We start from the raw sequence: 57,005 nt of genomic DNA, 5'->3' as shown, positions 1-57,005 counted from the left end.
ACTGGCGCGCAGCTCATCGAACTGCTTACGGAAGCCGCTACTCATATCCGGCAACTGGTGGGCAATACCTTTATGACAGTCGATGCAGGATTGATTATCTTTCGCTGCCACCTTCATCTGACGTGCCGCTTCAGGATGCTGCTTCGCATGATCCATCGCATCGTAGTTATGGCAGGAGCGGCAGGTTGCCGAGTTGTTTTCTTTCATTCGCGCCCATTCACGCTCGGCAAGTTCCGCGCGTTTGGCTTCGAATTTTTCAGGTGTATCAATAGAGTGGGCAATAAAGGTCTGGTAGATATCGTTGCTCGCTTCCAGTTTGCGCTTCACCATGCCTGGAATATCCGGCGGGATATGACAGTCATGGCATTCAGCTCGCACGCCGGAGGCGTTCTGGAAATGCACCGACTGTTTATATTCTTCATACACCGGTTGCATACTGTGGCAACTGACACAAAATTCGGTTGTGCTGGTGACTTTGATCCCAACGTGTGGCAATACAATCAGCGCAATGCCAATCACAATCCCAATAGCGACCAGCGCCAGTACCGACCAACGAGCACTGGGTCGGCGTAGCGCGTTCCAGAGTTTCCGCATAATAGCCCCTGTAAAATTATGGTTTAGTGAAGCGATCTTAATGAGTAAATATGAACAGCGGCACTGGTCAGGATGAACGGCTTACGGCAGAATATGAACAGATATGAACAGAATGAGTAAAACCCTCTGATGCCACATCACATTGTTATTGTTGAAGATGAGCCGGTTACCCAGGCGCGATTACAATCCTACTTCACTCAGGAGGGGTATACCGTTTCCGTTACGGCGAGCGGTGCCGGGCTGCGGGAAATTATGCAGAATCAGCCAGTGGATTTAATTCTGCTGGATATCAATTTGCCCGATGAAAATGGCCTGATGTTAACCCGCGCCCTGCGAGAACGCTCAACGGTGGGGATTATTCTGGTTACGGGACGCAGCGATCGGATTGACCGTATTGTTGGGCTGGAAATGGGTGCAGACGATTATGTCACCAAACCGCTGGAACTGCGCGAACTGGTGGTACGAGTGAAAAATCTGCTCTGGCGAATCGACCTCGCGCGGCAGGCGCAACCGCACACTCAGGACAACTGCTATCGCTTTGCGGGTTATTGCCTGAATGTGTCGCGCCATACGCTGGAACGGGATGGCGAGCCGATTAAACTGACCCGCGCAGAGTATGAAATGTTGGTGGCATTTGTGACGAATCCGGGCGAAATTCTCAGCCGTGAACGTCTGCTGCGTATGCTTTCTGCGCGTCGGGTGGAAAACCCTGACCTGCGCACCGTCGATGTGTTAATTCGTCGTTTACGCCATAAACTCAGCGCGGATTTACTGGTGACACAACATGGCGAAGGTTATTTCTTAGCCGCTGATGTGTGCTGATAATAATAGACCGGACGAAATCCCCCCGGTGACAGCGAGCGGCGGATATGTTCGCGGTCAGCATTTTTCGGCGTCATGACTAAAATCGGTGGGCTGACATTATCAGACACCGATTGCCCCTGTAATTGCCTGATGGCCTGCTCAACCGCCAGTTCCCCCTGCCAGACCATTTGATCGCTGGCAGCCATAATCACTCTTCCCCGCTTCAGCCCGCGATACACCTGATGTGAAAGATAAAACGACACCACGGTAAGCGGTGTTTTCAGGTTACGCCCTTCCCCCATTGCCGCCTCTGCCGCAATGGCCGTTCCGGCAACGACGTCGATTTCTGGATGGCGTTCCAGCATCTCCTGCAACAGGTTACGCTGGATTTCAATATCGTTGTCACCGAGCGCAATATCGACAATACGCACCGGGCTTCCGGCAATGGCTGCTCGAAAACCCTCGACCATCTCCTTACTGCCCCCAGCGTTATCGGGGCCGGGCATCAACAGCACGTTCAGTGGTTTACCGTGCGCCCATTGCACCAGATATCGTCCTGGTTGATAGCCCATCTGAAACCAGGGCACACCAACGCGGCTTTTCACCTGGGGAGCATCAATAGCATTTACCAGTTCAATCACCGGCAGATTTGCTACCTGCTTTTGCAGGTCGGGAAATGACGTCGTGCTACTACCGAGCAAAATGGCCTCTGCGCCCCACTGTTTACACTGGTCGATTTGTGCTTGCTGGGTAGCCAACTGGCTGTAGCCGCCTGCCTCCAGCACTTTTAAATCCACACCGTAGCGGCGAGCAGCCTCCTGCATACCATAGTTCAACGATAACCAGTATGAATCTTTCAGGCTGGGATAAAGCGCGCACAGTTTCCATGCACGTTTGGCTTTAAGCGGCGTAGAGGGTTGCACCGAGAAATGCTGCGCATCATGCCAGCGCAACAGGTTATCAGCCGAAAAACCAGGCAACATGAAAAGGGAAAGAAGTAAAAATAGCAGTACGCGCATGATAGCCTCATCAATAATAAGGCTTTATGCTAGATGCATTCCGCTTTGCGACTCAACCTTTTTCATCTTAAGTGCACCGACCGTGAATTTAACCCTGACCCGAAGACTCTGGATGGGCTTTGCCCTGATGGCGCTGTTAACCCTGACCAGTACCCTGGTGGGATGGTACAACCTGCGCTTTATCAGCCAGGTGGAAAAAGACAACACTCAGGCATTGATTCCTACCATGAATATGGCGCGCCAGTTGAGCGAAGCCAGCGCCTGGGAACTTTTCGCCGCGCAGAACCTGACCAGTGCCGATAACGAAAAGATGTGGCAGGCGCAGGGGCGAATGCTCACCGCACAAAGCCTGAAGATTAATGCGTTGCTGCAAGCGTTACGGGAACAAGGTTTTGATACCACCGCTATTGAACAACAGGAGCAGGAGATCTCCCGTTCGTTACGTCAGCAAGGGGAACTGGTGGGACAGCGTTTGCAACTGCGCCAGCAACAACAGCAACTCAGTCAGCAGATAGTCGCCGCCGCCGATGAAATCGCACGCCTGGCGCAAGGTCAGGCGAATAATGCGGCAACCTCCGCCGGAGCGACCCAGGCCGGGATTTACGATTTGATTGAACAACATCAGCGTCAGGCCGCAGAAAGTGCACTCGATCGGCTGATTGATATCGATCTTGAGTATGTTAACCAGATGAATGAACTGCGCCTTAGCGCCCTGCGGGTGCAGCAAATGGTGATGAATCTGGGGCTGGAACAAATCCAGAAAAATGCGCCAACGCTGGAAAAGCAGCTCAATAATGCGGTGAAAATTCTGCAACGTCGGCAAATACGCATTGAAGATCCGGGAGTTCGTGCTCAGGTCGCAACAACGTTAACTACCGTTAGCCAATATAACGATTTGCTGGCGCTGTATCAGCAGGACAGTGAAATCAGCAATCGCCTGCAAACTCTCGCCCAAAATAACATCGCCCAGTTCGCGCAGTTTAGTAGCGAAGTCAGTCAGCTGGTCGACACCATTGAGCTACGTAATCAGCACGGACTGGCGCATCTGGAAAAAGCCAGTTCACGCGGGCAATACAGCCTGTTATTACTGGGGATGGTTTCACTTTGTGCATTGATTCTGATCCTCTGGCGCGTGGTTTATCGCTCAGTCACGCGTCCACTTGCCGAACAAACGCAGGCGCTGCAACGCTTACTGGACGGTGATATCGACTCCCCTTTTCCGGAAACCGCTGGCGTGCGGGAGCTGGATACCATCGGGCGGCTGATGGATGCGTTTCGCAGCAGTGTTCATGCGCTGAATCGCCACCGCGAACAGCTGGCGGCACAGGTCAAAGCGCGTACAGCTGAATTGCAGGAGCTGGTGATAGAACACCGACAGGCACGGGCGGAAGCAGAAAAAGCCAGCCAGGCAAAATCGGCGTTTCTGGCGGCGATGAGCCATGAGATCCGCACACCGCTGTACGGTATTCTTGGCACCGCGCAACTGCTGGCAGATAACCCCGCACTTAATGCCCAGCGCGATGATTTGCGGGCAATTACCGACTCTGGTGAATCGTTGCTGACCATCCTCAACGATATTCTCGATTATTCGGCTATCGAAGCAGGCGGCAAGAATGTTTCGGTCAGCGATGAACCCTTTGAACCGCGCCCGTTGCTGGAAAGTACCCTGCAATTAATGAGCGGACGGGTGAAAGGTCGCCCGATTCGCCTGGCAACTGAAATTGCCGACGATGTACCGACTGCGTTAATGGGCGATCCGCGGCGTATTCGTCAGGTCATTACCAACCTGTTGAGCAACGCCCTGCGTTTCACCGACGAAGGGTACATTATCCTGCGTAGTCGCACTGATGGCGAGCTGTGGCTGGTCGAAGTGGAAGACAGCGGCTGCGGTATTGATCCCGCGAAACTGGCTGAAATCTTCCAGCCATTTGTTCAGGTTAGCGGCAAACGCGGCGGCACCGGGCTGGGGCTGACTATCAGTAGCCGTCTGGCCCAGGCGATGAGCGGCGAACTGAGCGCCACCAGCACGCCGGAGGTTGGAAGCTGTTTTTGTTTACGCTTGCCGTTACGTGTTGCCACTGCACCCGTGCCAAAAACAGTCAATCAGGCGGTGCATCTGGACGGTTTACGTTTGCTGTTAATTGAAGATAACCCGCTAACCCAGCGAATTACCGTTGAGATGCTGAACAACAGTGGGGCGCAGGTCGTTGCGGTAGGAAATGCCGCGCACGCAATAGAGACGTTGCAAAATAGCGAACCGTTTGCTGCCGCACTGGTGGATTTTGATCTGCCCGATATCGACGGCATTACGCTTGCCCGGCAACTGGCACAGCAATATCCGTCGCTGGTTTTGATTGGCTTTAGCGCTCATGTCATCGACGAAACGTTGCGCCAGCGTACCAGTTCATTATTTCGCGGGATTATCCCTAAACCGGTGCCGCGTGAAGTGCTCGGTCAGTTACTGGCGCACTATCTCCAACTGCAAGTCAATAACGATCAACCGCTGGATGTATCGCAACTCAATGAAGATGCTCAGTTGATGGGGACGGAGAAGATCCACGAATGGCTGGCATTATTTAAACAACATGCCCTGCCGCTTCTCGATGACATCGGCATCGCCCGCTCCAGCCAGAACAGCGAAAAAATAAAGCGTGCCGCACATCAGCTAAAAAGCAGTTGCTCGAGTCTGGGAATGCGTAGCGCCAGCCAGCTTTGCGCACAACTGGAGCAGCAGCCATTATCTGCCCCCCTTCCACACGAAGAAATTACACGCAGTGTTGCCGCTCTGAAAGCATGGTTAAATAAGAAAGACCTGAACGCGATTTGAATCAATATCAGCCAGTTAAGAACAACTAGAATAGTGGCATTTGGTATGCAACTTAACGGACTGGCAAAATCATGACAGAGAAAAGAAGAACCCGCTGGCAGCGGCGGCCAGGCACGACGGGCGGCAAATTACCGTGGAATGACTGGCGCAATGCCACGACCTGGCGTAAAGCGACGCAATTATTACTGTTGGCAATTAATATTTATATTGCCATCACGTTCTGGTATTGGGTGCGCTATTACGAAACGGCAGGTAGTACGACATTTGTCGCCAGGCCAGGGGGCATCGAAGGCTGGCTACCGATTGCCGGTCTGATGAATCTGAAATATAGCCTTGCAACAGGTCAGTTACCGTCCGTCCACGCCGCCGCGATGCTGTTATTGGTCGCTTTTATCGTCATCAGTCTATTACTAAAAAAGGCCTTTTGTTCATGGTTATGCCCGGTTGGTACGCTTTCTGAATTAATCGGCGATCTCGGTAGCAAACTGTTTGGTCGGCAATGTGTCCTTCCCCGCTGGCTGGATATTCCTCTGCGCGGCGTGAAGTATTTGCTGTTGAGTTTTTTTCTCTATATTGCGTTATTGATGCCCGCTCAGGCGATTCACTATTTTATGTTGTCGCCCTACAGCGTGGTGATGGACGTTAAAATGCTCGATTTCTTTCGTCATATGGGGACCGCGACATTAATCAGCGTGACCGTTTTGCTGATTGCCAGCCTGTTTATTCGCCATACCTGGTGTCGTTATCTTTGCCCATATGGCGCGCTGATGGGCGTGGTTTCGCTATTATCACCGTTTAAGATTCGTCGCAATGCCGAAAGTTGTATCGACTGTGGCAAATGCGCAAAAAATTGCCCATCACGGATCCCGGTCGATAAATTAATTCAGGTACGAAGCGTGGAATGTACCGGTTGTATGAGTTGCGTAGAGTCATGTCCGGTAGCCTCAACATTGACCTTTTCACTGCAAAAACCTGCGGCAAATAAAAAAGCCTTTGCGTTGTCTGGCTGGTTAATGACGCTACTGGTTCTGGGGATTATGTTTGCGGTGATTGGTTACGCAATGTATGCGGGAGTATGGCAAAGCCCGGTGCCGGAGGAATTGTACCGACGCTTAATTCCGCAAGCGCCAATGATTGGTCACTAAATTAGCAACAAGCGGAACATCACCTCGCACGGGGTGATGTTCACAAAATCACATTATTTTGATTTTGACATCATAACTTTCAAGCCCGGTCATTTTTTCTCGTGCGGTGAAGCGAATTTCAGAGACTTCTTTCCCTGTGTTCTTGTTCAGCTCGGCGATTTTTTGCGCGATAAAGTCGGCGATTTCCGTTTCGGCTTGTTTTTTTAACTCTTCAATATTCACTGTTAACCTCTTCTGGTCTTAAAAGACAGCAACACGCCAGTAAGGTGTTGGTTCCCGGTACCCTGGTCAGGTAAGAAATGTTATAAGCCATCTCCCCGAAAGATTCAATAATCAACAGGTTATCGCTTACTATACATACAGCGTTGAAGAAAAATAAGGCAGATATAAAAAAGGCTCCACGAGGGAGCCTGATATTATTTTGTGAAATCCAGCGGCGCATGGTCAGTGCGTATTTGCAGCGCGACGTTATCAAAGGTGATCATCGTCGATTTACAAAAAATACACTTTGCCCCTAAAGGATTTCGCTCCGTCACATCGAATGCCGATGTGCGGTACAGTGAACCATGACAACATGGACAGCGGAAATGGAGATGTTGAGTAATAACGGCAACCTTAGAGCGTAACAACGTTCGCTGCCGCGGGACCACGTTGCCCCTGCTCAATAGAAAATTCAACTTTCTGATTTTCGTTCAGCGTGCGGAATTCATTGCTCTGGATGGCGGTGAAATGGACGAAAACGTCTTTGCTGCCATCATCAGGAGTGATAAAGCCAAAACCTTTATCTGCGTTAAACCATTTTACTAAACCAGTCATTTTATTAGACATATTTTACTTCCTTCATTTTGGGCCTTTCGGCAAACAGGGCTTTAATACAGAAACTACTTAGTGTTCAGGAGAGAGACTCAAAAGAAGGGGATAATGCCTGATAATGAGAACTGCTTTAGTAAACTACTTTGTATGCTGTCTGTCTTTCAAACCGACGCAGCTATTAACGCATGATAATTGAGATTAAGCAAATTTTATTTTAGCCGTCCGGCGGTCTTAAATATCGCTGGCTTTATTTTATTAACCCCGTATAGTGCAGCGCAGTATTTTCAGTAAGGAATTTGTTTGTCCCGTAAAATGACAGGAATTGTCAAAACCTTTGATCGCAAAAGCGGCAAAGGATTCATTATCCCCTCCGACGGTCGTAAAGAAGTCCAGGTCCATATTTCCGCATTCACTCCCCGCGACGCAGAAGTGCTTATACCAGGATTACGCGTGGAATTTTGCCGCGTAAATGGCCTGCGAGGACTAACAGCGGCAAATGTTTATTTGTCTTGATGGAGAGCACACGCCGGTATGCGTGCTTCATTCACGATTTGCGTAAAACCTGCCAACGAACACATGCCCTGCGCATTTCGCTCTTTACATCCTGCCAGGGTCAGTTTCACCTCTCCGGGCGGCGTATTTAATGACAGCGGCGTTTTATCACGCATCTGCTGTAAAGTCTGGAAGACCAGCGAAACCTGAATCCACTGGCTGTTATCGCTTAGCCGACGCCAGCGTTCAAACACCAGTTCACCCCCAGGCGGCGTGTTATCCGGCTGACCTGGAAGCGTCCAGTTGAGCTCCAGTGCGCCGCCGAGATTTGCCAGATTAGTATCGTGTCCGGCAATAAACAGCACTGAAGTGGGTAATGTCACACCATACGCCTGTTTTTGCGGTGGATGGGGCGTCAACGCTGCCATGATCAAATCCAATAACGGGGTGGCGCGACTGCGGGCAACCTCTGGCGTGCGTTGTAGTAAATAAAATTGCGCGTTATGCAAACTTAGCAAGGTGTTCCACTGGTGTGAATCAGTGATCCTTCCCCACCCCGGCTCCGGCATTCCTTGTGCCTGTTGCAGGAGAAATATCTCCGTCAGCATTGATGCGAGGCTTACCGCACCGGTTAATGAGACATTGTCGGCGCTCACCTTGAGTTCCGATGGTAATGCCTGCGTTAATGAACAGCTTTCGTCCTGTTTCTCACGGTTAAGGCACAAGTTTGATTGCGGGAAATTAAGCACCCGTTCCAGTTCACGAAACGCCGTTTGCCGATGCCCGGTAAAGTCAGCAATTGACCCTCCTGCCCTGCTGAGGATCGCGTCAGTCACGTTCGCGTTATCCAGTTGGCAAACGCCAGTTTTTAGAGGATTAAATAACGGATCGGGACTGGAGGTATCTGCCTGGGTATGTACGGTTATTGCACAGTCAGGTGCCAGCCCGGCGGCGAAGGCTTCGCCTGTTTTACGGGTACGCTCGTCGACATCAGCAATAATCGCGACCTGACCAGGCTGCGGGCAGCCCTTTTTCGTCAGCAATCCGTCGGCTACCAGACGCTGGCGTTGGTAATGTCCGAGATAGGCGATCAGCTCACCACCGCGCGGTGTCAGCCAACCCAGTTTTACCGGCCAGGTTGGCCATGCGTCTGGGGTGACATCCTGCATCAGTTGCGTGGCCTTGGTTGGTGCACGCACACCATGACGACTGACAATCACCACACTTTCCAGCTTCAGCTCCGGCTCACTCTGAGCGAATGCAGATTGCGGGGTGAACGGAATCAGAAGAGATAAGAATGGGATCAAGATCGCTTTCATCGATATGTTTCCGCTTTTCATATCCGACATTATTGATTGCCTGATGCGACGCTAATGCGCCTCATCAGGCTTACGTTCGTTAACTTTTCAGACGCGGGTCCAACCATACCAACACAAGGGTGGAGAGCGAACACATCAACAAAATGCCGACGAACCAAAGTAAATACCACATTGTTCCTGCTCCTTAGTACAACTCGTTTTCGTTACGGCGGAGAGTTTCTGTTGTCATGCGCCCCCACATTTTGTAGTAGCTCCAGAGAGTGTAGAGCAACACAATGGGCAAAAATATCAGCACGATTACCAACATAATGCTCAGCGTCAGCTGGCTGGAAGTACTGTCCCACAACGTCAGGCTGGAGATCGGACTCACGCTTGACGGCATGACAAAGGGGAACAGCGTGATGCCTGCCGTGAAAATCACGCCAAATTGCATCAATGACGCCATCAAAAATCCCCAACCCGGGCGACCACGATAAATCGCCATCACCGTCAGCAATGGGCAGAAGAACCCCAGCAGCGGGAAGATCCACAGAACGGGCGATTCGACGAAATTATTCATCCAGGCACCAGGTAGCACTGCCACCAGTTTCATTAACGGATTGGAAGGACCGTTAGCATCCTGGGCGAGCAGTACAAAGCCATCAATACCGACCCACAGCCAGTAACCCGCCAGCAAAAAGCACAGCATCACCAACAGTGCAGCCCGTTTAGTCGCCAGCTGTGAACGCAGATGAATCACACCAACAGTTTTCAGTTGTAACCAGACGCCACCTTGCAAAATCACCATTCCAAGGCTGAGCAATCCGCACAATAAAGGGAATGGCGTCAGCAGTTGCCAAAAGCTGCCGAGATATTCCACGCGTAATTGCGGTGTGAAGGCAAACGGCACGCCGAGCAGCAAGTTGCCGAAGGCAATACCGAAGACTACCGGCGGCACCAGACTGCCGATGACCAGTCCAGCATCCCACATTTTACGCCAGCGTGCATCGGCGATTTTTCCGCGATAATCAAAGGCCAGCGGGCGGAAGAATAGCGAGCACAGCACCAGAATCATCGCCACATAAAAGCCGGAAAACGCCGCTGCATAAACTCTGGGCCAGGCGGCAAATAATGCCCCACCTGCGAGGATTAACCAGACCTGATTGCCTTCCCAGTGCGCGCCAACGCTGTTTATCACTATCCGGCGTTCATCATCATTACGCGCCACCAGAGGCAGCAGACAGCCGATCCCCATGTCAAATCCGTCGGAGATCATAAAGACCACCAGGATCACGCCAATCAGCAGCCACCAGATGAAGCGCAATGTTTCATAATCAAACATGATTTTCTCCTTTACCCCTGTTGCTGCGTCGGTTGTTCACTCTGCATCGCGCTCGGCCCCAGACGGGCATATTTCTGCATCAGGTAGACTTCGGCGATTAAGAACAGGGTGTAAAGCCCTACGATCATGATCAGTGAGAAAGCCAGTTGTCCTGTGGTTAAGGCGGAGTGCGCGGAGTATGTCGGTAAGATGTCCTGTATCGCCCACGGCTGACGACCAAACTCGGTCATAAACCACCCGGCTTCAATCGCAATCCACGGCAGCGGCAAACTCCAGAGCGCCATTTTCAGCACCCAGCGATGCTGGTCGATTTTGCCACGCAGCGTCTGGACAAGCGCAATCAGCATCACCAGTAGCAGCAGAGAACCACAGCCCACCATGATGCGGAAACTCCAGAATACCGGCGCAACCTGAGGTATCGCGCCACGCATCGCCGCCTGGTACTGTGCAGCTGTGACATGGTTCATATCCGGCGCATAGCGGGAGAGCAACATGCCGTAACCCAGGTCGCCTTCCAACTCCCGAAATGCCTGCAACACATGCGGCTCACGATTGCCTTGCGATATTTCCTGCATTAACAGCCAGGCCATACGTCCGCGTTGCAAGCGTGGGTAGGTTTCAGTCATCAAATTCTTCAGACCCGGCACGGGTTTATCTAATGAGTGAGTGGCGAGGATCCCTAGCAGCGCGGGAATTTTGATAGCAAAGGCGTTACGCTCTTGATCCTGTTCCGGCCAGGCAACCACATGGAACGGTGCAGGTGCAGGTTCCGTTTGCCACTCCCCTTCCATCGCCGCCAGTTTTACCGGTTGTACTTGCGCGACTTCATACGCAGAACTGTCTCCGAGTTGCAGCGTGCCGATAATCGCCAGAGTACCGAAGACGGAACCGATGGCAAACGAGCGTAATGCGACATCGCGCTCCCGTCCGCGCAGTAAATACCAAGCGCTGATCGCCATAATAAACATGGCCCCAGTCACGTAGCCCGCCATTACGGTGTGCACAAATTTCACCTGGCTGACCGGGTTAAAGACCAGCTCGCTGAAGCTGGTCATTTCCATACGCAGGGTGTCGATATCAAAATGCGCACCGGTCGGGTATTGCATCCAACCGTTGGCATTCAATATCCACAACGCAGAGAGATTTGAACCGAACGCCACCAGCCACGTCACCAGCAGGTGCTGGTATTTATTCAGCCGTTGCCAGCCGAAGAAGAACAGCCCGACAAAGGTGGATTCGAGGAAGAAGGCCATTAATGCTTCCATCGCCAGCGGTGCGCCAAAAATATCGCCCACATAGTTGGAATAAAATGACCAGTTAGTACCAAACTGAAACTCCATGGTCAGGCCGGTAGCCACGCCAAGAGCAAAGTTGATACCGAAGAGCTTACCCCAGAAGCGCGTCATATCGCGGTAGATTGTTTTGCCGGTGACCACGTAAATGGTTTCCATGATAGCCAGCAAAAAAATCAGCCCCAGGGTAAGGGGTACAAATAAAAAGTGATACAGCGCGGTCAGAGCAAACTGCCAGCGCGATAAATCAATGACATCCCACATGCGCACTCCTGTAGGCGAAGAGAGAAAAATAACCCGTTAATGGTAGATCTCCCTCTTTATCCTGAAACTCTACGACCAGAGGTATTCGCCGATTGCGATATTCATAAGCCTGAAAGCGATACTTACCGTCTTTTTACGACGGTGCCCCTTCCGCCAGCCACTGACATACCTCACTAAGCCGCTGCGCAGAGTCGACCAAATCTTCTGGCGCTGCCAGAACCACTTCCGGTATCGGGCAGATTTCATAACTCTCAAGTAACGGGCCTTTTAAGGTGTCCGTACAGCGTAAATGCCAGACATGGCGTAACCCCGTGGCGTTGATATAGCTCTCGCCATAGCCAATGGTACGAATCTGAATATTTCCCGGCCCACAGAGACGTGAGAGAAAAAGCCGATCAGCCTCGCTGATGGGTAATTGCGTCAGATTAATGCTGTGCGGCTGCGCGTCGGGGTTACGTACATGCGCCAGTAACTCATGCGCCAACGGTAGGCCATTCATCAGGCCATCAATGGGCGGCGGTAACAGCGAATCTGTCGGCAAGACGTTTTGCGTTGCCGCCTGCCACAATGCCAGCGGCGCGCAGCCAGCCTCCAGTTTGTCCTCCAGCAACTTGTCGCCGCGACGTCTGCGCACCCGCCATAATCCGCAGAAGATCGCCTCCTGTATTTCACTTTCACTGTCGTCAGCCTGCTGCATGCGCACTGACACTTCCCCTTCCCCGAGAAGCGTATTGATAAAGTGACGATCGTCGGCGTTGAGATTTAACAGATCGACTGCCAGCACCTCGCCCAACGGCGGCTGGCATTCGCTTAGTTGATGTTGTAACTCGTTTAACAGCGCAATCACCTGCGGGCTGTGAGCACATTGCTCCAGGGCCGCCATACTCGGTTCATCATTCACCTGACAGGTGATCGGCAGTGGATTCATGCTGAAACTGTCATCGTTCGGTTGCGTTCCTGGCCCCAGCAGATGGAAAAAAGTTTCGCTCATGAGGCACGCTCCTGTTGTGGTTCGACAAGCCTACGCATCAGGTTTATCAGTTCCGCCCACGGGTGAATACCATTCAGCACGCCGCGATAGTTTCCGCCGGTAAACACTAATGTGGCGGGAAAGCGAAAGACGCCAAAGCGATCGCCGATGGCTTCGCTCTGCTCAAGGTCAGCAATCGCCACCTGCCATGTATAGTCGGGAAACTCGCGCAGTAATTCGCCAATCATTACCGGATTATCGCTGACCTCTGGCGTGCGTTTCGGGTCACTGCTTAATAACACCACGCCGTCTGGCGCTTGCGTAAGCCAGTCGTCAAGACGGGATTCACTGACCGGCGTCCAGCCGCGCGCCAGCATTCGTTGCCACAACGCATCAAATGGCGTGTCGTTGCTCATCTCTGCTCCTCCAACGTCATCCGGTACTGGCGCAAGCGAATGCCTTCATAATTTTCCATCGACAGACAGTCATAATTGAGACAGCGCGATTCATTAGCCGGTTGCGGCACAATTCCCCATGCAGCCAGCTGCGCCAGCGCCGCCTGTTCCGCTGCGGGCAGTTGCTCCCGTGCCAGTTCGCTCAGGCTGCCGCCGTAGTCGTCGAGCATTGCGGGTTGCAGACCGACGAGGGCAATATGTGCTGGCAGATGTCCGCGGATATCTGCCAGCGCCAGCACTTCGGAGAAACTGTTCTGGTGCAGGCTCATTTTCTTCGCGCTGAGATAAGCCGGAATGCGTTCTCCGGCATAGGTTCGCAGCGTTCCGGGTTCCAGCCCGTAATCAATGGCATCGAGGATCAACAAGTGACTGGCGCTTTCGACATACCCCAGCAAGTTCAGTCCCTGAGTACCGCCATCGACAATCTCCACATACTCGGGCCAGTGGTAATGGGCATACAGCCGTTCCGCCACCCGCACGCCGAAGCCTTCATCGGCCCACAGCAGGTTGCCCAGCCCCATTACCACCACGCGTTGCTCGCTCATGAACGCTCCTTGTTACTTATTTTGCCAAATTTGTGGCTACGGTAGCCGTTGACCATGGTGGAGATCACTGTGTCGTCGGACATGATGTCTTCACGCAGCGCCATGTAGACATGACCGATCACAAACGCGCCAATCAGCCACATCCCCAGCCGATGCCAGCTGTGAATGTCCATTGAGTTGCCGCCCGTCCAGTAGAAAAATTCCACCACATAACGGAACGGCGCAAAAATAGCGTACTGGCTGTGTTCGCTGTATAGCGCAAAGCCGGTGATGATCATAAAAACTGACATCAGGAAATAGCCGAACATCGCCGCCTGGGCGATGGGGTTATGGCCAATATCGGCACTCGGACGTTTTGCCAGAAACAGATACCAGCGGATTTCATACCACACGCCCTGCCACCAGCTTTTACGCCATACCGGCACGATAAACAGCTCGCGGGAGTAGCGATTGCCAACAAAAGCCCAGTAGATCCGCATCAGCAAGACCACGGTAAAAACCATCCCGGCGCTGAAGTGAATTAACCTGATGTAGCCCATATAGAACAGATACGTCGCCTCGCCACTGACGGAAGGTAGCGGCTTGCCGATAAAGTAACCGGTGACCATCAACACCGCCATGCATAACACCGTCAGCCAGTGCCATATCCGCACGGGTGCTTCAAAGACATAGTGACTGACAACGTTGTCGCTTTTCTGTTGCATGATGATTCTCCTTCGCTGTTAACGCACCTGCACGGAGATCAGCTCGCTACCGTCGTCGCCCAGCACGTGTGTTGAACAGGCGAGGCACGGGTCAAAGCTGTGCAGAGTACGCAGGATCTCCAGCGGTTGCTCGGGGATCGCCATTTTGGTGTTCATCAGCGCCGCTTCATAAGCGCCAATCTGCCCTTTGGGATCGCGCGGGCTGGCGTTCCAGGTGGTCGGCACCACGCACTGATAGAGATCAATCTTGCCATCGCGAATGGCAGCCCAGTGGCCTAACGCCCCGCGCGGCGCTTCGGTAAAGCCGACGCCACGGCACTCTGTCGGCCAGGTTGTAGGTTCCCATTTTTCAGTGGAAGCAGTGGCGAGATTGCCGTTTTTCAGGTTGGTCATCAGCTTGTCGAAGAAATACTGCAACTTACCTGCGGCCCACTGCGCTTCGTGCGCGCGACACAAAATGCGGCCCAACGTTGACTGGATGCCGGAAAGCGGCAGGTTCAACGCCGACATCATGCGATCAACCGACTCAACGGTCGCAGCATCGCCTTTGTGATAAGCGATTAACGTGCGTGCCAGCGGCCCCACTTCCATCGCATTACCGCGCCAGCGTGGCGCTTTGATCCACGAGTAGCGTTCCTGTTCATTCAGCTGCTGAATGTTGGTATCGCTGCCTTTGACATCGCCGGGGTTGTACCACGGGTCGGTGATGCCATCGAACGGATGACGCCCGACCTGATCGTTGGGATATCGATACCAGGCGTGGTCGACAAACTCCTGCACCTGCTGCGGATCAACCAAATCCACTGGCAGCACATTGTTGAAGTCGCCGTTAATCACCGCGCCGCCAGGCATCAGCAGACTTTTCTCGCCAAAGTCGTTGGCGATATCCGGGAACGCGCCGTAACTGAGAACGCATTTATCAGAAAGACCCGTGCCGATTTCGCTCCACGGTTTGTTGAACTGGCCGATGGCTAAGGCGTCGGGGATCATCACGTTGTTAATGAAGTCCGCCGTGCGGGTGATAATTGACTGCACCAGGTTCAGGCGTTCCATATTGACCGCCCCGACCGCGCCGCTTTCGTCAATGTTAATGGCGCAAGGCATCCCGCCGACAATCCAGTTTGGATGCGGGTTTTTACCGCCAAAGACCGCGTGGATTTTGACAATTTCACGCTGGAAATCGAGAGCTTCGAGATAGTGGGCAAAGCCCATCAGGTTAGCTTCTGGCGGCAGTTTGTACTGCGGGTGCCCCCAGTAGCCATTGCGGAAGATCCCCAACTGCCCGCCTTCAACGAATTTCTTCAGGCGATTTTGTACGTCGAAGAAATAGCCAGGGGATGATTTCGGCCATGAGGAGAGACTTTGCGCCAGTTCGGAGGTTTTCCGCGGGTCGGCTTTCAGCGCATCTAACACATCGATCCAGTCCATCCCGGCAAGCTGATAGAAGTGCACCAGATGATCGTGGCACCAGAGCGTTGCCAGCATAATGTTGCGGATGATATTGGCGTTGTCCGGCACTTTAATACCGATGGCATCTTCGATGGCGTAAACCGAAGCCAGGGCGTGTACGCCAGTACAGACGCCGCAGATACGTTCAACGAACGCCCACGCATCGCGCGGGTCGCGCCCTTGCAGGATGATCTCCAGCCCGCGAAACATGGTGCCGCAGGAGACGGCATTGGTGATTACATTCTGATCGTTGATATTCACTTCGCAGCGCATGTGGCCTTCAATGCGCGTAATCGGGTCGACCACCAGGCGGCGTCCGGCATTATTGATGGTGTATCCCTGAGTTTTGTACTGAGTGCTCATGCCTGTTTATCCTCATTGCCTGGCTGATGTTCGGTTTCTGTAGGTTGCTGGTTATGACGTCTGCGTTGGTCAACGGCGCTGGCAACTGCGTGCACACCAACAGCCGCTGCCACCACGCCAAGCGCGGTTAAACCGACGGTATCGGCGGTGGAATGAGTACCCATTTGTGGAATATCGACCACGCGGCTGTAGAACGAACCGCGATCCCAGAAACCATTTTCCGCACAACCCAGGCAGCCGTGACCTGACTGGATTGGGAAAGAAACGCCATCGTTCCAGCGTGTGGAGGAACAGGCGTTATAGGTGGTAGGCCCTTTGCAGCCCATTTTGTACAGGCAGTAACCTTTGCGGGCAGCGTCATCGTCCCAACTCTGCACGAACTCTCCGGCGTCAAAGTGAGCGCGGCGATAACATTTATCGTGGATTCGCTGACCATAGAACATCAATGGACGGCCCATTCTGTCGACATCCGGCAGACGATCAAAGGTCACCATGTAAGTAATGATGGCGCTCATCACATCCGGGATTGGCGGGCAGCCTGGCACTTTAATGATCGGTTTGTCGGTAATGACTTTATCGATAGGCGTTGCCTGCGTCGGGTTAGGTCGCGCGGCTTGTACACAGCCCCAGGACGCACAGGTGCCCCAGGCAATAATTGCACTGGCTCCGGCAGCGGCACGTTTGAGTTTCTCAATAAACGGTCGACCGCTGCTGATACAAAACATCCCCTGCTCGCCCAGCGGCGGATTACCTTCTACTGCGAGGATATATTTGCCATTGTATTGCGTGATGATGTCTTCAAAGACTTCTTCCGCCTGGGTTCCGGCGGCAGCCATCAAAGTATCGTCGTAATCGAGGGAAATCAGGGAAAGGATGACGTCCTTCGCCAGTGGGTGAGCGGAGCGGATAAAAGATTCGGTACAGCAGGTGCATTCCAGACCGTGGATCCACACCACCGGAATGCGGGGTTTGTTCTCCAGCGCCCAGGCAATCTTTGGTGCCATCCCCGCGCCTAATCCCAGCGACGTTGCAGCCAGACTGCAATATTTGAGAAAGCTGCGCCGGGTAACGCCCTGACGCCGCATGGCCTGGTAAAATGTTTCCTCGTTATTCATATCGCACGTCTCTTCTCCTTGCGACACCGGCAGGACACCGGGCGCTTATGGTCGGCAAGCGACGTCCCTGTAGCAAGGCAAACCATCGCTTCACGTGAGATGCTGAAAACGAAAGCTCATCCTTCTGCACTGGCGCACGTCGCCAGAAAGTAATGTTAATAAAGCGTAGTGAAACTTTTGCACAAAACAATACAAACTGTGTGGATTTATCTTTTAGCGATAAAAATGGACCTATTTTTCTTTGGCCGGGCGGTGGGGATGTTTAGCCGGTTGCTAAACGAGTAAAAGAGAAGGAATTCATGGTGATGAAATGATCAATCTGCTGTTATTTCACGCTATCAATGCACTTTTGGCTGTTTTTCAGGCAAACAAACAAATTAGGGGTTTACACGCCGCATCGGGATGTTTATAGTGCGCGTCATTCCGGAAGTGTGGCCGAGCGGTTGAAGGCACCGGTCTTGAAAACCGGCGACCCGAAAGGGTTCCAGAGTTCGAATCTCTGCGCTTCCGCCAAATAAGATAAGGGGTTAGCTAAATGCTAACCCCTTTTTCTTTTGCCTGTCGAAATTCTCAGGGCGTTATATTTGCTTAATGACCTGATAATCCGCTGTTAAACCTGTTCCAGATCAAATGCGTAAAGATGGGTAAAACTTCTGGGTGCCCTTACGCATTATCATTATGCTGCTTAATTAATTACATCTGTCATAGAGAGTGACTCAATGGATCGTATTGTTAGTTCTTCACATGACCGTACATCGCTGCTTAGCACCCATAAGGTGCTGCGTAATACCTATTTTCTGCTGAGCCTGACGCTGGCCTTTTCGGCGATTACCGCAACTGCCAGTACGGTGCTGATGCTGCCATCTCCGGGTCTGATTTTGACGCTGGTGGGTATGTATGGTTTGATGTTCCTGACCTATAAAACGGCGAATAAGCCGACCGGAATTATCTCCGCATTCGCCTTTACCGGTTTTCTGGGTTATATCCTCGGACCAATTCTGAATACCTATCTGTCTGCCGGAATGGGTGACGTAATCGCTATGGCACTGGGCGGAACGGCGTTAGTGTTCTTCTGCTGCTCTGCGTATGTGCTGACCACCCGCAAAGATATGTCGTTCCTTGGCGGTATGCTGATGGCGGGTATTGTGGTGGTGCTGATTGGTATGGTTGCTAATATCTTCCTGCAGCTGCCTGCCCTGCATCTGGCGATCAGCGCGGTCTTTATTCTGATCTCCTCTGGCGCTATCTTGTTTGAAACCAGCAACATCATTCATGGCGGTGAAACGAACTATATTCGTGCCACGGTTAGCCTTTATGTTTCGCTGTACAACATCTTCGTCAGCCTGCTGAGCATTCTGGGCTTCGCCAGCCGCGATTAATCTCACCCGCTAACACTTTCATAGCCTCGCTTTATGCGGGGCTTTGTTTTTTGTTACACTGCCGCCAGTCTGATTAAGGTAGTAATAATTATGCTGATCTTCGAAGGTAAAGAGATAGAAACGGATACCGAAGGCTATCTCAAAGAAAGCAGCCAGTGGAGTGAGCCGCTGGCAGTGGTGATTGCAGAGAACGAAGGGATTTCGCTGTCACCAGAACACTGGGAAGTGGTGCGTTTTGTGCGTGATTTCTATCTGGAATTCAATACTTCTCCGGCGATTCGTATGCTGGTAAAAGCGATGGCGAATAAATTTGGCGAAGAAAAAGGTAACAGCCGCTATTTATACCGACTGTTTCCGAAAGGTCCGGCTAAGCAAGCCACCAAAATTGCTGGCCTGCCAAAACCGGTAAAATGTATTTAACGGATACGAAAATCGGTTAATTCCCCCGAGGGATGATGCGGCTCGTTGAGCACCCGTTCCACACGTGCAGAACGCGGGCCGCCACTTTTTAACCACTGCATTAATTTTTCCACCTGCCCTTCTTCACCGCAGGCAACCACTTCCACGCTGCCATCGTCAAGATTTTTGGCGTACCCGGTTAGTCCCAGTTTTTTCGCTTCGTACTGCGTGGTGTAGCGGAATCCTACGCCCTGAACTCGCCCGTAAACCCAGGCAATTATGCAGACTTTCGACATTGCTGCTCTCCTTATCCTTAATGGACGCGTTGCAAATCCATGGAAAACTCCGGACAATGACGCCCATTTCTTTGCATCGATAGAAAAGTAAATTATGAGTGTACGTTTAGTGTTAGCCAAAGGGCGCGAAAAATCATTACTTCGTCGCCATCCGTGGGTCTTTTCCGGGGCCGTTGCCCGCATGGAAGGTAAAGTCAGCCTCGGTGAAACCATCGATATTGTTGATCATCAGGGAAAATGGTTAGCACGCGGCGCTTATTCGCCAGCTTCGCAAATCCGGGCGCGCGTCTGGACGTTTGACCCGTCAGAGTCTATCGACATTGCTTTTTTTACCCGCCGTTTGCAGCAAGCACAAAAATGGCGTGACTGGCTGGCACAAAAAGATGGCCTCGACAGCTATCGTTTAATCGCCGGTGAATCTGATGGTCTGCCGGGTATTACTATCGATCGTTTCGGTAATTTTCTGGTGCTGCAATTGCTGAGTGCTGGCGCAGAATATCAGCGCGCAGCATTAATTAGTGCCCTGCAAACGCTGTACCCGGAATGTGCGATTTACGATCGCAGCGACGTTGCGGTACGTAAAAAAGAAGGGATGGAACTGACCCAGGGCCCCGTTACCGGAGAGCTACCGCCTGCCCTGCTGCCGATTGAAGAACACGGCATGAAGCTGCTGGTGGACATACAGCACGGGCACAAAACGGGCTACTACCTGGACCAGCGTGACAGCCGCCTGGCTACCCGCCGCTACGTTGAAAATAAACGCGTACTGAACTGTTTCTCCTATACCGGTGGTTTCGCCGTATCGGCACTGATGGGCGGTTGCAGCCAGGTTGTCAGCGTTGATACCTCCCAGGAAGCCCTGGATATTGCACGGCAGAACGTTGAGCTGAACAAACTGGATCTGAGCAAGGCTGAGTTTGTCCGTGATGATGTCTTTAAATTGCTGCGAACCTATCGCGATCGCGGTGAAAAATTTGACGTTATCGTGATGGACCCGCCGAAGTTTGTTGAGAATAAAAGCCAGTTGATGGGCGCGTGTCGTGGCTATAAAGATATCAACATGCTGGCGATTCAGTTGCTGAATGAAGGCGGTATTCTCCTGACTTTCTCCTGTTCCGGTCTGATGACCAGCGATTTATTTCAGAAAATCATCGCGGATGCCGCAATTGATGCCGGCCGTGATGTACAATTTATAGAGCAGTTCCGTCAGGCAGCCGATCATCCGGTGATCGCTACCTACCCGGAAGGGCTATATCTGAAAGGGTTTGCCTGTCGCGTCATGTAACTTGAAATGTGGAATTTTACCCTTATATCAAAGGTAAAGATTTCCCGGGAGGTGACTATGATTGCCAGCAAATTCGGTATCGGCCAGCAGGTCCGCCATTCCCTGTTAGGTTATCTCGGAGTGGTCGTGGATATCGACCCGGTTTATTCGCTCTCTGAACCGTCGCCTGATGAGCTGGCGGTGAATGACGAGCTTCGCGCCGCTCCGTGGTATCACGTGGTGATGGAGGACGATAACGGCCTACCGGTTCATACCTACCTGGCTGAAGCCCAGCTAAGTAGCGAATTGCAGGATGAACATCCTGAACAGCCATCCATGGATGAGCTGGCGCAGACCATCCGCAAACAACTCCAGGCCCCGCGTCTGCGTAACTAATCCCTTAACAAATCCCCGGAAGGTTTTTGCCTTCCGGGGATTTTTTATTTGGCCAGGCCCAGGCGAGGGATCTCAATAGCCGGGCAGCGATTCATCACTACATTTAATCCGGCATCCCGAGCCAGTACTGCCGCTTGCTCATTAATCACCCCCAGTTGCATCCAGAGGGTTTTCGCGCCGATGGCGATCGCTTCCTGCGCTACGCCCCACGCCGCTTCTGAATTCCGGAAAACATCGACCATATCGACTTTTTCAGGAACTTCTGCCAGCGTGCCATACCCCTGCTGGCCCAGCAGCGTTTTGCCGGCAACTTTTGGTGAAACCGGAATGACGTGATACCCCTGGTCGAGTAGATATTTCATCACGCGATAGCTGGGACGATCGGGTTTGTCGCTTGCCCCCACCAGCGCAATGGTGTGAGTGGACGTTAAAATGCCTGCAATATCGGTTTCTTTCATTATTTCCTCCAGACTGTTTAACAAAGTGTACGACAAAGCCGACATGCCAACCATGCAGCTAATACGAATGAATGAGAGCAAAAGCGGGAAATATGTCTATATGTTAGTAAGTATGATTAAAGAAAAATTTTGACACATTATTATTCGGGCGGTCTTTTGACAGGAGCTACCTATGAAAACCGGCATCGTGACCACCTTGATTGCATTATGTTTGCCGGTATCCGTTTTTGCCACCACGCTGCGGCTTTCAACCGATGTCGATCTTCTGGTACTCGACGGTAAAAAGGTTTCCAGCTCTCTGCTGCGCGGTGCGGACAGCATTGAACTGGATAATGGACCGCATCAGTTAGTGTTTCGCGTTGAGAAGACGATTCATCTTTCCAATAGTGAAGAACGGCTGTATATCTCCCCACCGCTGGTGGTCAGTTTTAATACCCAGCTCATCAACCAGGTCAATTTTCGCCTGCCTCGTCTGGAGAATGAGCGGGAAGCTAACCATTTTGATGCCGCGCCGCGCCTTGAATTGTTGGATGGCGATGCGACGCCGATTCCGGTAAAGCTGGATATTCTCGCCATTACCTCAACGGCAAAAACGATTGATTATGAGGTCGAGGTTGAACGCTATAACAAATCCGCGAAACGCGCTTCACTACCGCAATTTGCCACGATGATGGCAGATGACAGTACGCTGCTTTCGGGTGTTTCCGAGCTAGATGCTATTCCACCGCAGTCTCAGGTGCTCACAGAACAACGGCTGAAGTATTGGTTTAAACTGGCTGACCCACAAACGCGAAATACTTTCCTGCAATGGGCGGAAAAACAACCATCTTCCTGAGATTTTTGTGCCTGTGCGCAGGCTTTTTCGGTCTTTATCTTGCAGCGATAAGTGCTTACAGTAATCTGTAGGAAAGTTAACTACGGATGTAACATTATGGAACTGACGACACGCACTTTACCTGCGCGGAAACATATTGCGCTGGTGGCACACGATCACTGCAAACAAATGCTGATGAGCTGGGTGGAACGACATCAACCGTTACTGGAACAACACGTACTGTATGCAACAGGCACTACCGGTAACTTGATTTCCCGTGCAACCGGCATGAACGTCAACGCGATGTTGAGTGGCCCAATGGGGGGTGACCAGCAGGTTGGCGCATTGATCTCAGAAGGGAAAATTGATGTATTGATTTTCTTCTGGGACCCACTAAACGCCGTGCCGCACGACCCTGACGTGAAAGCCTTGCTGCGTCTGGCGACGGTATGGAACATTCCGGTCGCCACCAACGTGGCAACGGCAGACTTCATTATCCAGTCGCCGCATTTCAACGACGCGGTCGATATTCTGATCCCCGATTATCAGCGTTATCTCGCGGACCGTCTGAAGTAATATTGCACAGGTGGCAAACGCCACCTGTTTCTTACGGTTTTCTCGCCACCGGCACATCCAGATTTTTCAGTATTTCGACAAATGGAGAGGGATTCTCTTTGTTAAACAGTGCCCATACCCGATGGCGTGCCCGGGTCAGCGCCACGTACATTAACCGCCGTTCTTCAGCGTCCGGGAAATCCTCAACCGGTGGCAGTAGCGCCTCTTCCATAATCGACTCCCGCGCCGCAGCCGGAAAACCATCACTCCCCTCCTGCAAGCCAACGATGATGACGTAATCCGCCTGTTGCCCTTTGCTGGCATGAATGGTCATAAAGTCGATTTGCAACTTCGGCCAGCGTGTTGCCGCTTTTTCCAGGCTGGCAGGCCTCATGTGATGGTAACGCGCCAGGATCAGAATGCGCTCTTCCGGTTTGGCATAACCAGAGAGCTTATCCAGCAAAGCGTCAAGATGGCTCTCATCCAATAACGTGACGGCTTTTTTGTCTCCATTGGTTAAGCTGTTTAGCGGCTTTTTCAGCTGGCCTGGGTTCTGCTGAATAAACCGGTTTGCCACCTCACCGATACGACTGTTAAAACGGTAAGTCGTGTCTAAATCGCAGCGATCACCTTCACCAAAGTTTTCATGGAAAGCGGTGGTGAGCGACATTTGCGCACCGCTGAAGCGATAAATCGCCTGCCAGTCATCACCAACGGCGAACAACGTCGTCTGACTGTTTTGCTTGCGTAATGCCGCTAACAACGCTGCGCGCTGCGGCGAGATATCCTGAAATTCATCAACCAGAATATGCTTCCACGGGCTGATAAAGCGACCTTTCTCCAGAATCACAATCGCCTGGTGAATAAGGCCCGAAAAATCGACAGCGTTTTCTGCCTTCAGCGCACCTTTCCAGGCTTTTAATAACGGGGCCATCAACTTGATACGTTTACTGAACAGATCGCGAATCTCTTCGGGTGCACTGGCAATCATTTCTGCCTGTGCGCCACCGTGCATCCGCATCAGACTTACCCAACGATCGAGGCGTGAGGCAAGACGACGCTGTAATTTTTCATCATCCCAGAAGTTACCTTCTGGCACTGACCACTGCATTTCTTCCGTCAGCCATTGCCGCCAGCCCTTCGCCTGCGCTTTCTTTTCGCTGCATTGCTTGCGCCACTCAGCAATAAAGAGTTCATGACGGGCAGCGGTATCATTTTCCAGTTTGCTGACTATCGGAACTTTTTTGCTGCCCTGCTGAATAATATGCAGCGCCAGCGCATGAAACGTGCGTGCGGTAATGTCTTCGGTATGTAGCCGTTCGCGAATACGCTCGTCCATCTCTTCAGCGGCTTTGCGACCAAACGCCAGCAATAAAATTTGCTCAGGGGACGCTTCACCACGCACCAGCAACCAGCCTGCACGGGCCACCAGCACCGACGTTTTTCCGCTTCCTGCACCTGCCAGCACTAACAGAGAATGCTCGCCATTAACGACTGCCCGGGCCTGCGCCGGATTCAGCGGTGAAGACTCGACCTGGCGGAAAAAATCCGCATACTCGGTAAGCATGGCTTCGGTATACGCCTGGTTATGCTGCAACCGAGCGCTTTCAATATCTTTCAACCAGGCCTGACATTTACGCCACGCCTCACGGCAGTTATCGAATTCTTCCAGTCGGTTAACCGGCAACGGCAACGCCGACAAAGCCTGGCGGATTTGTTGCTGAACGCCAGAGGTTTGCTCACGCGTCAGCCATTTATTTTCTCCAGTGCGCGTGGCAATCAAATCCAGTTGCTGGCGTAAAACACCAGACGCAATTTCGCTCATCTCGCCACTCCACCGCCGCCAGTGAGCATCAAGATGATGGTAAAAACGCTGCGTCTCGCCCCATTCGGTACCGTGCAGACGCACCACTTTTTCGCCCGGCAGTACAAATTCCAGCTCGCCCCATACCAGACCGCGCTTACAGTGAATCGCCAGTAATTGATTGAAAGGAATAAGGTATTCGTGGCGATCGCCGGAGACTTTAATCCCGGCATTGAGGATCACCGCCCGATCGTAAGGGTGCTGTGCCAGACGTTTTCCAAGCGTTGTCGCTTTCAGTTCCATGACTCTGTAGATCCACACGAAATGATTTCTTATCAGTGTAACCGTCAGAGAAAACGTGCTCCAGCCCAAAAAAACGTTACAATTGCCGCCCATTACTGAAAACCACAGTAAAGCGAGGTTTTATGCGTACCGTTTTGAACATTCTGAACTTTGTGCTTGGCGGATTTGCCACCACTCTGGGCTGGCTGTTGGCGACTCTGGTCAGTATTGTGCTGATTTTTACCTTACCGCTGACACGATCCTGCTGGGAGATCACTAAACTGTCTCTGGTGCCTTATGGCAATGAAGCTATTCATGTCGATGAACTGAACCCGGCTGGCAAAAATGTGCTGCTAAATACTGGCGGTACGGTATTGAATATTTTCTGGCTGATTTTCTTTGGCTGGTGGTTATGCCTGATGCACATTGCAACGGGCATCGCACAATGTATTTCCATCATTGGCATTCCTGTCGGCATTGCGAACTTTAAAATTGCCGCTATTGCACTATGGCCGGTCGGTCGTCGCGTGGTATCGGTAGAAACAGCGCAAGCTGCGCGTGAAGCCAATGCACGTCGTCGTTTTGAATAATCCACTAATATGGCCTTTATGCTAAGTCCTTTGCTCAAACGCTATACCTGGAACAGCGCCTGGCTGTATTACGCGCGTATTTTTATTGCGCTTTGTGGAACCACAGCGTTTCCGTGGTGGCTGGGTGATGTAAAACTGACGATTCCGCTGACGCTGGGGATGGTGGCAGCGGCGCTGACCGATCTCGATGACCGGCTGGCGGGACGTTTGCGTAACCTCATCATTACGCTGTTCTGCTTTTTTATCGCCTCGGCCTCAGTAGAACTGCTGTTTCCCTGGCCCTGGCTATTTGCGATTGGCTTAACGCTCTCAACCAGCGGCTTCATTTTGCTCGGCGGTCTGGGTCAACGCTATGCAACAATTGCCTTCGGTGCGTTACTGATCGCCATTTACACTATGTTGGGGACGTCACTGTATGAGCACTGGTATCAGCAGCCGATGTATCTGCTGGCCGGTGCCGTCTGGTACAACGTCCTGACACTTATTGGTCATCTACTGTTCCCGGTCCGCCCGCTGCAGGACAACCTGGCGCGTTGCTATGAACAACTGGCGCGTTACCTTGAGCTCAAGTCGCGCATGTTTGATCCTGATATTGAAGATGAAAGCCAGGCACCGCTGTACGATTTGGCACTCGCCAACGGTCAGCTGATGGCGACATTGAATCAGACGAAACTCTCGCTGCTGACCCGCTTACGTGGCGATCGTGGTCAACGGGGAACGCGTCGCACGCTGCATTATTACTTTGTCGCACAGGATATTCACGAGCGTGCCAGCTCTTCTCATATTCAGTATCAAACATTGCGTGAACATTTTCGCCACAGCGACGTGCTGTTCCGTTTTCAGCGGCTGATGTCGATGCAGGGCCAGGCGTGCCAGCAACTGTCACGCTGTATTTTGCTGCGTCAGCCTTATCAACATGATCCGCATTTTGAGCGCGCTTTTACGCATATTGATGCTGCGCTGGAGCGGATGCGCGATAACGGCGCGCCTGCCGATTTACTCAAAACACTGGGTTTTTTGCTGAACAATTTACGCGCCATTGATGCCCAACTGGCAACAATTGAATCAGAACAGGCCCAGGCACTGCCCCATAATAATGACGAAAATGAGCTCGCTGATGACAGCCCGCACGGATTGAGTGATATCTGGCTGCGTCTTAGCCGTCACTTCACGCCGGAATCCGCCCTCTTCCGTCATGCGGTAAGAATGTCGCTGGTGTTGTGCTTCGGCTACGCCATCATTCAGATAACCGGAATGCATCACGGGTATTGGATCTTGCTGACAAGTTTGTTTGTCTGCCAGCCAAACTATAACGCCACTCGCCACCGCCTGAAGTTAAGGATTATTGGGACGCTGGTAGGTATCGCGATTGGCATTCCTGTGCTGTGGTTTGTGCCGTCACTGGAAGGGCAGCTGGTGCTACTGGTTATTACCGGCGTGCTCTTTTTTGCCTTCCGTAACGTGCAATATGCCCATGCAACGATGTTCATCACACTTTTGGTGCTACTGTGTTTTAACTTGCTGGGTGAAGGTTTTGAAGTGGCGTTACCTCGCGTAATCGATACGCTGATTGGTTGTGCCATTGCGTGGGCGGCAGTGAGCTACATCTGGCCTGACTGGAAGTTTCGCAATCTGCCGCGAATGCTCGAACGCGCCACAGAGGCCAACTGCCGGTATCTCGATGCCATACTGGAGCAATACCATCAGGGGCGTGATAACCGTCTGGCGTATCGTATTGCCCGCCGCGATGCACACAACCGTGATGCTGAACTGGCGTCGGTGGTATCAAATATGTCCAGCGAGCCGAACGTTACCCCGCAAATTCGCGAGGCCGCGTTTCGGTTGCTGTGCCTTAACCATACGTTTACCAGCTATATCTCAGCCCTCGGTGCTCACCGGGAGCAGTTAACTAATCCTGAAATTCTGGCGTTTCTTGATGACGCAGTTTGCTATGTTGATGACGCGCTACATCATCAACCTGCTGATGAAGAACGCGTCAATCAGGCATTAGCTGGCCTGAAACAGCGAATGCAGCAACTTGAACCGCGGGCAGACAGCAAAGAACCTCTGGTCGTACAACAAGTCGGGTTATTGATTGCATTACTGCCAGAGATTGGTCGTCTGCAACGCCAGATTACTCAAGTTCCGCAGGAAACTCCTGTTTCGGCGTAAGAGAGTCAGCCCATTCTGCAAGCTCCTGGCGGCGTGCCACCGGGAGCGCAGCTTCATGAATGCCGATAATGGCCCCTTCAAGCATAAACAGAATCTTTTCTGTCACCAGACTGTTTTGCTGCCGCAGTCGCAACCAACACATTTTTGCCCCAAGTATACGTAACGCCCGTACATCCTTAATCCCCACCTCCCCGAGAATCGCTTCCAGATGAAAAGACATATTGGGCAAATCTTTCAGTCTTTCCCGGGTATTGCGCGTGCTTTTCTCTTTCAGCGCTGCATCGAGAGAATATTTCGACAGACGCACCAGCTTCAGTTGATTTCGCCATAGACTTTCATCAACCCGATAGTAATTGAGGGTAACGGATCGGCCACACTTTTTATATGTCAGCCAGACAGGCGGATGTTTTACACAGTACTGTGCACTTTGCTCACAAGCCCGAAGATACAACTCACCATCAGAAACCATCGCAAACACCGTGTCGTCAACGGTCAGGCTGTAACTACCAAACAATGATCGGTATTCAATTGTGCCCAACGTTGCCAGGTATTCTTGTGATTTATAGATCCGCTTATAGGAGAGGCTTTTCATAAAATTCCTTTTAAAATCATAACATAAAAGAATGATTCACATTAACGGATCCGTTAACTACGAAAATAGGCAACTTATTCTTAAGGGGCAAGATTAATTTATGTTTTCCCGTCACTAACGACAAAATTTGCGAGGCTCTTTCCGAAAATAGGGTTGATCTTTGTCGTCACCGGATGTACTGTACATCCATACAGTAACTCACAGGGGCTGGATTGATTATGTACACTTCAGGCTATGCACATCGTTCTTCGTCGTTCTCATCTGCAGCAAGTAAAATTGCGCGTGTCTCTACGGAAAACACTACAGCCGGGCTTATCAGTGAAGTTGTCTATCGCGAAGATCAGCCCATGATGACGCAACTTCTACTGTTGCCATTGTTACAGCAACTCGGTCAGCAATCGCGCTGGCAACTCTGGTTAACACCGCAACAAAAACTGAGTCGGGAATGGGTTCAGGCATCTGGGCTACCCTTAACGAAAGTGATGCAGATTAGCCAGCTCTCCCCTTGCCACACCGTGGAGTCAATGGTTCGCGCTTTACGCACGGGCAATTACAGTGTGGTGATCGGTTGGTTGGCAGATGATTTGACTGAAGAAGAGCATGCTGAACTTGTTGATGCGGCAAATGAAGGTAACGCTATGGGGTTTATTATGCGTCCGGTAAGCGCATCCTCTCACGCAACGAGACAACTTTCCGGGCTAAAAATTCACTCTAATTTGTATCATTAAGTAAATTTAGGATTAATCCTGGAACTTTTTTTGTCGCCCAGCCAATGCTTTCAGTCGTGACTAATTTTCCTTGCGGAGGCTTGTCTGAAGCGGTTTCCGCGATTTTCTTCTGTAAATTGTCGCTGACAAAAAAGATTAAACGTACCTTATACAAGACTTTTTTTTCATATGCCTGACGGAGTTCACACTTGTAAGTTTTCAACTACGTTGTAGACTTTACATCGCCAGGGGTGCTCGGCATAAGCCGAAGATATCGGTAGAGTTAATATTGAGCAGATCCCCCGGTGAAGGATTTAACCGTGTTATCTCGTTGGAGATATTCATGGCGTATTTTGGATGATAACGAGGCGCAAAAAATGAAAAAGACAGCTATCGCGATTGCAGTGGCACTGGCTGGTTTCGCTACCGTAGCGCAGGCCGCTCCGAAAGATAACACCTGGTACACTGGTGCTAAACTGGGCTGGTCCCAGTACCATGACACTGGTTTTATTCCTAACAATGGTCCGACCCACGAAAACCAACTGGGTGCAGGTGCTTTTGGTGGTTACCAGGTTAACCCGTATGTTGGCTTTGAAATGGGTTACGACTGGTTAGGTCGTATGCCGTACAAAGGCGACAACATCAACGGCGCATACAAAGCTCAGGGCGTTCAGCTGACCGCTAAACTGGGTTACCCAATCACTGACGATCTGGACATCTACACTCGTCTGGGTGGTATGGTATGGCGTGCAGACACCAAGGCTAACGTACCTGGTGGCGCATCTTTTAAAGACCACGACACCGGCGTTTCTCCGGTTTTCGCTGGCGGTGTTGAGTACGCGATCACTCCTGAAATCGCTACCCGTCTGGAATACCAGTGGACCAACAACATCGGTGACGCACACACCATCGGTACTCGTCCGGACAACGGCATGCTGAGCCTGGGTGTTTCCTACCGTTTCGGTCAGGGCGAAGCAGCTCCAGTAGTTGCTCCGGCTCCAGCTCCGGCACCGGAAGTACAGACCAAGCACTTCACTCTGAAGTCTGACGTTCTGTTCACCTTCAACAAAGCAACCCTGAAACCGGAAGGTCAGGCTGCTCTGGATCAGCTGTACAGCCAGCTGAGCAACCTGGATCCGAAAGACGGTTCCGTAGTTGTTCTGGGTTACACCGACCGCATCGGTTCTGACGCTTACAACCAGGGTCTGTCCGAGCGTCGTGCTCAGTCTGTTGTTGATTACCTGATCTCCAAAGGTATCCCGGCAGACAAAATCTCCGCACGTGGTATGGGCGAATCCAACCCGGTTACTGGCAACACCTGTGACAACGTGAAACAGCGTGCTGCACTGATCGACTGCCTGGCTCCGGATCGTCGCGTAGAGATCGAAGTTAAAGGCATCAAAGACGTTGTAACTCAGCCGCAGGCTTAAGTTCTCGTCTGGTAAAAAACCCCGCTGCTGCGGGGTTTTTTTTCGTCTTTAGAAAATTGAACTGACTTTCGTCAGTTATTCCTTACCCAGCAATGCCTGCAGATCCTGCTTCAAAGAAGACATTTTATTCGCGTATTTCTCTTTGTTTTCCGCATCTTCAATCAGCTGAACAATCGTTTCAGAAAGCGTTTTACCGCGACGCTGCGCAAGACCAGCCAGACGTTGCCAGACAATAAATTCCAGATCGATCGATTTTTTGCGCGTATGCTGGTGTTCCGCATTAAAATGGCGCTTCCGTCTGGCCCGAATGGTTTGCTTCATGCGATTGACCAGTTCCGGATTCATATGCTTGTCAATCCAGCCATTTACCAGCACGGGTTCATTTTCCAGCGAGAGCAACACATCGACGGCTTCCTGGGCGGCACTGGCTTCTATGTAACGGGTGATTAACTCCCCTTCGCGGTGCTTCTTCACCAGATACTTCCATTTCCAACCGCTTTCAAGATTTTCAAGTTGTTGATATTTCATAGCGATCTCAATGTTACCGTGTAACTCTTTACAGAATATCAGCTTTTTGGGTCAGTGAAGAAAAGAATCTCCATCCTGTGAGCTTTAACGCCCATGCCAGGAGTATTGTCGGTGCTTTCTACGTGTGCTGCAGTGCCGGTTACGGTATAATCGCGGCTTTGACAACAGACTAAAAAACATCAACTTTGACCATTACGAAACTTGCATGGCGTGACCTGGTTCCTGATACCGATAGCTATCAGGAAATATTTGCTCAGCCACATTTGATTGACGAAAACGATCCTTTATTCAGTGATACTCAACCGCGACTGCAATTTGCGCTGGAGCAGTTGCTGCATACGCGAGCATCCTCCTCTTTTATGCTGGCGAAGGCCCCGGAAGAGTCTGAGTATCTGAATCTTATTGCCGATGCCGCGCGTGCGCTACAAAGCGATGCAGGCCAACTGGTGGGCGGTCACTATGAGGTTTCCGGGCACACCATCCGCTTACGTAACGCAGTGAGTGCAGATGATAATTTTGCGACTTTAACGCAAGTTGTCGCTGCCGACTGGGTAGAAGCGGAACAACTCTTTGGCTGCCTGCGCCAGTTTAATGGCGACATTACCCTGCAGCCAGGTCTGGTGCATCAGGCAAATGGCGGTATTCTCATCATCTCTTTGCGTACACTGCTGGCGCAACCTCTGCTGTGGATGCGGCTGAAAAATATCGTTAACCGCGAGCGTTTTGACTGGGTTGCGTTTGATGAGTCGCGCCCTCTCCCCGTCTCTGTGCCTTCGATGCCATTGAAGCTGAAAGTCATTCTGGTAGGCGAACGCGAATCATTGGCTGATTTCCAGGAGATGGAACCAGAGCTTTCAGAGCAGGCTATTTATAGCGAATTTGAAGATACTCTGCAGATTGTCGATGCGGAGTCAGTAAGCCAGTGGTGTCGCTGGGTAACATTGACCGCCAGACATAATCACTTACCTGCACCGGGAGCGGATGCCTGGCCGGTACTTATCCGCGAAGCAGCCCGCTACACCGGTGAACAAGAAACACTTCCGCTTAGCCCGCAGTGGATCCTCCGCCAGTGTAAAGAGGTCGCCTCCCTGTGCGATGGCGACACCTTCTCCGGCGAGCAGCTAAACTTAATGCTACAGCAGCGTGAATGGCGCGAAGGTTTCCTCGCTGAACGCATGCAGGATGAGATTCTTCAGGAGCAAATCCTGATTGAAACCGAAGGCGAACGCATCGGGCAAATTAACGCCCTTTCGGTCATTGAATTTCCGGGTCATCCACGCGCTTTTGGCGAACCTTCTCGCATTAGCTGCGTTGTGCATATTGGCGATGGTGAATTCACCGACATCGAACGCAAAGCGGAGCTTGGCGGCAATATCCATGCGAAAGGGATGATGATCATGCAGGCGTTCCTGATGTCGGAACTACAGCTTGAGCAACAGATCCCCTTCTCAGCATCGCTGACATTTGAGCAGTCATACAGTGAAGTGGATGGCGATAGTGCCTCGATGGCTGAGCTCTGCGCCCTGATAAGCGCCCTCGCCGATGTGCCGGTGAATCAGAGTATCGCTATCACAGGTTCAGTCGATCAGTTCGGTCGTGCCCAGCCGGTCGGTGGTTTAAATGAGAAAATCGAAGGCTTCTTTGCTATTTGCCAGCAACGTGAGTTAACCGGGAAACAAGGTGTCATTATCCCCACTGCTAACGTTCGCCATTTAAGTCTTCACAGTGAACTGGTGAAAGCGGTAGAAGAAGGCAAATTCACCATCTGGGCAGTAGACGATGTGACTGACGCACTGCCGTTATTATTAAATCTGGTGTGGGATGGCGAAGGCCAAACGACGCTGATGCAAACCATCCAGGAACGTATCGCGCAAGCATCGCAACAGGAAGGACGTCACCGTTTTCCATGGCCATTACGTTGGCTGAACTGGTTTATTCCGAACTGATCGGACTTGTTCAGCGTACACGTGTTAGCTATCCTGCGTGCTTCAATAAAATAAGGCTTACAGAGAACATGGTAGATAAACGCGAATCCTATACAAAAGAAGACCTTCTTGCCTCTGGTCGCGGTGAACTGTTTGGCGCTAAAGGCCCGCAATTGCCAGCACCGAACATGCTGATGATGGACCGTGTGGTCAAAATGACCGAAACGGGTGGTAACTTCGACAAAGGGTATGTTGAAGCAGAACTGGATATCAATCCGGATCTGTGGTTCTTCGGATGCCACTTCATTGGCGATCCGGTTATGCCAGGATGCCTGGGCCTGGACGCAATGTGGCAGCTGGTAGGGTTCTACCTCGGCTGGCTGGGCGGCGAAGGTAAAGGCCGCGCGCTGGGCGTTGGCGAAGTGAAATTCACTGGTCAGGTACTGCCGACAGCGAAAAAAGTGACCTACCGTATTCACTTTAAACGCATTGTTAACCGTCGTCTGATTATGGGCCTGGCGGATGGCGAAGTGCTGGTTGATGGTCGTTTGATCTATACCGCCAGCGACCTGAAAGTCGGTCTGTTCCAGGATACGTCTGCCTTCTGATTATAATCAGACAGAGTATCAAAAGGCGAAACCTCCGCAATGCGGAGGTTTCTTTTTAAAGAGACAGAATCAGGCCATTACTACCCTGTCCGCCATGGCTTCTCGCCAGCCTCCCAGCCATTGTGACCTTTGATTCAGCGTCTGATAGGGACACATTTCTTTTGAGCGTCCGGCGATGCCGGCCTGATAACCACGTTGATGTGCCCGTTCCAGGCGATCTCGTTTTTGTCTCTTCATGCCTCGTTTCCCTCATACTGGTTTCTGGTGGAAAAGAAAACAGTGATTACTAAATGTGCAATCACAGTTAAGCAATACCGCGAATCATAACTGCCGTCAATGCGCAAAATTCACGCCACTGTCATATTTGTGAGCTACACGGGCATGTCGGTTGTACAAAAAATGTGAAGAGGAACAACTTTTTCCGCACCTTAGAAACAAAAAAACCGCCTCAGGCAACATACCGGAGACGGTTATATTTACAAATCTTTATAATTAAGGTAGACGCTTTATCTCTTGCGCAATAGAAGCGGCTTCCTGACTCCAGACACTGGCCAGTACTTTAACCATCTCATCGTAACCATCCTGAGTTTGCACCCCTTCCAGACGGAACGGACGTTTGATCAGTTGTCCCTGGTGGTTCAACAGCCATTCACCACTGACAATGACCTTGCCATCATAGCGACCGTTAAACTCCGTTACGGTAACATTGAGCGTGTCCTGGGCGCTTCCCAGAGGCTGGGAGGCAACCACCCAGCCGGGCAGTTGCGTACTCAGGTTGGCAACCAGAGTGTTGCGCAACTGTTGATCCAACGGGCTGGCCCACAAGTTGTTGTTGGCAATCACATACTTCACATCACTGGTTTGATAAACCACACCATTTCCGGCCAGATAGTCAGGAACAGCGACCTGCTCTACCCATAACAGGCGATTACCCTGGCTGGCGGTACTTTGTGTACCGCTCTGCACCACAGGTAACTGGTAATAGTTTTTATTAATTTCGCCGGAGCTGCATCCGGCCAGCCACAGTGCTGCAATCGTCACTAGCCACTTTTTCATTGTTTCGCCCTCTTCGGCTCTGGATCTTTTTTGTCCTTCGCTTCAAATACCAGCGCGTTACTCTTCTCATTGAGCGTTTTCAGCACCGGTTGCAGTTCTCGCAACACCTGATCAAGGCGCTGCATATCCGTCACCATCTTGTTGTAGGCTGCGGAGCCAGGCTGGAAGCCCTGCATGCTGCGATTCAATTCACGCAACGTTGACTGCATATCCGTCGGTAACTGCTGCATCGACTGGCTGGCGAGGATCTTGTTCATGCTATCCAGCGTCGTTTGCAGGTTTTTCATTGTGCGCTGACTTTCAGAAAGCGTACTGGTTGCCTGTTCAATCATCGGATTCAATGGCAGTTTGTTGATCTTATCCAACGCTTCCATCAGTCGTTGCTGGATTTGCGCCAGACCGCCGCTAACGGTCGGGATAATCTGATAACCATTAAATTCACGAATACCGGTTATTGCAGGCGTATTTGGATAGAAATCGAGATCAACATACAGTGCGCCAGTGACCAGGTTTCCGGTTTTCAGCGATCCGCGTAAACCACGTTTCAACAATTCGCCAAGGTGCTCAACAACATCCGCATTTTCGCCAAGCTGCATTTTCAGCCGCTCTGGCTCGATACGAATCAGTACCGGAATACGGTAATCATCGTTAAATGTCTGACGCATATTCGGCGCAAAGAATGGCACTTTGCTTACGGTACCCAGGCGAATACCCCGGAATTCTACCGGAGCTCCCGGTTGCAGACCGCGTACCGAATCTTTAAAGAACATCAGATAATCAATGTGATCGGTGTACAACGAATCCTGAATGCTCTTCTGATCATCATACAAAACGAAAGCTGTTTTCGGTGCCACTGGCTGCCCTAAATCCAGACCTTCCGGCACATCAAAGCTGACACCGCCACTAAGCAGCGTTGTCAATGAGCCCATCTCCACACGCATTCCCGCTGACGTCAAATCAACCGCAATGCCACTATCTTTCCAGAAGCGAACATTGCTGGTCACCAGTCGGTCATAAGGTGCATTGATGAACAGTTGATAGCTGATATTGCGTTTTTGCGTATCGAAGGTGCTGGTTTCAACCGAACCTACCCGATAGCCACGGAACAGCACGGGATCTCCTGGCGAGAGCTGCCCGGCTTTTTTGCTATCGAGAATCACACGGATACCTTTCGCATCAGGCGGGGCCAACGGTGGCGAGTCCAGCAAATCGTATTTATCCATTTTGCTGCCTTTCGCGCCTGGCTGCAGTTCGATATAAACCCCAGACAGCAGCGTTCCCAGGCCGCTAATCCCTTCTCGACCAATCTGCGGTTTCACCACCCAAAAGACGGTATCTTTATGCAGCAATTTTTCCATACCGGAATTCAGCCGCGCTTTGATTTCAACGTGCGTCAAATCATCAGCCAGTGTGGCGCTTTCAACCACGCCGACGTCAACGCTACGGCTTTTAATGGTGGTTTTACCACCTTCTATTCCTTCCGCATTCGCGGTGATCAGGGTCACTTCCGGCCCCTGATGGCTGTAATGATAAAAAAGAACCCAGGCCCCAATGAGCGCCGTGACGATAGGAAATATCCACACGGGAGACCAGTTCTTCACTTTCTGGATTTTGGCTTCCCCATTATTAGATTCCATACTGTCAGGACTCCTCATGCTCTGATTCAGGTTGACGATCCCACGACAAACGCGGGTCAAACGTCATAGCAGAAAACATTGTCATTATGACGACTAAAGCAAACATTAATGCACCCATTGCCGGATAAATACTCATTAAACCTCCCATACGCACCAGCGCCGAGAGCACCGCGATAACGAAAACGTCAATCATCGACCAGCGGCCTACAAACTCAACAACTTCATAAATCAAATGCATTCTTTCACTGTCGCGCTTGCCATGCCCTTTGGCATCCCAACACAGCCACGCGATGGCGATCATCTTTAACGTTGGCACCATAATACTGGCCAGAAAGATCACCGCAGCGACGGGATAAGAGCCTTCGCTCCATAACAGGATGACCCCAGCGAGAATCGTCGATGGCATCTTCGAGCCTAATAAATCCGTCACCATGATGGGCAAAATATTAGCCGGAAGATACAGCATGATGGACGTAACAAGCAGCGCGAGTGTCCATTGCAGGCTGTTTCTACGCCGAACGTACCCTTTGGTACTACAGCGCGGGCATACGGGTTCGTCAGCAGGAAGGATTGCCGTACAACAGGAGCATGAACGCAGCCCCTGACGTATCCCCGTGACGCCTGGTTTTAGCGGCTGGCGCAGTTCTGGCATCGGGGCGATATCGTCCCATAACCAGCGACGATCAACGCACTGAAAGGCGCGCAGTTGCAGGACACAAAATAAACACCAGGGGAGAAAGCTGCTGCCGACACCAATGCTGCCGTAGGCCATCAGTTTAACGAAACTGACCAGCACACCCGCGAGGAAAATCTCCGCCATTCCCCAGGTTTTGAGTTGAAAAAGCACCCGTGCCAGTTGCTCTTTTAAACGGACCGGTAATTCCGCGCGATTCACCAGTAACAGAATGGTTATCAGACAAAACGCGGGAACCAGTTGCACAAACAACAGGAAAAAGGTGCCGAGGCTGGCGTAGTCCTCAGAAAAAAGCACGCCGGGAATTTCCAGTAATGTAATTTCACTGGTAACTCCTGCAACGTTCATATTCACAAAAGGAAACAAGTTGGACAGCAACAGCATGAACAGTGCAGCCAACGCATAGGCGGTGGGACGCTGCCGAGGGGCATCCCACGCCACGGTTAACGTTGTGCCACACCGGGGACATGCCGCTTTCTGACCATGCTCAAGGCGCGGTAACGCCACCAGCATGTCACACTGCGAGCACAGGATGTGCTTCGCGGCATGATGATGTTCGCACATTGGTACTCCTTAATGATGCGCTATTTTACAGATGACTAACAAAGTGTTGGTTTTCATGCCTGATAAACCCAGTTCATCAGGCAATTTTACCGTTGTCAGCTGTCTCTGTTTAAATCGACTATTTTGCGATCAGCCACCATTTTTTAACGCTTCAAGATACTCCCAGCGTTCAAAGGCTTGCTCCAGCTCCTGCTCTGCAGCAGCCATATCGGCGAGCACTTTTTGCGTCTGCTCATGCGGCTGACTGAAGAAGGAAGCATCCGCCACCTGCGTCTGTAGGGCTTCCAGCTTCGCCTCCAGATCTTCGAGCAATTGCGGTAGCTGCTCCAGTTCGCGCTGCAATTTATAGCTTAGTTTGCTACTGCTGCGTTTTACAGTTTCTGCTTTTGGCGCGGCGGCTTCTTCGATTTTTTTCACCGCAGGCTGTTTGAGCGCCACATACTGTTCTTGCTGACCACGGGCATCATGATAACCGCCGACATAACGACCAATTTTACCGCCGCCTTCGAAGATCCAGCATTCTGTAACGGTGTTATCGACAAACTGACGATCGTGGCTCACCAGCAATACCGTGCCCTGGTAGCTGTCGATCAGTTCTTCCAGCAGTTCCAGCGTTTCAACATCAAGATCGTTGGTCGGTTCGTCAAGAATCAATAAGTTGCTTGGTTTGAGGAACAAACGCGCCAACAACAAGCGGTTACGCTCACCGCCAGAAAGCGCACGTACCGGCGTCATCGCCCGTTTAGGATGGAACAGGAAGTCCTGCAAATAGCCTAAAACATGGCGTGGCTTGCCGTTAACCATCACCTCTTGCTTACCTTCAGCAAGGTTATCCATCACCGTTTTATCGGGATCCAGTTCCGCACGGTGCTGATCGAAATAAGCCACTTCCAGTTTGGTGCCAACGTGAATACGCCCGCTGTCCGCCTGAAGCTGACCGAGCATCAGTTTCAGCAGCGTGGTTTTGCCGCACCCATTCGGGCCAATCAGGGCAATTTTGTCGCCACGTAGAACCTGGGCCGAAAAATCTTTCACCAGTTGCTTACCGTCAACCTGGTAGCAAACGTCTTCCATTTCGAAAACGATCTTACCGGAGCGGCTGGCCTCTTCCACCTGCATCTTTGCGGTACCCATCACTTCGCGACGTTCGCCACGCTCACGACGCATTGCTTTCAGGGCGCGTACGCGGCCTTCATTACGGGTACGGCGTGCTTTGATCCCCTGGCGGATCCACACCTCTTCCTGCGCCAGTTTGCGATCGAACTCGGCATTTTGTAGTTCTTCCACGCGCAGGGCTTCTTCTTTTTCCAGCAGGTACTGGTCGTAATTCCCAGGATAGGTCACAAGCTTGCCGCGATCGAGATCAACAATGCGCGTCGCCATATTGCGGATAAACGAACGGTCGTGGGAGATGAAAATTATCGTCCCATTGAAGGTTTTAAGGAATCCTTCCAGCCAGTCGATGGTTTCGATATCCAGGTGGTTAGTCGGTTCGTCGAGCAGCAATACGCGCGGATTGCTCACCAGCGCGCGTCCTAATGCCGCTTTACGCAACCAGCCGCCGGAAAGCGACGACAGCGCAACGTTAGGATCTAACCCCAGTTGCGCCAGCACTTCGTTAATGCGGTTTTCCAGCTGCCACAGGTTGTGGTGATCCAACTGTTCCTGAACCTTCGCCAGTTCGTTGAGATTTTTCTCGCTCGGGTCGTTCATCACCAGGCGCGAAATATCGTGATAGCGTTTCAGGTATTCCGCTTGTTCTTCAATGCCTTCGGCAACGAAATCATAAACACTCCCCTCAACGTTACGCGGCGGATCCTGTTGCAGACGAGCTACAATCAAATCTTGCTCGTAAATAATGCGACCGTCATCCAGCCCTTGTTCACGGTTGAGGATTTTCATTAACGTCGATTTGCCTGCGCCGTTGCGGCCTACCAGACAAACACGTTCGTTATCTTCGATATGCAGTTCTGCGTTATCGAGAAGCGGCGCGTCGCTGAACGACAGCCATGCGCCATGCATACTGATTAATGACATTACTATTCCTTTCAGGCTGCGGTAATCAGCCAGCAGTTGTGGATCTGGCGGTTACGGGCGAAATCCTGGGAGAGCGTTTTTTGCGTAATTTCTTGTGCTTTCAGTCCCAGTTTTGCCAGTCCGTCAAGATCCATACGGAAGCCACGTTTGTTGTTCGAGAACATGATCGTCCCGCCTGCACGCAGCAGACGTTTCAAATCTTTCATCAGCGCCAGATGATCGCGCTGAACATCAAACGCATCTTCCATTCGTTTTGAGTTAGAGAAGGTTGGCGGATCGATAAAGATCAGATCGAACTGTTCATTTGCATCACGCAGCCACGCCAGGCAATCGGCCTGAATCAGGCGATGCGCACGCCCGGTTAGGCCATTCAGACGCAGGTTGCGTTCTGCCCACTCCAGATAAGTACGCGACATATCCACGGTGGTGGTGCTGCGTGCACCGCCTAATCCCGCGTGCACGGTGGCGCTGCCGGTATAAGAGAACAGGTTGAGGAAATCTTTGCCTTTGCTCATCTGACCGAGCATACGACGGGCGATACGGTGATCGAGGAACAGACCGGTATCGAGGTAATCCGTCAGGTTCACCCACAAGTGAGCGTTATATTCGGTAACTTCGAGAAACTCGCCCTTCTCGCCCAGTTTCTGGTACTGATTTTTGCCCTTCTGGCGTTCACGGGTTTTCAGCACCAGTTTGTTTGGCGCAATCCCCAATACCGAAATGGTTGCAGCGATAATATCGAACAGACGCTGACGCGCTTTGTGCGCATCAATAGTTTTTGGCGGCGCATACTCCTGCACCACCACCCAATCGGCGTAGCGGTCAACTGCAACGTTGTATTCCGGTAGATCGGCGTCGTACAGGCGGTAGCATTCAATGCCTTCCTGACGCGCCCACTTCTCGAATTTTTTGAGGTTCTTACGCAGACGGTTGGCGTAGTCTTCTGCCACCATTGCCGGTTTGCTGTCTGGTGTGCTTTCGGCAACGTGGTAATTTTTCTGCACGCAGTCTAATGGACCGTTTTTCGCTTTGTACTGTTTGTCTGCACGCAACTGCAGGCAACTTAACAGATCCGGCGAGGCACTGAATAAAGAGAGATTCCAGCCGCCGAACTGGTTTTTCATGATTCGGCCCAGCAGGCTATGCAGCGCAATCAGCGCCGGTTCACTGTCCAGACGTTCACCGTATGGCGGGTTGCTCAACACTGTACCGTACGGCCCTTTCGGCAGCGGATTGGTCAGTTGCGCGACATCTTTCACCTCAAAGGTGATCAGTTCACCAATCCCCGCAAGACGGGCGTTAGTGCGTGCACGTTGAATCACCCGTGCGTCGCTGTCCGAACCGTAAAAATGAGAGCTATACTCAGCCAGGCCTTTACGGGCGCGAGTTTGCGCTTCCGCTTTCACTTCCTGCCAGATAGCTTCATCATGCTGCGCCCAGCCGCTAAAGCCCCAACGCCCACGGTGCAAGCCTGGTGCGCGATCGGTCGCCAGCATCGCCGCTTCAATCAGCAACGTACCGGAACCACACATCGGATCGAGCAGCGGTGTTCCTGGCTGCCAGCCGGATCGCATAACAATCGCGGCTGCCAGGGTTTCTTTGATCGGCGCAATACCAGCACGATCGCGATAGCCACGCAGATGTAAACCATCACCACTGAGATCAAGGGCAATACTGGCGGTTTCTTTATGCAGCCAGACGTTAACGCGGATATCCGGCGCATCGCGATCAACATTTGGACGCGGCAGATTTTTCCGCGTGAAAGCATCGACGATCGCGTCTTTCACTTTCATCGCACCGTACTGACTGTTGCGGATGGTGTCATTCAAACCACTGAAGTGGACAGCGAAGGTCGCGCCAGGATTAAACATCTCTGTCCAGTTGATCGCCTGAACACCGAGATAGAGGTCTAAATCGCTGTAAACCTTACACTCGCCCAGCGGCAACATAATACGCGAGGCCAGGCGGCTCCACATCAGGCTCTGGTAAACAAGCCGTGTGTCGCCCTTGAAATGGACCCCACCCTGAACCACCTGGCATTCAACGGCCCCCAGGTTTTCCAGTTCAGTTTTTAACAGCTCTTCCAGCCCACGGGCCGTACTGGCAAACAGAGAATTCATATCGTCACTTTTACTCTAAGAGCCTACCGCAGTAGGCGTAATTGTTGCAGTCAGTCTGGACATGGACAGCGCGGAGAAACCGGAGCGTACACAAGTACGTGAGGATTTCGAGCACAACCCAGGGCCAAACTGACAAATAAAATAGCCTAATGGGACAGGCGCTAAGAAAATTGTTGCGCATTATAGCTAATAAGCGCGTCATGTCATAAAGTTGAGGGCTTATTTTCATTTGAGGACCACACCGTGGCGACATTAACCCGGCTTTTTATTCATCCTGTTAAATCGATGCGCGGCATTGGTCTTACACATGCCCTGGCAGATGTCAGTGGTCTGGCCTTCGATCGCATCTTTATGATCACGGAACCTGACGGTACGTTTATTACCGCTCGCCAGTTTCCCCAGATGGTACGGTTTACTCCTTCACCTGTGCATGATGGCTTGCATCTCACCGCACCAGATGGCAGTAGCGCATATGTTCGTTTTGCTGATTTCGCCACACAAGACGCACCAACCGAAGTTTGGGGCACACATTTTACCGCGCGAATTGCACCAGACGCGATCAACAAATGGCTAAGTGGATTTTTCTCCCGCGAAGTGCAGTTGCGCTGGGTGGGGCCACAAATGACGCGGCGCGTGAAACGCCACAACACTGTACCCCTGTCATTTGCTGATGGCTATCCTTACCTTCTTGCTAACGAAGCCTCGTTACGTGATCTCCAACAACGTTGTCCGGCCAGTGTAAAAATGGAGCAATTCCGCCCTAATCTGGTGGTTTCCGGCGCGTCAGCCTGGGAAGAAGATAGCTGGAAAGTGATTCGTATTGGTGATGTGGTGTTTGATGTGGTTAAACCTTGTAGCCGCTGTATTTTCACCACCGTCAGCCCAGAAAAAGGGCAAAAACATCCGGCAGGCGAACCATTAAAAACATTGCAATCTTTCCGCACTGCCCAGGATAACGGCGATGTCGATTTTGGCCAGAATTTAATTGCCCGTAATAGCGGCGTAATTCGCGTTGGCGATGAGGTGGAAATTCTGGCAACGGCTCCGGCTAAAATTTACGGCGCAGCCGCCGCTGATGATACCGTCAACATCACGCAACAACCGGACGCAAATGTAGATATTGACTGGCAGGGACAGGCATTTCGTGGAAATAACCAGCAGGTGTTGCTGGAGCAATTAGAAAATCAGGGAATTCGTATCCCTTATTCTTGCCGCGCGGGCATTTGTGGAAGTTGCCGTGTTCAGCTTTTAGAAGGCGAAGTCACGCCGCTGAAAAAATCAGCAATGGGCGATGATGGCACCATTCTTTGCTGTAGCTGTGTACCGAAGACTGCGCTTAAGCTGACGCGTTAGACTGCCTGTTCGAGGCTGAAGCTGTCAACATTAACCTGCGGTTTCAGCCTGTCGTTCATGATTTTGATGGCGTCGCCCAGCTGCATCGCGCGACCCGCAATAACAACGCAGGGTTGTGCCAGTAGGCATAGTGCGGCATTTTCGCCAGATTCAACGACCAGCAAATTGACTTGCTCGTGAGTGTCGCTCAACCAAACGCAGGCCGCATCGCCCGGCATGGGCACCCACATTTCACCATGGGAAACAAAATGCCAGCTTTTCGGCATTTGCGGTTTGAGATAACGAATTGCTACCAGCGCATTAAGCACCAGTTCGGCTTTTTGTTCTTTAGATAAATTAAAATCGCGGCATTTTTCTTCAAATGAGAAATAGAGCGCGGCGTCATCAACGCAAAAGCCTGCGGGAGAAAAGGCATCTGGAGTCAACATTTTGCGCGCAAAACGTGAGCGAAATAGCATACCATTGGCTAAATCGAGCATCATTCGATCGTGCTCTTCATCGTAATACCAACGCCAGTTATCGTCTGGTTTAATTCGCATTTGCCTCTCCCCTACCCTATAAAACCGCAGCAACACAATCCATTGTCGCTTCGCTTAATAACCTCAACAATAAAAGTACAAAATGTCTAAATAAGCAACAGCGATGAATATAAAACAACCAGGGCTGAAAATAAAGCCCTGATTATCTTATAAAGAGGAATTCGAAGAAATAATTAGATATGGGTAACGATTTCTTTAATCAGCGGCGGACCTTTAAAAATAAAACCAGAATAAATTTGCACCAGTGAGGCCCCCGCAGCAATCTTTTCACGCGCAGCGATAACCGAGTCAATGCCGCCAACACCGATGATCGGTAAGCGACCGTTTAATTCCTGTGACAAGCGGCGAATAATTTCTGTGCTTTTTAACTGAAGCGGACGACCACTTAAGCCACCGGTTTGATCACAATTTTTCATTCCCTGAACCAGAGAACGATCGAGCGTGGTATTGGTTGCAATAACGCCATCAATATTATGGCGAACTAAACTATCGGCAACCTGGATCAATTCTTCTTCAGAAAGATCCGGCGCGATCTTCACTGCGATAGGCACATATTTATGGTGCATCGCTTGCAAATCATTTTGCTTATTTTTAATCGCGGTTAAGAGATCATCCAGCGCTTCACCATATTGCAGCGTGCGTAATCCTGGGGTATTCGGCGATGAAATATTGATGGCGATATATCCCGCATAGGCATAGATTTTTTCCATACAAATCAGATAGTCATCTTTGCCCTGCGCCACTGGCGTATCTTTATTTTTGCCGATATTAATACCCAGGACGCCGTCATAATGGGCCTTTTTTACGTTCTCTACGAGATTATCAACGCCAAGATTATTAAAGCCCATACGGTTGATCAAACCTTCGGCATCTACCAGACGAAAGAGACGCGGCTTATCGTTACCTGGCTGTGGACGTGGCGTGACGGTACCGATCTCGATCGATCCAAATCCCATCGCGCCTAACGCGTCAATGCACTCCCCGTCTTTATCAAGACCGGCTGCCAGACCAAGCGGATTTTTAAACGTCAGGCCCATGCAGTTAACAGGTTTCGCAGGCACTTTCTGCCGCACCAGTGCTTCAAACGGCGTTCCGGTAATGCGGCGTAATTGCTGAAAAGTAAACTCATGAGCGCGCTCTGGATCGAGCTGGAAAAGGGCTTTACGAACGAAGGGGTAGTACATGAACTCTCCTGGATTCCCGGTGTGCAAACCGGGGGCGTATTATGTGCGAGTTCGGACCAAAAGGGAATTGACCTGTGGCAAAAAAAGCGCAAACGTTTTCCGAGCCTGTTTCAGAGCAGATTTTGCTCCTTCTTTGCACTCAACCCGCCGTAATCATTTATCGTCCGCCAGGAGACATGACACGGTGCTATTGCCTGACACCAGCTTGTCTGACGCTGGCTTTTAGGTGGCACAACTCCCGCATTACTTAACGCTTTACCATTTACGCTCACCTGAATCAGGTTAATGTAGTAAGGCGTTGGGTTAGTGAGTTGTACACCCTGCGAATTCCGTCTCCAGCGTAATTGTTGATAAGCTTCCAGCGGGTCGCCCGGCAAACCTTCGGGTCGCCAGAACAGTTTAAATACCGAGCGCATCGCCACTTTTACGCTCTGATTTTCAACTTTGCCGGATGGCACGCTGGCAATGCTTAACTCAAATAGCGTTTCGCGATCCACAGGCAAGATGTCGCTTTCCGTTCTCAGCAAGCGCAACGTGCCTGTAGTACCGGGCTTCAGGAGAACAAGTGGTGGAGCGACCAGTAGTGGTGCTGACCCTGTCGATGCTTCGCCCCCGGCCCAACGCGTTGGGCGATTGATTTTACTGTTAATAAGCCAGGATTCCTGACTGGTATTAGTCAGTGAAATAGATATCGATTCTCTGTCTGCCGGGAAGATAAATCGCGTTCCGCCAACCACCACTCCTGCCTGCAATTTCCCCGCCACCAGCAGCGATAAAACGGCAAAAATCGCGAGCGTCAATCTGTTCCACGTATTAGTCATAATGAAGTACAAATGTCGCGCTGGCATTCACTTTACCCGACTGCACATCGCTATTAACAGGTCGCAATTGCGCATAAAAAGTTAATGGCACCTTACCGCTATGTAGGCTGTAGTCTTTACTTGCCTGGTTAAGCGGAATCAATATTTTCGCATCATCCAGAATCGCAATTGCCAGCCCGCTGGCTGCATCCGTACCACTTTCAATGGACAGCATTTCGCTCTGCATTCCGTCGGGTGTTCCTGAAAAAGTAACGTCAACCGTGCTGACATCTGTTCCGCAATCCAGCAAATTAATGATGAAAGATTTCTCCGGCCCATAGTTCCCATGAGAAAAACGTGTCAGCGAGACATCGCCTAACTGCACATTGATTTGCTTGCTATCCTGTGCCAGCACGCATGTATTACGGCGAAACGATCCGCTGATGTTGACCGTGCCATCATGGGCAAATAGCTCACAACTCCCCGTTAAACCCAGTAAGCACAGAATCCAGATTATCCGTTTCAACATCACTCCTTCACTGGTAAACCAGATCAAAATAGAGAACCGCCGTCGCATTACCGCCCGTTGCTCCCGCCTTTGTGGACTTATAACGAAGTTGATATTTGAGTGTGTTATCCCCGGCTTTTAAGGGCGTAAGAGGCTGGACCTGATTGAGCGGGATTTCTTGCTGACTTTGCGCATCAAGAATTTGCACGGCAATCCCCGTTGCCATACCACCGCTTCCGCCTGTGTCAGTTAGTTTGAGCAGTGTCGGCGCAAGGGTGTCAGCCTCGCCGCTAAAAAGGACGTCCGCGCCAGTAATACCAGCGGCACAACCGGTGATATCGATATTCAAATCAGCAGCAGTGCTTACGGTATTCGCGGCCTGAAAATCACTGATATTAAAATCACCAATATGAATATTTTGTAATGCACTTTTGGTGGCGACATCACAGCCCTGATCGACCACATTCCCATAAATATGCATACTAACTTGTTCAGGCCCAGCCATCCCGACATGGGTGTTAAGAAAGCTAAAGAACAAGATAACGTACTGAAATATTGTTTTTTTCTTCATACGTTCACGCGTTAATCAAAATTTATTCTCACCGTTGCCGTGGCTTCAAATCGCCCGGTTTCTGGTGGTACGCCTGTCGTGCTGACCGGATAGACATTCATTCGCGCGATACTGTCTGCATCATCAGGAATAGAGAGCGGTAGAATTCCACCCGCCGGGGAAATTATGTTGTTCTGGCTGTCAGTCACCACAATGCCCACGCCAGGACGTGAAGTCTTAATCGCCTGGGGATAGCTGGGGTCTGAGGTTGCCGTCAGACTCAGGTTGACGTTAACTAACCCAGCGTTTCCAGTGTTACACCTGACTGGGACTGCAAGTTCTGCCGTTCTGGCCCCAAGAGGCTTATGCCCTACAACACGAAAGTTAGCCGCAAATACGTCGCCCAGATCGACCTCGATTGTTTCTCCGGCATTGACGGAACATGAGCCAAGTGAATTGATAGTACCAGACAGGTAATACACTAAAACCGGTGTACCTGTAGTCGTGCAGGAATCACCTGCGGGTATGTTGTAGCATTCAAATAATCGCGCCAGCGCCATAGGAGGAATGACGACCGAACCAACGAACGGCTGCAATATTTTCAGGGAAAAGCTACCGCTATTACCGCTAGCCCCCTGGCCGCCTAAACGTTGACCGCCGGGGTCACAAATATGCCACCGGGTATCTGCCCCTGTGCCCACGTTTTCAAAAGGAACCGCAGTAGGAGAACTGCCTTTAACCTGCAATAAAACTTTGGCGGCAAGATAGTCATTAATTTTGTACCAGTTGTCGCCTAAATAGACTAACGGTGAATCCGCGGCGAATGCCCATCGGCCACTTCTGACATTGTCTTTATCGCAATCACAGGAAACATAATAATCATTCGATTCGTTCCACTGATAAAATTTGTCTTTAACTACCCCTGCAGTATTTTCTTCTTCCTCCAGGGTTTTAACGCCAAAATTGACGCCAATATAGGGATTCCCCTGAGTGGTATGACACTGCCCGCTATAAGCAGCGGTTTGAGCGCACCATAGCATTAAGACGGCGGCAAAAAATAGTCGTAGTAATGACACGCATTTTTCTCCAAAGATTATCTGCATATGGCATCCATTCGCGTAATCGCAGCGTTAATTTGTTGTTCGGTAAGCTGGTAACTGATATGACAAATTTGATCGGGTGCTTCGCCCCAGCGCACGGTTATTGTTCCCTTCGCCGGTAAACCCACCATATAGAGCGAGCCATCATCATCAATTATGCCGCTATTAGTCTGTACGCCGTCCAGCGTCGCTATCGCGCCAAAACGCAGCGGTATACCCTGCGTTGATGTTTTCATTAATACCCTTCCCCCCGCATGGGCATTAAACTCCGCCAGAACCAACGCCCCTTTGGTGGGAACTACATTTACTACTGCATTTTCAAGATCCACGTTACGTTTTAACGATGCAGCATCAAGTACGATTCGATTTTCACGATAAGAAGTGGCATAGGGAACAACGGTATATCCGCGCCAGTCAGTTTTCAGCCCGGTGCTATTCGCCACACGAGTATTTTCCGCGCCTGGTGCTGCAATCAGAACGTTGGTTTCCCCCAGAGATTGCCCCAGGGTAATGCCCCGTGAATGAGCAACTAAACTGCCTGAAAGGGCGTAGTTAAGTTGTTGTTGGCTACCGTTATCGCTGTAGTTGTAGCCCACTCGGGCATCCGCAAACGCCCCTTTGTAGTCCATGCTGGCGCTACCATTCGCCGTTTCCCCCTCGCTGTTATATCCCTGTTGCACGCTGTAGCTCAGGTTACCGTCATCGAGCAGTGTCTCCGTTAAACCAAGATTTTGTGTAGTGTGCCCTTCGTTATCGATACTGGTATTAGAGGTCATCCATGCGTAATTTTTTTTCCTGGTATAGCTATCATTACTTCTGGGGAGCAACAGATTGAGCGGCAGGGAAAAATTAAGTGCAAATACTTGATCAGCATCAGGTTGACCACGGGACTTACTGTAGTTCCAGGAAACGCCCAGTGAGAGATCTTTAATTTGCGTGTTGTAGCCAAACTGTAATAGCCGATCCTGTTGATCGGTATGCCAGTATGTTTGCTGGCTACCACTTAAATAAAACGAACCGTAATCGCCTAATTGCTGGGAGATATTGACCTGCAGTTTGCCACGTTTGGTGTAAAACAAATTGTAATAACGCGACCACATCGGCGTATCTTCATCATCACCGTCATTAAATTCGTAGCCATCCATGTGTTTATACATGGTGTCGGAAAGGGTGTAGAAGCCCGACGTCGAATAGCGATAGCCCATCAATTGAAAGTTAGTGCCCAAATGGTTGAGCGTTTTGGCATACAGAAAACGATATGACTGCCCTTTATGTTCACTTTGGTCTGCCAGTGTACTTTTCGCCTGGGTCGCGTCGAACGAAATCGCTCCGAAATCGCCGAGGTTAAAACCCAGCCCCAACATAGCAGCACGGTAATATTCAGCATATTGTCCACCGCCATACCAGGTCGTTCCCCACGGTCCGCCCCATTGCAGCGTGGCCTGAGCAAATTTACTTTCTTGCTGATCATTACTATTGGTTCTGTATTTCGCCAGCGTCACCGCGTATTTGATTCGCCCCTGACGCTGGAGTAATGGCACACTGGAAAAGGGCACGCTGTAACTATTGATGCTGCCGTCAGCTTCTTTTATTTCAACCAGCAAATCACCGCTCGACGACGTGGAGTAGAGATCACTAATCTCAAAAGCGCCTGGCGAGACATAAGTTTGGTAAATGGTGTAGCCGTTTTGCTTAATCGTTATCTGGGCATTGCTTTTGGCGATACCACGCACCACAGGCGCAAACCCTTTCAGGCTGTCTGGCAGCATGTTGTCATCTGACGCCAGCTGTACGCCACGAAAGCTGACACTATCGAAAAAATCGCCTGCAGTATAATCATCACCTACGGTCAGTTCGCCTTTCAGAGGAATAACCGCCCGTTGCAAATAGCTGCTGAGATTCTTCCATTCTGCGGTTTGGCCACTACTACGACTCCATGTTGAATTGTTGCGCAATCTCCATGGGCCTAAATTAACGCCACTGTTTAAATTCAGAAAATAACTGTCGCCAGAATCACTGTCTGCGCTGCTATGAATACTGTTAGCCCCGCTAAATGAATATCCCAGTAATAGCGCGTTGATCCCTTCATCCCAACGTTCAGGGGGGACATAACCACGAGCATTACTTTTGATGGCAATTTGCGGTACTGAAATTTCCAGACGGAGTTTATTCACATTAAAAGTTACGCTGGCATCCGGAATAATCTCCGCCAATGGCGCACACGCTTGTTTGTCCAGTTGTTTAAAAGCCGGAAATGCATCAGTATTCACGCCCATTGCATCCAGGCTTTCAGTCGTCAAACAGGCGGCAATCCCCTTCTCTGGCGTTATCTCAACAAAATTGACGTTGCGCGTATCTACAATTGTCTGATTCAGAACAATATCGACACGATAAACCCCTGGCGTTATTTTTTGTCCTTTTTCGAAACGAGACAAATCGGCCACCATTGAGGGATCATCTTTGAAAAAGGCTGGATCGAACCAGGTTTCAGCTTGTGCATTGAACGCTGCCGACACAAACACCACCAGCCCACCAATAAACGATGGCACTCCACCAGAGCTTAACAGGCTGTGTTGTCGGTGAGTTCTATACATCTCGCTCTCTTAACTGAAGACGGCTTACGATTTGCAGTTGAGTTGCGGCGTTTCCGCCCCGTAGTCATTGATGGTTCGGTACGTTACGCTGTTATTTTTGGCACCCTTTGGCAGAGAGAATTGGTATTTATCAAAGGGGGAAATCATTTGATTTTTAACTACCTTTCCACCTATTTTCAGGTCTGTCAGGGTAATGAAATAAGGTGTTGGGTTACTGACCGTAACCATGTCAGCTGACGAAGTGCAACGCAGTTTCGCCGGAGCCTCGGCTAAGGGATACGCTAAACCTTTTGGTCGCCAGAAAAGTTTGATGACGCTTTGTGTGGCAATCTTCAGGGTATTGCCTTCTTCCCGCTTCGTTGTTGAAGGGACTGCCCGTACGCTGGTGAAGAAAAGAGTTTCTCTGTCTTTCGCCAACGGCGCGCCAATGTACATAATGCGTAGCAGGTTCTCGTTTGCCGGATTTAGCACAAATAGCGGTGGTGTAATAATAAAGTCCGCTGACTTTTTATTATCTGGTGTCATCACCCATGACTGAATCAGATAAGGAACATCCGGACTGGTGTTACGTACACCCAGTGAAATTTGCTCTTCACCTTCCGAATAAACAAGACGTGTTGCTGCAAGTCCGACCCCACCTTTACCTGCCGCCCATGTGAACGAACAGCTGAGTAATATTGCCGTTAAACTTACGGTCACAATTCCCTTTGTTATGCAAGTTTTCATAAATAGTCACTCTTAAAAAATATGGATATCCCCTCCAGAACACTGGAGGGGGACTAATTAATAAAACAATTAATGTGTTCTATTAATAATAGTTAATATGAAAATCCGTTACCGCATTAACATTACCTGAAGTCGCTTTACCCGTAGCGATATAATCAACTTTAAAAGTCACTGTTTGCTCAGCGGAATTCGCTAACTGAATATTCGACGTTTCAATACCGGGAGTTACCGATGTAGAACCATCTGGCAGATACATTTGTAGAGCAACATTCGTCGCTGCATCGGTGGAAGCCTGGTTGGCAAATGCTGTAGGTTGCACTCCGTCAGCCGTACCACTGAAGGTAAAAGTCGCATTTTTAGTTACAGTAACATCACAGCCTTCTAAGGCAATTGGTACATCAGTTTTAACGCCAGAGACTGCACCATTAGTTTGCAACTTGGTGGCGCTGACATTTGGCAATGTGACTACTGAATCTTTGGTCGCAGCTACCAGCGAACAAGCTGGAGCAATGACTTTACCATTAAATGTTACTGAGCCATCCGTGATAGCATTATCATCAGCTGCCATAACACTGGACGTTGCACATACCACAGTTATAAACGCCGTCAATACACTTTTTTTCATCGTTATCATCCTGATCTTTTCGTAAATATGATAATGCCTTTAAATGACATTGGACTTAATAATAACAACAATTGTCCGCCATTTAAATCAAGCATCTTTAATCCAATAAGTGACAAATCTTTAATTTATAGATTTCATGAATATTTTCTTATTGCCTGAATGAGTAATTCATTGATTCAACATCTAATGACTATCCAATAAATAAATATGCGTGATATATAAAGCCCTTTCTTTAGTTTATTTTCAGAAAAAGATACACAAAATTTATATTTGGCATTTTCTTGTCTCTCCGACAGACTGACCGAATTGTTATCAATGTTAACAAAAAAAGAACAATTGGTTATAAGGAGAGAGTATGCGTGTCATCACCCTGGCGGGTAGTCCTCGCTTTCCTTCTCGCTCCAGCTCCTTGCTGGAATATGCGCGGGAAAAACTGAATGGCCTGGATGTAGAGGTTTATCACTGGAATCTGCAAAACTTTGCCCCGGAAGATCTGCTTTATGCTCGTTTCGATAGTCCGGCACTCAATACCTTCACCGAACAGTTGCAACAGGCTGACGGGCTGATTGTCGCCACGCCTGTGTATAAAGCCGCCTATTCCGGTGCGCTAAAAACCCTGCTCGACCTGCTGCCAGAACGTGCGTTGCAAGGCAAAGTGGTGCTACCGCTGGCGACGGGCGGTACGGTGGCCCATCTGCTGGCGGTCGATTATGCCCTTAAGCCAGTTTTAAGTGCGCTGAAAGCCCAGGAGATCCTGCACGGCGTGTTTGCCGATGACTCACAGGTGATTGATTACCACCACAAGCCGCAGTTCACGCCGAATTTACAAACCCGTCTTGATACCGCGCTAGAAACTTTCTGGCAGGCATTGCACCGTCGGGATGTTCAGGTTCCTGACCTTCTGTCTCTGCGAGGTAATGCCCATGCGTAAGATCATTAAACTGGCGCTGGCGGGATTGCTTAGCGTCTCTACTTTTGCGGTTGCTGCAGAATCCTCGCCTGAAGCGTTACGTATAGGCTATCAGAAAGGCAGTATTGGTATGGTGCTGGCAAAAAGCCACCAGTTACTGGAAAAACGCTATCCGCAAACAAAAATCTCGTGGGTGGAGTTTCCCGCGGGACCGCAAATGTTGGAGGCGTTAAACGTTGGCAGTATTGATCTCGGCAGTACCGGAGATATTCCGCCAATCTTTGCCCAGGCTGCCGGTGCTGATTTGGTATATGTGGGCGTCGAGCCGCCGAAGCCCAAAGCCGAAGTGATTCTGGTGGCAGAAAATAGCCCGATCAAAACCGTAGCCGATCTTAAAGGTCACAAAGTTGCCTTTCAGAAAGGTTCCAGCTCTCACAATCTTTTACTACGCGCACTACGCCAGGCCGGGCTTAAATTCACGGATATTCAGCCCACTTACCTGACGCCTGCCGATGCCCGCGCCGCGTTCCAGCAAGGTAACGTCGACGCATGGGCTATCTGGGATCCCTACTACTCCGCTGCATTATTACAGGGCGGCGTGCGGGTGTTGAAAGACGGCACCGATCTCAATCAAACCGGATCGTTTTATCTGGCAGCTCGCCCCTATGCAGAAAAAAACGGCGCTTTTATTCAGGGCGTACTGGCAACCTTTAGTGAGGCCGATGCGTTAACCCGCAGCCAGCGCGAGCAAAGCATCGCCTTATTGGCAAAAACGATGGGCTTACCGGCCCCAGTGATTGCCTCGTATCTGGATCATCGCCCTCCCACCACCATCAAACCGGTTAACGCCGAAGTTGCCGCCTTACAGCAGCAAACGGCAGATCTGTTTTATGAAAACCGTCTGGTGCCGAAAAAAGTCGATATTCGCCAGCGTATCTGGTAGCTCACTCAACTGGAAGGAAAACAATTATGAGTCTGAATATGTTCTGGTTTTTACCGACCCACGGTGACGGGCATTATCTGGGAACGGAAGAAGGTTCACGCCCGGTTGATCACGGTTATCTGCAACAAATTGCGCAAGCGGCGGATCGCCTGGGCTATACCGGTGTGCTGATCCCAACGGGGCGCTCCTGCGAAGATGCGTGGCTGGTTGCCGCGTCGATGATCCCGGTGACGCAACGGCTGAAGTTTCTTGTCGCCCTGCGTCCCAGCGTAACCTCACCTACCGTTGCCGCCCGCCAGGCCGCCACGCTTGACCGTCTCTCGAATGGTCGTGCGTTGTTTAATCTGGTCACAGGCAGCGATCCACAAGAGCTGGCAGGCGACGGCGTGTTCCTTGATCATAGCGAGCGCTACGAAGCCTCGGCGGAATTTACCCAAGTCTGGCGGCGCTTATTGCTGGGGGAAACCGTCAATTTCAACGGTAAACATATTCATGTGCGCGGAGCCAAACTGCTCTTCCCGCCGATTCAACAGCCGTATCCTCCGCTTTACTTTGGCGGATCGTCAGATGTCGCCCAGGAGCTGGCGGCAGAACAAGTTGATCTCTACCTCACCTGGGGCGAACCGCCGGAACTGGTTAAAGAGAAAATCGAACAAGTGCGGGCGAAAGCTGCCGCGCATGGACGCAAAATTCGTTTCGGTATTCGTCTGCATGTGATTGTTCGTGAAACCAACGACGAAGCGTGGCAGGCCGCCGAGCGGTTAATCTCGCATCTTGATGATGAGACTATCGCCAAAGCACAAGCCGCATTCGCCCGGACGGATTCCGTAGGACAACAGCGAATGGCGGCGCTACATAACGGCAAGCGCGACAATCTGGAGATCAGCCCCAATTTATGGGCGGGTGTTGGCTTAGTGCGCGGCGGTGCCGGGACGGCACTGGTGGGCGATGGTCCGACGGTCGCTGCGCGAATCAACGAATACGCTGCACTTGGCATCGACAGTTTTGTGCTTTCGGGCTACCCGCATCTGGAAGAAGCGTATCGGGTTGGCGAATTGCTGTTCCCGCATCTGGATGTCGCCATCCCGGAAATTCCGAAGCCGCAGCCGCTGAATCCGCAAGGCGAAGCGGTGGCAAATGATTTTATCCCCCGTAAAGCCGCGCAAAGCTAAGGAATAAATAATGGCAACGCCAGTGAAGAAGTGGTTATTGCGCGTTGCCCCCTGGTTTTTACCGGTGGGCATCGTGGCGGTGTGGCAACTGGCCTCCTCAGTTGGCTGGCTGTCGACGCGTATTTTGCCCTCTCCGGAAGGAGTGGTGACGGCGTTCTGGACGCTCTCCGCCAGCGGCGAATTGTGGCAGCATCTGGCGATCAGCTCCTGGCGGGCGTTGATTGGCTTTTCAATTGGCGGATCGCTGGGGTTGATTTTGGGACTGATTAGCGGGCTATCTCGCTGGGGAGAACGGCTGCTGGATACCTCCATTCAGATGTTGCGTAACGTGCCGCATCTGGCGCTGATCCCGCTGGTGATTTTGTGGTTTGGCATTGATGAATCCGCAAAAATCTTTCTGGTGGCGCTCGGCACGCTATTCCCCATTTATATCAACACCTGGCACGGCATCCGTAATATCGATCGCGGTCTGGTGGAAATGGCGCGTAGCTATGGATTATCCGGCATCCCGCTGTTTATCCATGTGATCCTGCCTGGTGCCCTGCCCTCCATTATGGTCGGCGTGCGTTTTGCGTTGGGCCTGATGTGGCTGACGCTGATTGTTGCCGAAACCATTTCTGCCAATTCCGGCATTGGTTATCTGGCGATGAATGCGCGGGAGTTTCTGCAAACGGACGTGGTGGTTGTCGCCATTATTCTTTACGCCCTGCTCGGCAAACTTGCTGACGTCAGCGCGCAGCTGTTAGAGCGCCTCTGGTTGCGCTGGAACCCGGCTTATCATTTGAAGGAGGCCACGGTATGAATACTGCTCGTCTGAACCAGGGCACACCATTGTTGCTCAATGCAGTAAGCAAACATTACGCGGAAAATATCGTCCTGAACCAACTGGATTTACATATTCCTGCAGGTCAGTTTGTGGCGGTGGTGGGCCGTAGCGGTGGTGGCAAAAGTACCTTGCTGCGCCTGCTGGCAGGTCTGGAAACGCCAACCGCAGGCGATGTGTTAGCGGGCACCACACCGCTGGCTGAAATTCAGGAAGACACGCGAATGATGTTTCAGGATGCGCGTCTGCTACCGTGGAAATCGGTGATTGATAACGTTGGGTTAGGCCTTCAAGGTCAGTGGCGCGATGCCGCGCGTCGGGCGCTGGCTGCGGTAGGACTGGAGAATCGCGCGGGGGAATGGCCTGCCGCACTTTCTGGCGGGCAGAAACAGCGTGTGGCGCTGGCAAGAGCGTTGATTCATCGACCGGGTTTATTATTGCTTGATGAACCGCTCGGGGCGCTGGACGCCCTGACTCGGCTCGAGATGCAGGATTTGATTGTGTCACTTTGGCAGGAGCACGGCTTTACCGTACTGTTGGTGACGCATGATGTGAGCGAAGCGGTAGCAATGGCTGACCGGGTGTTATTAATTGAAGAGGGAAAAATTGGTCTGGATTTGACAGTGGATATCCCCCGTCCGCGTCGATTAGGGTCGGTGCGATTAGCGGAGCTGGAATCGGAAGTGTTGCAAAGGGTGATGCAGCGTGGGCACTCTGAACAACCGATTCGGCGTCATGGGTAATATGCCGGATGTGGCGCACAAAACCAGCATTTCCAACGGACTTGTGGGCCTGATAAGACGCGTCAAGCGTCGCATCAGGCAGTTGGACCCGGTTGCCGGATGCGCGTAAACGCCTTATCAGGAAGTTGGGCACGGCTGCCGGATGCGGCGTGAACGCCTTATCCAGCCTACAAAACCAGCATTTTCAACGGACTTGTAGGCCTGATAAGACGCGTCATGAACTGCACCCCAAATGTTGGACATAATCTGACATCTGAAGGTGCAGTTTATGAAACATTCATTTGAAGTAAAACTTGCCGCTGTAAATCATTATCTGGCCGGTCATGCAGGCATCATTTCTACGGCAAAACTCTTTCAACTTTCTCACACCAGCCTCTCACACTGGATTAATCTTTTTCTTCTTCACGGTCCTCGGGCACTGGATTGCAGACACAAGCGTAGCTATTCTCCTGAAGATAAACTTTGCGTGGTTCTTTATGCTCTCGGGCATTCTGAGTCTCTACCCCGGGTAGCTGCCCGGTTTAACATTCCCAGCCACAACACGGTTAAAAACTGGATAAAAGGCTACCGCAAATCTGGTAATGAGGCCTTTATCAGGCGCAGGAAGGAGAAAAGCATGACCCGTTCTGATGATACC

Annotated in this window: 59 protein-coding genes and 1 tRNA gene (1 of these 60 running past the window's edge); 24 read left to right on the top strand and 36 right to left on the bottom strand. The window is 51.1% G+C overall.

Going from position 1 to position 57,005, the window contains the following annotated elements; genetic code table 11:
* Positions 1–594, bottom strand: the 5' portion of a protein-coding gene (torC, locus tag ACJHXB_RS08575) for a pentaheme c-type cytochrome TorC (RefSeq protein ID WP_001230244.1). Its footprint begins 579 nt before the window's first position; only the first 594 of its 1,173 coding nucleotides appear in the window; it begins with the start codon at positions 592–594; its stop codon lies off the left edge, out of view.
* A 129-nt stretch (positions 595–723) separates the two neighbouring features.
* Between torC and torR the strand changes: the two genes are divergently transcribed.
* Positions 724–1,416: a two-component system response regulator TorR gene (gene torR, locus ACJHXB_RS08570; RefSeq protein ID WP_001120112.1), complete on the top strand. Its 693-nt coding sequence runs from the start codon at positions 724–726 to the stop codon at positions 1,414–1,416.
* Here the strand turns inward: torR and torT are convergent.
* Positions 1,389–2,417, bottom strand: a complete 1,029-nt coding sequence (torT, locus tag ACJHXB_RS08565; RefSeq protein WP_001264941.1) for a TMAO reductase system periplasmic protein TorT — start codon at positions 2,415–2,417, stop codon at positions 1,389–1,391. The genes torR and torT overlap by 28 nt on opposite strands.
* Before the next feature lie 82 nt (positions 2,418–2,499).
* Between torT and torS the strand changes: the two genes are divergently transcribed.
* Complete coding sequence (torS, locus tag ACJHXB_RS08560; protein ID WP_001054730.1) at positions 2,500–5,244, top strand: TMAO reductase system sensor histidine kinase/response regulator TorS; 2,745 nt, start codon at positions 2,500–2,502, stop codon at positions 5,242–5,244.
* A gap of 71 nt (positions 5,245–5,315) precedes the next feature.
* Positions 5,316–6,389, top strand: a complete 1,074-nt coding sequence (locus ACJHXB_RS08555; RefSeq protein WP_000136997.1) for a 4Fe-4S binding protein — start codon at positions 5,316–5,318, stop codon at positions 6,387–6,389.
* A 48-nt stretch (positions 6,390–6,437) separates the two neighbouring features.
* On the opposite strand, the gene ACJHXB_RS08550 is transcribed toward ACJHXB_RS08555, so the two are convergent.
* The 4 genes from ACJHXB_RS08550 to cspG are packed head-to-tail and all read right to left on the bottom strand — an operon-like array spanning position 6,438 to position 7,217.
* Entirely contained in the window at positions 6,438–6,611 is a 174-nt protein-coding gene (locus ACJHXB_RS08550) for a GnsA/GnsB family addiction module toxin (RefSeq protein WP_001019197.1), read from the bottom strand.
* The gene (ymcE, locus tag ACJHXB_RS08545; RefSeq protein ID WP_001309400.1) at positions 6,601–6,831 is read right to left on the bottom strand and encodes a protein YmcE; all 231 of its coding nucleotides are present in this window, start codon (positions 6,829–6,831) and stop codon (positions 6,601–6,603) included. Before ymcE ends, ACJHXB_RS08550 begins: the two co-directional genes overlap by 11 nt.
* On the bottom strand, positions 6,806–6,994 hold the full coding sequence (locus tag ACJHXB_RS08540) for a cold-shock protein (RefSeq protein ID WP_071556308.1): 189 nt from the start codon (positions 6,992–6,994) through the stop codon (positions 6,806–6,808). Before ACJHXB_RS08540 ends, ymcE begins: the two co-directional genes overlap by 26 nt.
* Before the next feature lie 10 nt (positions 6,995–7,004).
* Positions 7,005–7,217 (bottom strand): cold shock protein CspG, encoded by a 213-nt coding sequence (gene cspG / locus ACJHXB_RS08535; protein ID WP_000066490.1) that lies wholly within the window; start codon positions 7,215–7,217, stop codon positions 7,005–7,007.
* A 285-nt stretch (positions 7,218–7,502) separates the two neighbouring features.
* Here cspG and cspH point away from each other — a divergent pair, with 285 nt between their 5' ends.
* A complete protein-coding gene (gene cspH, locus ACJHXB_RS08530; protein ID WP_000087762.1) occupies positions 7,503–7,715 on the top strand; it encodes a cold shock-like protein CspH in 213 nt (70 codons plus the stop codon).
* Here cspH and appA read toward each other — a convergent pair.
* From appA to hyaA, 10 genes are all read right to left on the bottom strand, one after another.
* Entirely contained in the window at positions 7,703–9,013 is a 1,311-nt protein-coding gene (gene appA, locus ACJHXB_RS08525; RefSeq protein WP_001366242.1) for a bifunctional acid phosphatase/4-phytase, read from the bottom strand. The genes cspH and appA overlap by 13 nt on opposite strands.
* 79 nt (positions 9,014–9,092) lie before the next feature.
* Positions 9,093–9,185, bottom strand: coding sequence for a cytochrome bd-II oxidase subunit CbdX (gene cbdX / locus ACJHXB_RS08520; RefSeq protein ID WP_000270305.1), 93 nt, complete (start codon positions 9,183–9,185; stop codon positions 9,093–9,095).
* Between the two features lie 12 nt (positions 9,186–9,197).
* Positions 9,198–10,334, bottom strand: coding sequence for a cytochrome d ubiquinol oxidase subunit II (gene appB, locus ACJHXB_RS08515; RefSeq protein ID WP_000460803.1), 1,137 nt, complete (start codon positions 10,332–10,334; stop codon positions 9,198–9,200).
* Between the two features lie 11 nt (positions 10,335–10,345).
* The gene (gene appC / locus ACJHXB_RS08510) at positions 10,346–11,890 is read right to left on the bottom strand and encodes a cytochrome bd-II oxidase subunit 1 (RefSeq protein WP_000263569.1); all 1,545 of its coding nucleotides are present in this window, start codon (positions 11,888–11,890) and stop codon (positions 10,346–10,348) included.
* A 133-nt stretch (positions 11,891–12,023) separates the two neighbouring features.
* A complete protein-coding gene (locus ACJHXB_RS08505) occupies positions 12,024–12,881 on the bottom strand; it encodes a hydrogenase expression/formation protein (protein ID WP_000004887.1) in 858 nt (285 codons plus the stop codon).
* A complete protein-coding gene (gene hyaE, locus ACJHXB_RS08500; protein ID WP_000063981.1) occupies positions 12,878–13,276 on the bottom strand; it encodes a hydrogenase-1 operon protein HyaE in 399 nt (132 codons plus the stop codon). Before hyaE ends, ACJHXB_RS08505 begins: the two co-directional genes overlap by 4 nt.
* Positions 13,273–13,860, bottom strand: a complete 588-nt coding sequence (gene hyaD, locus ACJHXB_RS08495) for a hydrogenase 1 maturation protease (RefSeq protein ID WP_000003669.1) — start codon at positions 13,858–13,860, stop codon at positions 13,273–13,275. Before hyaD ends, hyaE begins: the two co-directional genes overlap by 4 nt.
* Positions 13,857–14,564, bottom strand: a complete 708-nt coding sequence (gene hyaC, locus ACJHXB_RS08490; protein ID WP_001186424.1) for a Ni/Fe-hydrogenase b-type cytochrome subunit — start codon at positions 14,562–14,564, stop codon at positions 13,857–13,859. The genes hyaD and hyaC overlap by 4 nt, the downstream gene beginning before the upstream one ends.
* 18 nt (positions 14,565–14,582) lie before the next feature.
* Positions 14,583–16,376 (bottom strand): Ni/Fe-hydrogenase large subunit, encoded by a 1,794-nt coding sequence (gene hyaB, locus ACJHXB_RS08485; protein WP_000107417.1) that lies wholly within the window; start codon positions 16,374–16,376, stop codon positions 14,583–14,585.
* Positions 16,373–17,491, bottom strand: a complete 1,119-nt coding sequence (hyaA, locus tag ACJHXB_RS08480) for a hydrogenase 1 small subunit (RefSeq protein WP_001058323.1) — start codon at positions 17,489–17,491, stop codon at positions 16,373–16,375. Before hyaA ends, hyaB begins: the two co-directional genes overlap by 4 nt.
* 425 nt (positions 17,492–17,916) lie before the next feature.
* Here hyaA and ACJHXB_RS08475 point away from each other — a divergent pair.
* The 3 genes from ACJHXB_RS08475 (at position 17,917) to tusE (ending at position 19,290) form a co-directional block, all read left to right on the top strand.
* Positions 17,917–18,004: transfer RNA gene (locus ACJHXB_RS08475), tRNA-Ser, on the top strand.
* Between the two features lie 206 nt (positions 18,005–18,210).
* On the top strand, positions 18,211–18,870 hold the full coding sequence (gene yccA, locus ACJHXB_RS08470) for an FtsH protease modulator YccA (protein WP_000375136.1): 660 nt from the start codon (positions 18,211–18,213) through the stop codon (positions 18,868–18,870).
* A 90-nt stretch (positions 18,871–18,960) separates the two neighbouring features.
* Entirely contained in the window at positions 18,961–19,290 is a 330-nt protein-coding gene (gene tusE / locus ACJHXB_RS08465) for a sulfurtransferase TusE (RefSeq protein WP_000904442.1), read from the top strand.
* On the opposite strand, the gene yccX is transcribed toward tusE, so the two are convergent.
* Complete coding sequence (gene yccX / locus ACJHXB_RS08460) at positions 19,287–19,565, bottom strand: acylphosphatase (RefSeq protein WP_000048232.1); 279 nt, start codon at positions 19,563–19,565, stop codon at positions 19,287–19,289. The two genes, tusE and yccX, sit on opposite strands and share 4 nt — an antisense overlap.
* A gap of 94 nt (positions 19,566–19,659) precedes the next feature.
* Between yccX and rlmI the strand changes: the two genes are divergently transcribed.
* Both rlmI and hspQ read left to right on the top strand, forming a co-directional pair.
* Positions 19,660–20,850 carry a 23S rRNA (cytosine(1962)-C(5))-methyltransferase RlmI gene (gene rlmI / locus ACJHXB_RS08455; RefSeq protein ID WP_000116323.1) on the top strand — a complete coding sequence of 397 codons (1,191 nt, stop codon included), beginning with the start codon at positions 19,660–19,662 and terminating at the stop codon, positions 20,848–20,850.
* A 57-nt stretch (positions 20,851–20,907) separates the two neighbouring features.
* Positions 20,908–21,225 carry a heat shock protein HspQ gene (gene hspQ, locus ACJHXB_RS08450; protein WP_001295356.1) on the top strand — a complete coding sequence of 106 codons (318 nt, stop codon included), beginning with the start codon at positions 20,908–20,910 and terminating at the stop codon, positions 21,223–21,225.
* 44 nt (positions 21,226–21,269) lie between these two features.
* Here the strand turns inward: hspQ and ACJHXB_RS08445 are convergent, their stop codons facing one another.
* Positions 21,270–21,683 carry a CoA-binding protein gene (locus tag ACJHXB_RS08445; protein WP_001469505.1) on the bottom strand — a complete coding sequence of 138 codons (414 nt, stop codon included), beginning with the start codon at positions 21,681–21,683 and terminating at the stop codon, positions 21,270–21,272.
* A 172-nt stretch (positions 21,684–21,855) separates the two neighbouring features.
* On the opposite strand from ACJHXB_RS08445, the gene ACJHXB_RS08440 reads away from it, so the two are divergent.
* Positions 21,856–22,518, top strand: a complete 663-nt coding sequence (locus tag ACJHXB_RS08440) for a DUF2057 family protein (protein WP_000847791.1) — start codon at positions 21,856–21,858, stop codon at positions 22,516–22,518.
* 96 nt (positions 22,519–22,614) lie between these two features.
* On the top strand, positions 22,615–23,073 hold the full coding sequence (mgsA, locus tag ACJHXB_RS08435) for a methylglyoxal synthase (protein WP_000424181.1): 459 nt from the start codon (positions 22,615–22,617) through the stop codon (positions 23,071–23,073).
* Between the two features lie 31 nt (positions 23,074–23,104).
* On the opposite strand, the gene helD is transcribed toward mgsA, so the two are convergent.
* Positions 23,105–25,159 (bottom strand): DNA helicase IV, encoded by a 2,055-nt coding sequence (helD, locus tag ACJHXB_RS08430; protein ID WP_000420538.1) that lies wholly within the window; start codon positions 25,157–25,159, stop codon positions 23,105–23,107.
* 122 nt (positions 25,160–25,281) lie between these two features.
* On the opposite strand from helD, the gene ACJHXB_RS08425 reads away from it, so the two are divergent.
* Positions 25,282–25,728, top strand: a complete 447-nt coding sequence (locus ACJHXB_RS08425) for a YccF domain-containing protein (protein ID WP_001261235.1) — start codon at positions 25,282–25,284, stop codon at positions 25,726–25,728.
* Positions 25,729–25,737: 9 nt separating this feature from the next.
* Complete coding sequence (yccS, locus tag ACJHXB_RS08420) at positions 25,738–27,900, top strand: YccS family putative transporter (protein WP_000875041.1); 2,163 nt, start codon at positions 25,738–25,740, stop codon at positions 27,898–27,900.
* Here the strand turns inward: yccS and sxy are convergent.
* On the bottom strand, positions 27,863–28,492 hold the full coding sequence (gene sxy, locus ACJHXB_RS08415) for a CRP-S regulon transcriptional coactivator Sxy (protein WP_000839153.1): 630 nt from the start codon (positions 28,490–28,492) through the stop codon (positions 27,863–27,865). The two genes, yccS and sxy, sit on opposite strands and share 38 nt — an antisense overlap.
* 218 nt (positions 28,493–28,710) lie before the next feature.
* Between sxy and sulA the strand changes: the two genes are divergently transcribed.
* Both sulA and ompA read left to right on the top strand, forming a co-directional pair.
* The gene (gene sulA, locus ACJHXB_RS08410) at positions 28,711–29,220 is read left to right on the top strand and encodes an SOS-induced cell division inhibitor SulA (protein WP_000288710.1); all 510 of its coding nucleotides are present in this window, start codon (positions 28,711–28,713) and stop codon (positions 29,218–29,220) included.
* Positions 29,221–29,576: 356 nt separating this feature from the next.
* Positions 29,577–30,629 carry a porin OmpA gene (gene ompA, locus ACJHXB_RS08405; RefSeq protein WP_000750418.1) on the top strand — a complete coding sequence of 351 codons (1,053 nt, stop codon included), beginning with the start codon at positions 29,577–29,579 and terminating at the stop codon, positions 30,627–30,629.
* A gap of 75 nt (positions 30,630–30,704) precedes the next feature.
* Here the strand turns inward: ompA and matP are convergent, their stop codons facing one another.
* On the bottom strand, positions 30,705–31,157 hold the full coding sequence (gene matP, locus ACJHXB_RS08400) for a macrodomain Ter protein MatP (RefSeq protein WP_000877161.1): 453 nt from the start codon (positions 31,155–31,157) through the stop codon (positions 30,705–30,707).
* A gap of 185 nt (positions 31,158–31,342) precedes the next feature.
* Here matP and ACJHXB_RS08395 point away from each other — a divergent pair, with 185 nt between their 5' ends.
* Positions 31,343–33,103, top strand: a complete 1,761-nt coding sequence (locus ACJHXB_RS08395; protein ID WP_000156477.1) for a Lon protease family protein — start codon at positions 31,343–31,345, stop codon at positions 33,101–33,103.
* Positions 33,104–33,171: 68 nt separating this feature from the next.
* On the top strand, positions 33,172–33,690 hold the full coding sequence (gene fabA, locus ACJHXB_RS08390; protein WP_000227927.1) for a bifunctional 3-hydroxydecanoyl-ACP dehydratase/trans-2-decenoyl-ACP isomerase: 519 nt from the start codon (positions 33,172–33,174) through the stop codon (positions 33,688–33,690).
* Positions 33,691–33,759: 69 nt separating this feature from the next.
* On the opposite strand, the gene rmf is transcribed toward fabA, so the two are convergent.
* The 6 genes from rmf to rlmKL all read right to left on the bottom strand — a co-directional run bounded on the left by rmf (position 33,760) and on the right by rlmKL (position 41,798).
* Complete coding sequence (gene rmf, locus ACJHXB_RS08385; protein WP_000828648.1) at positions 33,760–33,927, bottom strand: ribosome modulation factor; 168 nt, start codon at positions 33,925–33,927, stop codon at positions 33,760–33,762.
* A gap of 255 nt (positions 33,928–34,182) precedes the next feature.
* Positions 34,183–34,746, bottom strand: a complete 564-nt coding sequence (pqiC, locus tag ACJHXB_RS08380) for a membrane integrity-associated transporter subunit PqiC (RefSeq protein WP_000759110.1) — start codon at positions 34,744–34,746, stop codon at positions 34,183–34,185.
* Positions 34,743–36,383 carry an intermembrane transport protein PqiB gene (gene pqiB, locus ACJHXB_RS08375; RefSeq protein WP_410233483.1) on the bottom strand — a complete coding sequence of 547 codons (1,641 nt, stop codon included), beginning with the start codon at positions 36,381–36,383 and terminating at the stop codon, positions 34,743–34,745. The genes pqiC and pqiB overlap by 4 nt, the downstream gene beginning before the upstream one ends.
* A 4-nt stretch (positions 36,384–36,387) precedes the next feature.
* Positions 36,388–37,641, bottom strand: a complete 1,254-nt coding sequence (gene pqiA / locus ACJHXB_RS08370; protein WP_000333176.1) for a membrane integrity-associated transporter subunit PqiA — start codon at positions 37,639–37,641, stop codon at positions 36,388–36,390.
* 129 nt (positions 37,642–37,770) lie between these two features.
* Positions 37,771–39,678: an ABC transporter ATP-binding protein gene (locus ACJHXB_RS08365; protein ID WP_000053080.1), complete on the bottom strand. Its 1,908-nt coding sequence runs from the start codon at positions 39,676–39,678 to the stop codon at positions 37,771–37,773.
* Between the two features lie 11 nt (positions 39,679–39,689).
* Complete coding sequence (gene rlmKL / locus ACJHXB_RS08360) at positions 39,690–41,798, bottom strand: bifunctional 23S rRNA (guanine(2069)-N(7))-methyltransferase RlmK/23S rRNA (guanine(2445)-N(2))-methyltransferase RlmL (protein WP_001086523.1); 2,109 nt, start codon at positions 41,796–41,798, stop codon at positions 39,690–39,692.
* Positions 41,799–42,041: 243 nt separating this feature from the next.
* Here rlmKL and ycbX point away from each other — a divergent pair, with 243 nt between their 5' ends.
* Positions 42,042–43,151: a 6-N-hydroxylaminopurine resistance protein YcbX gene (ycbX, locus tag ACJHXB_RS08355; RefSeq protein ID WP_000224276.1), complete on the top strand. Its 1,110-nt coding sequence runs from the start codon at positions 42,042–42,044 to the stop codon at positions 43,149–43,151.
* Here the strand turns inward: ycbX and zapC are convergent.
* From zapC to ACJHXB_RS08310, 9 genes are all read right to left on the bottom strand, one after another.
* On the bottom strand, positions 43,148–43,690 hold the full coding sequence (gene zapC, locus ACJHXB_RS08350) for a cell division protein ZapC (RefSeq protein ID WP_001295353.1): 543 nt from the start codon (positions 43,688–43,690) through the stop codon (positions 43,148–43,150). The genes ycbX and zapC overlap by 4 nt on opposite strands.
* Positions 43,691–43,863: 173 nt before the next feature.
* Positions 43,864–44,874, bottom strand: coding sequence for a quinone-dependent dihydroorotate dehydrogenase (gene pyrD, locus ACJHXB_RS08345; RefSeq protein ID WP_001469506.1), 1,011 nt, complete (start codon positions 44,872–44,874; stop codon positions 43,864–43,866).
* 110 nt (positions 44,875–44,984) lie between these two features.
* On the bottom strand, positions 44,985–45,722 hold the full coding sequence (locus ACJHXB_RS08340) for a fimbrial chaperone (protein ID WP_001111483.1): 738 nt from the start codon (positions 45,720–45,722) through the stop codon (positions 44,985–44,987).
* Entirely contained in the window at positions 45,688–46,203 is a 516-nt protein-coding gene (locus ACJHXB_RS08335; protein ID WP_000919477.1) for a fimbrial protein, read from the bottom strand. The genes ACJHXB_RS08340 and ACJHXB_RS08335 overlap by 35 nt, the downstream gene beginning before the upstream one ends.
* A 7-nt stretch (positions 46,204–46,210) precedes the next feature.
* Positions 46,211–46,753: a fimbrial protein gene (locus ACJHXB_RS08330; RefSeq protein ID WP_000730623.1), complete on the bottom strand. Its 543-nt coding sequence runs from the start codon at positions 46,751–46,753 to the stop codon at positions 46,211–46,213.
* An 11-nt stretch (positions 46,754–46,764) separates the two neighbouring features.
* A complete protein-coding gene (locus tag ACJHXB_RS08325) occupies positions 46,765–47,835 on the bottom strand; it encodes a fimbrial protein (protein WP_001165676.1) in 1,071 nt (356 codons plus the stop codon).
* On the bottom strand, positions 47,826–50,426 hold the full coding sequence (locus tag ACJHXB_RS08320; protein WP_000286296.1) for a fimbrial biogenesis usher protein: 2,601 nt from the start codon (positions 50,424–50,426) through the stop codon (positions 47,826–47,828). Before ACJHXB_RS08320 ends, ACJHXB_RS08325 begins: the two co-directional genes overlap by 10 nt.
* 24 nt (positions 50,427–50,450) lie before the next feature.
* Entirely contained in the window at positions 50,451–51,152 is a 702-nt protein-coding gene (locus ACJHXB_RS08315) for a molecular chaperone (RefSeq protein WP_001469509.1), read from the bottom strand.
* An 82-nt stretch (positions 51,153–51,234) separates the two neighbouring features.
* Positions 51,235–51,777, bottom strand: coding sequence for a fimbrial protein (locus tag ACJHXB_RS08310; RefSeq protein ID WP_000750287.1), 543 nt, complete (start codon positions 51,775–51,777; stop codon positions 51,235–51,237).
* A gap of 355 nt (positions 51,778–52,132) precedes the next feature.
* On the opposite strand from ACJHXB_RS08310, the gene ssuE reads away from it, so the two are divergent.
* The 6 genes from ssuE to ACJHXB_RS08280 all read left to right on the top strand — a co-directional run.
* A complete protein-coding gene (gene ssuE / locus ACJHXB_RS08305; protein ID WP_001263938.1) occupies positions 52,133–52,708 on the top strand; it encodes an NADPH-dependent FMN reductase in 576 nt (191 codons plus the stop codon).
* On the top strand, positions 52,701–53,630 hold the full coding sequence (ssuA, locus tag ACJHXB_RS08300) for an aliphatic sulfonate ABC transporter substrate-binding protein SsuA (protein ID WP_001226255.1): 930 nt from the start codon (positions 52,701–52,703) through the stop codon (positions 53,628–53,630). Before ssuE ends, ssuA begins: the two co-directional genes overlap by 8 nt.
* 26 nt (positions 53,631–53,656) lie before the next feature.
* The gene (ssuD, locus tag ACJHXB_RS08295) at positions 53,657–54,802 is read left to right on the top strand and encodes an FMNH2-dependent alkanesulfonate monooxygenase (RefSeq protein ID WP_000055995.1); all 1,146 of its coding nucleotides are present in this window, start codon (positions 53,657–53,659) and stop codon (positions 54,800–54,802) included.
* 10 nt (positions 54,803–54,812) lie between these two features.
* A complete protein-coding gene (ssuC, locus tag ACJHXB_RS08290) occupies positions 54,813–55,604 on the top strand; it encodes an aliphatic sulfonate ABC transporter permease SsuC (protein WP_000235203.1) in 792 nt (263 codons plus the stop codon).
* Positions 55,601–56,368, top strand: coding sequence for an aliphatic sulfonates ABC transporter ATP-binding protein (gene ssuB / locus ACJHXB_RS08285; RefSeq protein ID WP_001090520.1), 768 nt, complete (start codon positions 55,601–55,603; stop codon positions 56,366–56,368). Before ssuC ends, ssuB begins: the two co-directional genes overlap by 4 nt.
* A 268-nt stretch (positions 56,369–56,636) precedes the next feature.
* Positions 56,637–57,005, top strand: a 369-nt coding sequence (locus tag ACJHXB_RS08280; RefSeq protein WP_137489996.1) for a helix-turn-helix domain-containing protein, incomplete at its 3' end; no start/stop codon positions are given.

This window comes from Escherichia sp. WS3227_2, from assembly GCF_046486495.1.
Lineage (GTDB): Bacteria > Pseudomonadota > Gammaproteobacteria > Enterobacterales > Enterobacteriaceae > Escherichia > Escherichia coli.
Note: the sequence above shows the minus strand (reverse complement) of the source record. Positions and strands in the feature narration are given on the sequence as shown.

Coding starts and splice junctions, on each gene's coding strand:
- ACJHXB_RS08315 (WP_001469509.1), bottom strand. CDS start 51,152: ATGAAAACTTGCATAACAAAGGGAATTGTGACCGTAAGTTTAACGGCA.
- hspQ (WP_001295356.1), top strand. CDS start 20,908: ATGATTGCCAGCAAATTCGGTATCGGCCAGCAGGTCCGCCATTCCCTG.
- ACJHXB_RS08555 (WP_000136997.1), top strand. CDS start 5,316: ATGACAGAGAAAAGAAGAACCCGCTGGCAGCGGCGGCCAGGCACGACG.
- hyaC (WP_001186424.1), bottom strand. CDS start 14,564: ATGCAACAGAAAAGCGACAACGTTGTCAGTCACTATGTCTTTGAAGCA.
- fabA (WP_000227927.1), top strand. CDS start 33,172: ATGGTAGATAAACGCGAATCCTATACAAAAGAAGACCTTCTTGCCTCT.
- matP (WP_000877161.1), bottom strand. CDS start 31,157: ATGAAATATCAACAACTTGAAAATCTTGAAAGCGGTTGGAAATGGAAG.
- pqiA (WP_000333176.1), bottom strand. CDS start 37,641: ATGTGCGAACATCATCATGCCGCGAAGCACATCCTGTGCTCGCAGTGT.
- ACJHXB_RS08445 (WP_001469505.1), bottom strand. CDS start 21,683: ATGAAAGAAACCGATATTGCAGGCATTTTAACGTCCACTCACACCATT.
- appC (WP_000263569.1), bottom strand. CDS start 11,890: ATGTGGGATGTCATTGATTTATCGCGCTGGCAGTTTGCTCTGACCGCG.
- ymcE (WP_001309400.1), bottom strand. CDS start 6,831: ATGCGCCGCTGGATTTCACAAAATAATATCAGGCTCCCTCGTGGAGCC.
- tusE (WP_000904442.1), top strand. CDS start 18,961: ATGCTGATCTTCGAAGGTAAAGAGATAGAAACGGATACCGAAGGCTAT.
- rlmKL (WP_001086523.1), bottom strand. CDS start 41,798: ATGAATTCTCTGTTTGCCAGTACGGCCCGTGGGCTGGAAGAGCTGTTA.
- appB (WP_000460803.1), bottom strand. CDS start 10,334: ATGTTTGATTATGAAACATTGCGCTTCATCTGGTGGCTGCTGATTGGC.
- ssuB (WP_001090520.1), top strand. CDS start 55,601: ATGAATACTGCTCGTCTGAACCAGGGCACACCATTGTTGCTCAATGCA.
- rmf (WP_000828648.1), bottom strand. CDS start 33,927: ATGAAGAGACAAAAACGAGATCGCCTGGAACGGGCACATCAACGTGGT.
- torR (WP_001120112.1), top strand. CDS start 724: ATGCCACATCACATTGTTATTGTTGAAGATGAGCCGGTTACCCAGGCG.
- ACJHXB_RS08310 (WP_000750287.1), bottom strand. CDS start 51,777: ATGAAAAAAAGTGTATTGACGGCGTTTATAACTGTGGTATGTGCAACG.
- hyaA (WP_001058323.1), bottom strand. CDS start 17,491: ATGAATAACGAGGAAACATTTTACCAGGCCATGCGGCGTCAGGGCGTT.
- helD (WP_000420538.1), bottom strand. CDS start 25,159: ATGGAACTGAAAGCGACAACGCTTGGAAAACGTCTGGCACAGCACCCT.
- sxy (WP_000839153.1), bottom strand. CDS start 28,492: ATGAAAAGCCTCTCCTATAAGCGGATCTATAAATCACAAGAATACCTG.
- hyaB (WP_000107417.1), bottom strand. CDS start 16,376: ATGAGCACTCAGTACAAAACTCAGGGATACACCATCAATAATGCCGGA.
- pqiC (WP_000759110.1), bottom strand. CDS start 34,746: ATGAAAAAGTGGCTAGTGACGATTGCAGCACTGTGGCTGGCCGGATGC.
- yccX (WP_000048232.1), bottom strand. CDS start 19,565: ATGTCGAAAGTCTGCATAATTGCCTGGGTTTACGGGCGAGTTCAGGGC.
- ssuC (WP_000235203.1), top strand. CDS start 54,813: ATGGCAACGCCAGTGAAGAAGTGGTTATTGCGCGTTGCCCCCTGGTTT.
- cspG (WP_000066490.1), bottom strand. CDS start 7,217: ATGTCTAATAAAATGACTGGTTTAGTAAAATGGTTTAACGCAGATAAA.
- ACJHXB_RS08320 (WP_000286296.1), bottom strand. CDS start 50,426: ATGTATAGAACTCACCGACAACACAGCCTGTTAAGCTCTGGTGGAGTG.
- torT (WP_001264941.1), bottom strand. CDS start 2,417: ATGCGCGTACTGCTATTTTTACTTCTTTCCCTTTTCATGTTGCCTGGT.
- ssuE (WP_001263938.1), top strand. CDS start 52,133: ATGCGTGTCATCACCCTGGCGGGTAGTCCTCGCTTTCCTTCTCGCTCC.
- ompA (WP_000750418.1), top strand. CDS start 29,577: ATGAAAAAGACAGCTATCGCGATTGCAGTGGCACTGGCTGGTTTCGCT.
- appA (WP_001366242.1), bottom strand. CDS start 9,013: ATGAAAGCGATCTTGATCCCATTCTTATCTCTTCTGATTCCGTTCACC.
- hyaD (WP_000003669.1), bottom strand. CDS start 13,860: ATGAGCGAGCAACGCGTGGTGGTAATGGGGCTGGGCAACCTGCTGTGG.
- sulA (WP_000288710.1), top strand. CDS start 28,711: ATGTACACTTCAGGCTATGCACATCGTTCTTCGTCGTTCTCATCTGCA.
- ssuD (WP_000055995.1), top strand. CDS start 53,657: ATGAGTCTGAATATGTTCTGGTTTTTACCGACCCACGGTGACGGGCAT.
- pyrD (WP_001469506.1), bottom strand. CDS start 44,874: ATGTACTACCCCTTCGTTCGTAAAGCCCTTTTCCAGCTCGATCCAGAG.
- ACJHXB_RS08505 (WP_000004887.1), bottom strand. CDS start 12,881: ATGAGCGAAACTTTTTTCCATCTGCTGGGGCCAGGAACGCAACCGAAC.
- ACJHXB_RS08440 (WP_000847791.1), top strand. CDS start 21,856: ATGAAAACCGGCATCGTGACCACCTTGATTGCATTATGTTTGCCGGTA.
- cbdX (WP_000270305.1), bottom strand. CDS start 9,185: ATGTGGTATTTACTTTGGTTCGTCGGCATTTTGTTGATGTGTTCGCTC.
- mgsA (WP_000424181.1), top strand. CDS start 22,615: ATGGAACTGACGACACGCACTTTACCTGCGCGGAAACATATTGCGCTG.
- yccS (WP_000875041.1), top strand. CDS start 25,738: ATGGCCTTTATGCTAAGTCCTTTGCTCAAACGCTATACCTGGAACAGC.
- hyaE (WP_000063981.1), bottom strand. CDS start 13,276: ATGAGCAACGACACGCCATTTGATGCGTTGTGGCAACGAATGCTGGCG.
- ACJHXB_RS08325 (WP_001165676.1), bottom strand. CDS start 47,835: ATGCAGATAATCTTTGGAGAAAAATGCGTGTCATTACTACGACTATTT.
- ACJHXB_RS08425 (WP_001261235.1), top strand. CDS start 25,282: ATGCGTACCGTTTTGAACATTCTGAACTTTGTGCTTGGCGGATTTGCC.
- ACJHXB_RS08330 (WP_000730623.1), bottom strand. CDS start 46,753: ATGAAGAAAAAAACAATATTTCAGTACGTTATCTTGTTCTTTAGCTTT.
- ACJHXB_RS08335 (WP_000919477.1), bottom strand. CDS start 46,203: ATGTTGAAACGGATAATCTGGATTCTGTGCTTACTGGGTTTAACGGGG.
- zapC (WP_001295353.1), bottom strand. CDS start 43,690: ATGCGAATTAAACCAGACGATAACTGGCGTTGGTATTACGATGAAGAG.
- ssuA (WP_001226255.1), top strand. CDS start 52,701: ATGCGTAAGATCATTAAACTGGCGCTGGCGGGATTGCTTAGCGTCTCT.
- yccA (WP_000375136.1), top strand. CDS start 18,211: ATGGATCGTATTGTTAGTTCTTCACATGACCGTACATCGCTGCTTAGC.
- rlmI (WP_000116323.1), top strand. CDS start 19,660: ATGAGTGTACGTTTAGTGTTAGCCAAAGGGCGCGAAAAATCATTACTT.
- ACJHXB_RS08340 (WP_001111483.1), bottom strand. CDS start 45,722: ATGCCAGCGCGACATTTGTACTTCATTATGACTAATACGTGGAACAGA.
- ACJHXB_RS08365 (WP_000053080.1), bottom strand. CDS start 39,678: ATGTCATTAATCAGTATGCATGGCGCATGGCTGTCGTTCAGCGACGCG.
- pqiB (WP_410233483.1), bottom strand. CDS start 36,383: ATGGAATCTAATAATGGGGAAGCCAAAATCCAGAAAGTGAAGAACTGG.